The following is a 57,097-nucleotide window of genomic DNA, read 5'->3' on the forward strand; positions in this document are numbered from 1 at the left end:
ACGCCCAGACCTGCTGGTCCGAGGTGTCTTTCAGGCCCCGGTTGTGCAGGTAGCGGTTGGACTGGGCCTGGTAGATCGCGTTCATCGGCCCGATGCCCATCGAGACCGTGGGGAATTCCCAGAACGACGGCATCAGCCGCGGGTGCGGGTAGGAGGACAGGGCGTGGCCCTCGCGGGACTTTTCCTGCCGGAACCCGTCCAGGTCCTCCTCGGAGAGCCGGCCTTCCATAAACGCCCTCGCGTACATGCCGGGGGAGGCGTGGCCCTGGAAGAAGACCTGGTCACCGCCGCCGGGGTGGTCCTTACCGCGGAAGAAGTGGTTGAAGCCCACCTCGTACAGGGTCGCAGCGCCGGCGTAGGTGGAGATGTGCCCGCCCACGCCGATGTTCGGCCGCTGGGACCGGTGCACCATCACCGCGGCGTTCCACCGCATGTACGCCCGGTACCGGCGCTCGAACTCCTCGTTGCCCGGGAACTGCGCTTCCTGGTCCACCGGGATGGTGTTCACGTAATCGGTGGTGGTCACCATCGGCACCCCGACGCTCTGGTACCCTGTTCCCTGATCAACGAATCCAGGGACTCAACCCACTCGGCGGTCTCTTCCGGATCACGATCAGGCAGCTGGTTAGTCAACCCGCTGAGGATATGGGAGGTATCTTCTCCTGCAGCCACGGCAGCCTCTTTTCATCTTTGAATGCTGGCTTCATGTTTTCGTATTGTGAGAAAACATTATTGCTATACGAGATTAGCGAGACCGTGGGGGCGGGTCAACAGGAGCACCCGCGTACACTGCTCCGGGCCGTCGGGCTTCGTGATTGAACCAATTGTGACCGGGACGGCTCTCGGAGCTGCTTGACCATGCGTGATGCAGGTCATACTCTTATTTCACTATTCAATATCTTGATTCCGCAACGTGGAATAACAGAAACGGCCACCAGGGCCGGTCTCACCACCGCGGATCCTCCCAGAATTGAGACCCTTATGCAGACCCCTCCACCGGTGGGCGTTGACGCGGCTCCCGACCTGACAGCGCCGTCAGTCGCCCCCGCACACGCCTCCGTTACTGTTGAAGCCCTGTGCGAATCAGCCAGCACAGCATCCGGCCAGGCCATCAGCCCAACCCTCTACAACGCAGACCTTGCCCCAACCAAACGTGCCGGCCGAAGCTGGTCCGGCTACAGCATCTTCACCCTGTGGGCCAACGATGTCCACAGCCTCGGCAACTATGCCTTCGCCATCGGGCTGTTCGCTTTGGGGCTCGGCGGCTGGCAGATCCTTCTCGCCCTCGGCATCGGAGCGGCCCTGCTCTTCGGCCTCCTGAACCTTTCCGGCTTCATGGGCGTCAAAACCGGCGTTCCGTTCCCGGTCATGAGCCGGATCAGCTTCGGCATCCGCGGAGCCCAGATTGCCAGCCTGCTCCGCGGAGCCGTCGCCGTTGCCTGGTTCGGCATCCAGACCTACCTTGCGTCCGTGGTCTTCCGCGTGATGCTTGTGGCAATGTTCCCGTCCCTCGGCGCCCTGGACAAGGACTCCATTCTTGGGCTGTCCACCCTGGGCTGGATCGCCTTTGTCATCCTCTGGGTGGTCCAGCTGGTCATCGTCAGCTTCGGCATGGAGATGATCCGCAAGTACGAGGCCTTCGCCGGCCCGGTCATCCTGGCCACCATGGCAGCCATCGCCGTCTGGATCTTCATCGAAGCCGGCGGCGCCATAGCCTGGTCCTCGGACAACGCCCTCGAAGGGCCCGAGATGTGGCTGACCATCTTCGCCGGCGGTGCCCTGTGGGTCTCCATCTACGGCACGTTCGTCCTGAACTTCTGCGACTTCACCCGCTCCGCCGTTTCCAAGAAGGCTGTGGTCCGCGGAAACTTCTGGGGCATCCCCATCAACATGCTCGTTTTCGGCGCCATCGTTGTGGTCATGGCCGGCGGGCAGTTCAAAATCAATGGCACCATCATCGAAAGCCCCTCGGACATCGTCCAGACGATTCCCAACACGCTCTTCCTTGTGCTGGCTTGCCTCGCCCTGCTGATCCTGACCATCGCGGTCAACCTCATGGCCAACTTCGTGGCGCCTGTCTACGCCCTGACAAACCTGTTCCCCAAGCGGCTGAACTTCCGTAAGGCGGCCATCGTCAGCGCGGTCATCGGCCTGGTCATCCTGCCATGGAACCTCTACAACAACCCGCTGGTGATTGTGTACTTCCTGGGCGGCCTGGGTGCCTTGCTCGGCCCCCTGTTCGGCGTGGTGATGGCGGACTACTGGCTGATCCGGCGCGGTAAAGTCAACGTCCCCGAGTTGTACACCGCCTCCGAGGCCGGAACGTACTACTACCGGAACGGCGTCAACCCGAGGGCGATTATCGCCATGGTGCCGGCCGCCGTCGTCGCACTCCTTATTGCGTTCGTACCTGCACTTGCCTCGGCAGCACCCTTCGCGTGGTTCTTCGCCGCCGGCATCGCAGCGGTGGTGTATTTCTCCATCGCGGACCGGTCGCAGCGGCTGGAAGACCGCGACGGCGAGGCGATCGCCGTCGCCAGCACCCACTGAGCCAGCACCACCGAATAAGGAAACCCCAATGCGCATACTCGTTGCCAACGTCAACACCACCGAGTCCATGACCCGCTCCATCGCCGCGCAGGCACGCAGCATTGCGGCGCCCGGAACCGAAATCGTGGGGATAACGCCCCGCTTTGGTGCCGACTCCTGTGAAGGCAACTTCGAAAGCTACCTGGCAGCCATCGCCGTGATGGACGCGGTGACCCGCTACCCGGAGCCGTTCGACGCAGTCGTCCAGGCCGGTTATGGCGAGCACGGACGGGAGGGGCTGCAGGAGCTGCTGGACGTTCCGGTGGTGGACATCACCGAGGCCGCGGCCAGCACAGCGATGTTCCTGGGCCACAAGTACTCGGTGGTCACCACCCTGGACCGGACCGTCCCGCTCATCGAGGACCGGCTCAAGCTGGCGGGCCTGGACGCCCGCTGCGCCTCGGTCCGGGCCAGCGGTATGGCCGTCCTGGAACTGGAGGAGGAACCGGAGCGCGCGGTGGAAGCGATCATCAACCAGGCCATGCTGGCCGTAACCCAGGACAAAGCCGAGGTGATTGTGCTCGGGTGCGGCGGGATGGCCGGCCTGGATGAGCAGATCCGGCAGCGCGCGGGGGTGCCGGTGGTGGATGGTGTGGCGTCAGCCGTGGCGATTGCCGAATCCCTGGTCCGGATGCGGCTGTCCACATCCAAGGTCCGGACCTACGCTGCACCGCGGCCCAAAACCGTCATAGGCTGGCCGCTGAACAGCACGGACGTGCCGGCGTCAGTTTAGCCGCTCCCTTCAGGCATGGCGGCTTGATCGGCAGTACAGGAGAAGATTGTGAACCAACCCCAGCAGCCCGGGCGCGTCGCGGTGGTGACCGGAGCGGGTTCGGGAATCGGCCGGGCAGTGGCCCGCCTGCTCCTGGCCGATGGCTATGGCGTCGCCCTCGCCGGGCGGCGCGAGGCGCAACTTGTTGAGACAGCAGGCGGACACGAGCACGCGCTTCCGGTCACGTGCGACGTCACCCGGCCCGACGACGTCGAGCATCTTTTCGAGGCCGTCCGCCGGCGGTGGGGGCGGGTGGACCTGCTGTTCAACAACGCCGGGGTGTTCGGGCCGGCGGCGAGCGTGGATGAGATTTCGTTGGAGGACTGGGACGCCACGGTGGCGGTGAACCTCACCGGTTCCATGCTGTGCGCCGGGGCCGCAGTCCGGGCCATGAAGGCGCAGGAACCCCAGGGCGGACGGATCATCAACAACGGCTCCATCTCCGCCCACTCGCCCCGGCCCCGGACGGTGGCCTACGCCGTGACCAAGCACGCCATGACAGGCCTCACCAAAAGCATTGAGCTGGACGGGCGGGGCTTCGGGATCACGTGCGGGCAGATCGACATCGGCAACACGGCCACGGAGATCATGGACACCATCGGGGTGGGCGAGGGCGCGCTCCAAGCTGACGGCAGCCGCCGGATTGAACCCACTTTTCCTGTTGAGGATGCCGCCCGTGCGGTCCTGATGATGGCCAGCATGCCTCCAACGGCCAGTGTTGGGTCAGTGGTGGTGACGGCAGCGGGTATGCCCTTCATCGGCCGCGGCTGAGTATTTGGGCTAGAGCGGCAGCAGCGCAGAGAGGTCCGCGCGCAGGCCGGAGGCGGCCACCTTGCCGGCAGCGACTGCCTCCGCCCAGCTCAACCGGCCCGTCACCATCCCCAGCCAGGTGGCGGCGTCGCACTCGATGACGTTGGGCGGCGTTCCGCGGGTATGCCTCGGCCCCTCCACGCACTGCGTGACACCGAAGGGCGGGACCCGCACCTCCACGGAATTGCCCGGCGCCCGTGCAGTGACTTCCTCCAGCGTGTACCGTACAGCAGTGGCCAGGATGGCCCGTGGAACGGGAGCGTCCGACGGCGGCTCCGCGGCTTTCCGCCACGCCTCCACCGCTGCGGCGCCTTCTTGAACGTCGATGCGACGGCGGGCTACTGGCATGTTTCCGGCTTCTTTCACGTTGGGTTTCAGGGGCAAAGGCAATCAGGGTACCGCGGACGGTCGGAGGGACGGAATCGCGGCCGGGCCCCGGGTAGCATCGGTAGCAACATCGTCAGAACAGAACGGAGCTACCCGTGCAGCTCGGCGCATTTTCCGTCAGCCTCAACGTCAAGGACATCGAGGCCTCAGCGGCGTTCTACGAAAAACTCGGCTTCATCCGGTTCGCAGGCGAGATTTCCCAAAACTGGCTGATCCTGAAAAACGGCCAGGCCGTCGTCGGCCTCTTCCAGGGAATGCTGGAGAAGAATGCATTGACCTTCAACCCCGGATGGGGCCAGGACGCACAGCCGCTGGAGACCTTCACGGATGTGCGTGAGCTCCAGCGCGAACTTCAGGGCCAGGGCATTCCGTTCCTGGCGGAAGCTGAGGAAGGAACCACCGGGCCGGCGAGCTTCATCGTGGTTGATCCGGACGGCAATCCGGTGATCGTGGACCAGCACGTCTGAACCAGCGACTTCCGGTGAAGCGGCACTCAGTCCAGGAGCGCGGAAACTGCCGGGCCAAGACGGATCTGCCCCACCGGGCGGCCGCCGCCCAGCACCGGCTCCACCACTTTCTCGAGGACGCTCGCAACCCCCGGAATCTCCACCGCGCCCGCAGCCGCGAGAAGCGTCAGGGCCACCAGCGAGGTGGCCCGGACATTACCGTCCAATATTTTGACGGCCACGGAGACACCCTGCGGTGTGGCCATGGCGAGGACGCCTTCGGCACCGACCTTCGCGATGATCTCCAGCTCGTCCATCACCAGGGTGTTGGCCTCGCCACGGCCCTGCACCGCCCACGGGTAGTCAAGCATCGAGGTTGCGATAGTGGCGGCCCGGGCGTTGAAGCTCTGGTCGCCGGGCGCCTTGGCCAGCTGCGAAAAGCCGCGCGCCAGGCCTTTGAGTGACACTGCGGCCACGGGGGCTCCGCAGCCGTCGATTCCCAGGTGGGCGATCTTTTCGCCCGTGTACTCCTCGATGACCGTGCGGACCCGCTGCTGCAGGGGATGGTTGGGCTCGAGGTAGCTGTGCGTATCCCAGCCGTTCTCGGTGCATGCCCACAGGAAGGCCGCATGCTTGCCGGAACAGTTGAACGCCAGGCGCGATTTTCCGCGTTCGGAGCGCACCAGCCAGTTGCGTGCGGTTTCATCCTGGGGCCACGCTTCCGGGCACTGCAGCTGGTCCTCGCGCACGCCGGCCGCCTTGAGCATGCCGGACACCACGTCCATGTGGTCAAGTGAACCCACATGGCTCGCGCATGCCAGTGCCACCTGTGCTCCGCGGAGCGGCACGCCGGACTGCATCGAGGCCAGTGCCTGGAACGGTTTTAGCGCGGACCTGGCGAAGATTGGTGTGTTGATATCGCCAAGCTCCGTGACGACGGACCCGTCCGCCGCCAGCAGCACGGCCGAGCCGATGTGCCGGGACTCAACAAAGCCGCTGCGCTCGATCACGGCCAGTTCGACGGCGGAGTCCACGGTGAAGGTGGCGTGGGGATTATGCGGCATGTTGCCAGTCTAGGGGCCTGCTTCGCGGAAGCCGGGCTACTCCACGGTCACCATCACCGACTGCCAGCCGGAGGCGCCGTCGGGAACGGGGTCGGCCCGCTGGTCCGTCTGCACCTCGCCGGAGCCGTCGGTGGCGCGCACTTTGATGTAGTGAGGCCCGGGGGTGGCGTCCCATTCATAGGACCACTGGCGCCAGGTGATGAGGGACGCCTCGGCGGACAGGGCCGCCTCCACCCACTCTGCGTTGTCGATCTGGATCTCCACTTTGGTAATGCCGCGGGTTTGGGCCCAGGCAGTGCCGCCCACAGCAACTTTCCCGGCGGCAACTTTCGCGAAGGACTTGGGCACATCCACGCGCGCCATCGTCTTGATGGGCCCGCGCTCAGACCATCCGCGGTCGGTCCAGTAGGCCTTGCTGTCGGCGAACCTGGTCACTTCGAGGTCCACCACCCACTTGGTCGCAGAGACGAATCCGTAGAGGCCCGGCACCACCATGCGCACGGGGTAGCCGTGCTCGAGGGGTAGCGGCTCGTCGTTCATGCCGATGGCCAGGATGGCGTCCCGGTCGTCCTGGAGGACCTCGAGCGGGGTGGACGCGCTGAAGCCGTCAATGGAGGTGGAGAGCACCATGTCCGCACCATCCTTCGGCTTTGCCCGCTTCAACACCTCGCGGATGGGCAGGCCCAGCCATTTGGCGTTGCCGGCGAGGTTTCCGCCCACGGGATTGGAGACGCAAGTGAGCGTGACGTGCGATTCGATGAGGTCGGCGTCGAGCAGGTCCTGGAACGTAAGCCGGAACTCCTCCTCCACCAGCCCATGCACCCGGAGCTCCCATTCGTCCGCGTTGATTTCCGGGACGCTGAGGGCGGTGTCAATGCGGTAGAACTCGCCGTTGGGCGTCACCCACGGCGTGACGCCCGGCACCGGCGACTGGACGCCGGCTGGAACGGCGGCCGCCGCCTTTGCCGGCGTGGGAAGCTGCAGGGCCTCCCGCGCCTTGGCGATGTTGCTGCGTGCGGCACTCAGGAGGCGGCCACCCGTGGCGGCAATGCCCGCCGCGGCGGCAGTGATTCCGGCCGCGGCGAAGAAGCGACGGCGGCTTGCTCCCGGGCGGGATGTGTCGCCGGCAACGTCGGCGGGGGCTTCGGGCCAGGCTTTCGCCGTCCACAGCGGGGCGACCAGGAACCGCAGGGCCGCCAGGCCGGCCAGGGTCCCCAGCACGGACGGGATGGCGTCCACCGGGTTTACGCCTGCCCGGGTCACCACGCTGGCCACGATGACCGCACCCATAAACAGGACGCCCAGAACGCCCAGCGCCCAGCGGCGGTATGCCACCACGCCCAGCACGCAGGCGAGGACGGCAATGGTCAGTCCCATGCCCACAAAAAGGGCGGCTTTGTCATTGGTGCCGAACGTGGCGATCGCGAAGTCCTTCATCCACGGCGGCGTGAAATCAATGAAGGTGGACCCCAACGCGAGCACGGGTGTGGCCCGGGCAGTGAAAAACGCTCCCACCAGCTCAGCCACGGCAAGGACGACGGCAGCAGCCACCACGCCTGCCAGCGCAGCCAGGGCAGGGGGACCTTTGAGCCAGTTCAGGAGCTTTTTCATAACAATGCTTCGTAGCGGACCGCCCCAGGGATTGTTTTACCGCGGCTGACACAGCTTAGGAGGGGGCAGGGTGCACAAAGTACCCTTGGAGACTGTGAAGGTACTCGTCATCGGCCCCGGAGGCCGCGAACACGCCATTGTCCGCTCCCTGCTCGCCGACCCCAACGTGTCCGAGGTCCATGCAGCTCCCGGCAATGCCGGCATCAGCAAGCTGGTCCCCACCCACAAGATCAACGGCAATGATCCCGACGCCGTAGCCGCCCTGGCCACCAAGCTCACCGTGGACCTCGTGGTGGTGGGCCCGGAGGCGCCGCTCGCAGCGGGCGTTTCCAACGCCGTCCGCGCAGCAGGGATCCCGGTGTTTGGCCCCAGCAAAGCGGCCGCCCAGCTCGAAGCCTCCAAGGCATTCGCCAAGGAAATCATGGCCGAGGCCGGTGTACCCACGGCCATGGCCATGGTGGCCACCAACGCCGACGAAGCCGCCTCAGCCCTGGACACCTTCGGTGCGCCCTATGTGGTGAAGGACGACGGACTCGCCGCCGGCAAGGGGGTGGTGGTCACCAGGAACCGCGACGAAGCCCTGGCCCATGCACAGTCCTGCTTTGACGCCGGGGGCTCGGTGGTGATCGAGGAGTTCCTGGACGGCCCCGAGGTTTCCGTCTTTGTCCTCTGCGACGGCCAGAACACCGTGCCCCTCTCACCGGCCCAGGACTTCAAGCGCATCTTCGACAACGACGAAGGACCCAACACCGGCGGCATGGGCGCTTACACCCCGCTGGAATGGGCGCCCGAAGGCCTTGTCCAGGAAGTCATTGACCGGGTGGCCCAGCCCACCGTCAACGAAATGGCCCGCCGCGGAACCCCCTTTGTAGGCGTACTGTTCGTGGGGCTGGCGCTGACCTCGCGCGGCACCCGCGTCATCGAATTCAACGTCCGCTTCGGGGACCCGGAAACCCAGGCCGTGCTGGCCCGGCTCAAGACGCCCCTCGGTGCCCTGCTCCTGGCAGCCGCCAAGGGCGAACTGGACAAGGCAGAAGAGCTGCGGTGGGCGAAGGAAACGGCAGTCGCCGTCGTCGTCGCGTCCGAAAACTACCCTGACACTCCGCGCACCGGCGACCGCATCCGCGGGCTGAAAAAGGTGGAGGAGCTGGAGGGCGTGCACGTGATCCACGCCGGCACCTCCTTTGACGAGTACGGCAAGGTGGTTTCCGCCGGTGGCCGCGTGCTCGCGGTTGTCGCGCTCGGCAGCGACCTGGTGGAGGCACGCGAAAAAGCGTACGACGGCGTGGAGCTGGTTCAGCTGGAAGGCTCGCAGTTCCGCAGTGACATCGGCGGCAAGGCTGCCCGTGGCGAGATCAAGGTCCCGTCCGCATCCACCAGTTCCCTGCCTGTGACGAAAGCGAAGGCCTAGCATGAGCGACATTCCTGCAGCGCGCGGTTTCAATGCCCGGACCTTGGACCTGCCGGGGTGGACGCACGTCTACTCCGGCAAGGTCCGTGACCTGTACGAACCGGCCGACGAGTCCATCCTCCGGCGCGTTGGCCAGGACTGCGTGCTGGTGGTGGCCAGTGACCGCATCAGCGCGTTCGACCATGTCCTCGCGAGCGAGATCCCCGACAAGGGACGCATCCTCACGCAGCTGAGCCTGTGGTGGTTTGACCAGCTGGATGTGGAGCACCACGTGCTTGGTTCCACGGTGGAGGACGGCGTGCCCGAGGCCGTCGAAGGCCGCGCAATGATCTGCAAGAAGCTGGACATGTTTCCCGTGGAGTGCATCGCCCGCGGCTACCTTACGGGCTCCGGGCTGCAGGAGTACCGTTCGTCCGGAACGGTATGCAGCATTCCGCTGCCCGAGGGCCTGGTGGACGGCTCCCGGCTGGAGCAGGCCATCTTCACCCCGTCGGCCAAGGCGGAAGTGGGCGAGCATGACGAAAACATTACCTACGACGCCGTCGTGGCTATGGTTGGTGACGATATCGCTGCCCGGTTGAGCGACCTCACCCTGCAGATCTATACGACGGCGGAGGCGGTTGCCCGGGAGCGCGGCATCATCCTGGCCGACACCAAGGTGGAGTTTGGCTACGATCCCGTCTCTGGCTCCATCACCTTGGGTGATGAGGTCCTGACCCCGGATTCCTCCCGGTTCTGGGACGCCGCCACTTACCAGCCGGGACGGGCACAGCCTTCCTATGACAAGCAGTACGTCCGGGACTGGCTGACATCGGCCGAATCGGGGTGGGACAAGGCTTCCGATACGCCTCCGCCGGCGCTTCCGGAAGAGGTCATCGCACGTACCCGCAGCCGCTACGTTGAGGCCTACGAGAAACTGACCGGAAAAACCTTCGCCTGATACCGTCGCTGCCGGAGCCCCAGCTGCTCCCGGCGAACGGTGTGCTGCCTAACTGGCCGCGGTGGCAGCCGCTGCCCGCTTTTTGGCCAGTTTAATTTCCAGGACCGCGTCCAGTGCCTGCTGGACGCGGTCTGCCGCTCCTGCCGCACTGAAGGCCTTCTGGGCTTCCTCGAGGTACACCAGGGCTTCGTCCGACTCGCCGGCCGCCTTCAGCGACTTGCCCAGGAGGAGGGAAACTTCTCCTGCCGTGTGCTTGGCGAGGGCGTCGCGCTCGGCGTGGATTTCCCGGAGCTTCTCGACGGCGGCAACAATATCGCCGGTGAGGTACAGCCAGCGGGCGCGGATAAAGGCGACCTCCAGCTCATCGCTCTTGGTTCCACTGACGATGGAAAAGGCAAGCTCAGCCCGCTCGATGGACGACAGCGTTTCAGGCTCCACTATTCCGGACGACAGCCGTACCGCTGCGGAAGCCTTGTTGAAACGGGCCCACAACTCGATATCGTTCGCCGGTGACAGCAGTTTCGCGGCCCGTTCGTGGTGCTTGACGCCTTCGACATAATCGTGCCGCATGAACGCCACGTTCCCGATGACCCAGGCCACCTCGCCGGCAAGCTGGGACATGGCGTCCTCATCTACCTGCGCGAGCAATTCCTGGCAATATTTCCAGGCTTCATCCAGGCGGCCGCTTTCAGCCAACGCGCCGATCAGCGCCCGCAGTGCTCCGACAGTAATGATTGAGCCCTTGGGCAACTGCGCGGCGAAGGCGACGGCTTCCAGTGCATGGTCCACGGCAACCGTGAGCTGGCCCTGGCGCTGGTAGACGACGGCGAGCATCTGGCGGGCACGCGCGCCCAAACCCACCGACTCCTTTGCCATCGGGTGTTCGAGCAGCCTTTCCACCAGCTGCCTGCATTCAAGCAGGTCGCCATGCTTCAGCAGGCACTCGGCCTGCATGTAACTCATGTTCCACCAGGCGCTGGTGTTTCTGCCGTCCAATGCTATTTGTGCAGCTGCAGCAGCATGGCTTGCGGCGAGCGGGTAATCCCGCAGGTCCCAGGCCTGGCGGGCGTACAGGCCGGCCAGAACGTATTCAGCGTCGCTGAGGGTGATCGGCTGGCTCCAGGCCTCCAACGCCTTGGGCGCAAGTTCCAGCCTGCGTGCCAGTTCTTCAATGACCTCCGCTGTTGGCTCTCTACGGCCCGTTTCCAGTAGAGAAATGTAGCTGGGTGAATACAGGTCCTTGCCCAGTTCAGCCTGTGTTAGCCCCCGTTCGAGTCGCTCCGCCCGGAGCTTCTCCCCGAATCCGTTGCCCACGGGGTTCCTCCTTTCTGCACAGGTTTCCGTTTAGCGCTTGACAGCCCCTGTGGAAAACATTTTACAATGTATGTCAACAAGGACAGTGCTGGCTTTGTAACGAATCCGACTCGTATTGAGGAACATATATGTTGAAGAAGATTGCAGCGGCAGCCGCGCTGGCTGGGGCCTTGGCGTTTTCTGCGGCGGCTCCGGCCGTCTTGTCTGCAGGTTCCATCGCCGACACAGGACAGGTCTCTGTAGCGAGGACCGGGAACTGGCCGGATCCTGTATCTCAGCCGGTCAAGGAGAAGAAGTCCGGCAGCACTGGCACAGGCTACACCGCCTACACGGGCAACTGGCCTGACCCGGTTTAGTAGCTTCCTCAACTAGGGAGGCGGGGGTGGGCCCCGGAGCATTTGCTCCGGGGCCTTTCCTTTTCTGTAAAGCCCATCCGGTCAGGTTGCCGGGAATGCTGCCGGGAATGCAAAAAGAGGGCCTCCGTAAGGAGACCCTCTTTTTGTTTGGTCGGGATGACAGGATTTGAACCTGCGACCTCTTCGTCCCGAACGAAGCGCGCTACCAAGCTGCGCTACATCCCGATCCGCTGCAAAAGCAACTTTACAAGAATAGCCGATACCGGTGCCTGATGCGAAATCCGCCGTCAGGGCGGGCGGTCAGACCAGCGAGTCCTTCCATGCCCCGTGCAGGTCGGCGAAGCGTCCGCCGCCACCGATCAGATCTGCGGGCGACCCGTCCTCCACTATGCGGCCGTCGTGAACCACCAGCACCCGGTCCGCCGTCTCTACGGTGGACAACCGGTGGGCAATGATCAGGGCGGTCCTGCGGGCAGCGTCCGTGCCCGCCAGCAGCCGGGCAAGGCCGCTCTGCACCAGCCTTTCCGAGTGGATGTCCAGTGAGGATGTTGCCTCGTCCAGGATCAGCACGGCCGGGCGGGCCAGGAACGCCCGGGCAAAGCTGATGAGCTGCCGTTGCCCTGATGACACCCTGCCGCCGCGCTTGTTGACGTCCGTGTCATAGCCTTCAGGGAGGTCAAGGATGAATTCGTGTGCTCCCACGGCCTTGGCCGCTTCCTCGATTTCGGCACGTGACGCTTCCGGCCGGCCCAGGGCGATGTTGTCTGCAACGGAGCCGCTGAACAGGAAGGCCTCCTGGGTGACCATCACGACGTTTCGCCTCAGGTCCGTGGTGCTGAGGTTGCGCAGGTCCACTTCGTCCAGCGTTAGGGAGCCGGAAGAAACATCGTAGAAGCGGGCTATCAGCTTGGCCAGGGTGGATTTTCCGGCGCCGGTCTGGCCCACCAGGGCAACGGTCTGGCCCGCAGGGATGTGCAGGTTCAGGGTGGGGACGATGACCGGGCCATCGCCGTAGCGGAATTCCACGTCCTTGAAGTCGATCGAGCCCTTGGCGTTCTTCAGGGCGACAGGATTCTTGGGTGGCCGCACTGTTGGGACTTCCTCCAGGAGGCCGGACACCTTTTCCAGCGCTGCCTGGGCACTCTGGAAGGAGTTGTAGAACATCGCCATCTGGTCCACCGGCTGGAAGAACCTCTTGGTGGAAAGGATGAGGGCCAGCAGCACACCCACCGCAAGATCGCCCGTGAGGACACGGAATCCGCCGAAAAGCAGGACCACGGCAACGCAGACGTTGCCGATCAGCACCAGCCCCGGTTGGAAGATCCCGTTGAGGTTGATGGACCGGACGGTGACCAGCCTGTAGTCCTCCGCGAGCTTCCCGTAACGTTCGGCGTTTTCGCGTTCTTTGCGGAAGGCCTTCACTGCCCGGATCCCGGTCATCGTCTCCACGAAGTGCACGATCAGCCGGGCAGACACCACCCGCGACTCCCGGAAGGCGATCTGGGAGTGCTTTTGGTACCAGCGGGCCAGGAAGTACATGGGCACGCCTGCGGCAAGCACCAGCAGGCCACTGCGCCAGTCCAGGGCGAACACCGTTATTGCGGTGAAAATCATGAACAGCAGGCCGGACGTCAAAGAGCTGACGCCGGAATCCAGGAGCTCGCGGAGAGCCTCCAGGTCTGAGGTCTGCCGGGCAATAATCCGGCCGGATGTGTACTTTTCGTGGAACTCAAGGCTCAACCGCTGGGTGTGCCGGAAAACCCGAAGGCGCAGGTCCAGCAGCATGGCCTGGCTCAACTTCGCAGTGGAGGTCACGTACAGGGCGGTGAGTCCCGCCGTCGCGATGGCCGCCAGCAGATAGGCGACGCCGGTGAGCACCAGGGGCAGATTGTCTCCGGCCTGCAGGGCGGGCAGCGCGTTGTCGATGCCGAAGGCGATCAGCGCCGGGCCGGCCACCCGGGCGGCCTGGGAGAGGACCACCGTGGCTATCGTCAGCCAGAACCGCAGCCGGACAGGCCGGATGAGGGAGCGCAGCAGTGCCAGCGACCGGCGTCGTACGGCCCTGCTGTCGCTCTTGCTGAGGTGCGCGTTGTCTTCGTTGGCGGTGCCGAACGTTGCAGTGCTCATCGGGTGACTTCCTCTGCCTGGATACCCGCTTCTTTGAGCTCCGACAGCTCGGAGTCCAGGTCCCGTGGTTCCTGGTCAAGGCTGGCGATGACGTAGCGGTAATGGTCGTTGCCGGCCAGCAGTTCCGTGTGGGTTCCGACGGCGGTGATGCGGCCGTCCTCCAGCAGCGCCACCCGGTCAGCCAAAGCAACTGTGGACGGCCGGTGGGCCACGATCAGCGTGGTGGTGTCCTTCAGCACGGCGCGGAGCCGCGTTTCCACGAGTTCCTCGGTGTGGACGTCCAGGGCGGACAGCGGGTCATCCAGCACCAGCACTTTCGGGCGTGCGGCAATGGCCCGGGCCAGGGCGATGCGCTGCCGCTGCCCGCCGGACAGGCTGAGGCCTTCCTCGCCGATGAGGGTGTCCAGGCCCTCGGGCAGGGAGTACGCAAAGTGCGCCTGTGCCACGTCCAGGGCCTCCTCGAGGACGGCATCAGTGCGGACCGGGGCCCCGAGCAGGACGTTGTCGCGCACCGAATTGGAGAACAGCGTGGTGTCCTCGAAGGCGACTGCCACGATGCGGCGGAGCTCCTCCACGGCAAAGTCCCGCAGGTCCACGCCGTCGATGGTGATGGAGCCGTCCGTGACGTCGTAGAGGCGCGGCACGAGCTGGATCAGGGCGCTCTTGCCGCTTCCGGTGATTCCCACCAGGGCCATCGTTTCGCCGGGGCGGAGGTCGAGGTTGATCTCCTTCAGGATTGGCTTGTCCGGAGCGTCCTCGAAGGCGAAGGTGGCGTTGTTGAAGCGGAGAGCACCGCTGATGTGGGCGGGCAAGCGCGGCTCAGGCGGACTTGTGATGCTGTTGGCAGAATCCATCACTTCGAAGTGGCGGTCGACGGCGGTTTTGGCCGTGAGTGCCATGGCCAGCAGCATGCCGGAGAACTCAACGGGGGAGGCGATGACGGCTGCGGTGGCAAAGAAGGCCACCAGCGCGCCGATGCTCAGCTGGCTGCTGGCGCACAGCATCACGCCCACAACGAGTCCCGCGCCCAGGGCGAGCTCCGGCAGCAGGGTGACCACCATGGTGAAGGTTGCCTGCTGGCGTGCCTTGTCGATCTCCGTCTGGCGCAGTTCCTCGGCTTGTTCCTCAAAGTTTTCGAGGGCTTCCCGGCTGCGGCCAAAAGCCTTGAGGACGCGGATGCCGTGGACGGATTCCTCCACGGTGGTGGCAAGGTCGCCCGCCTGGTCCTGGCTGCGCCGGGCAACCCTACTGAAGCGGGTCCGAAACCGGAAACTGTAGGCCATGATGGGCAGGGCGGCGGCCAGGAAGATGAGGGCCAGTTGCCAGCTCATGGCGAACATCACGCCAATGCCGATGATCACCGTGAGGGTGGTGACCACCAGCATGATGGCGCCGAAGGCCATCCAGCGGCGCAGGAAGTTCAGGTCCGTCATGGCGCGGGAGAGGAGCTGGCCGGATCCCCACCGGTCATGGAACGAGACCGTCAGGTCCTGCAGGTGGTCATACAGCGAAATCCGCATCCCCGTCTCCACAGAGGTGGCCGGATTGATAACGAACTGCCGGCGGAGAGCCACCAGTCCGGCCTCAGCCACACCCAGCACAAGGATGAGGCCGGCCGAGATCCACACCGCTTCAGTGGTTCCCCCCGGCCCAAGCGATTCATTGATCAGCACCCGGAGGACCTGGGGGATGGCCAGGGCAACAACGCTGGCCAGGAGTGCGCACAGAAGTCCCAGGAGAAGCCGGGGGATGATCGGCCTGACATGGGGGTAGAGACGGCTGATGGATCGAAAAAATGGAGTTTGCTTGGCCATGCCCGCTTCTCAAGCTCTAAAACGAATGTAGTTTCCCGTAGCAACTACCCTATGCCATGGCGTGAGCCGATTCACAGGCTTCCGGACCGCATTCGAAGCTGGGCCAGTTATTGCTTTTCGCAATGCTTTCCGCGCCTAAGCCATCCCGTTGCGCCATCAGTCCCCGTTCGCAAAACTGCGTACCGAAACGGGATGTAATTGCGCAGCGGAGTCAGTTGGGCGAGATGAGGGTGAGCAGGACTGCTTCCGGCCTGCACGCGATGCGGACCGGGGCGAAGCGGGAGGTGCCGATGCCGCCGGAGATGTTGACCGGCGTCGTACTGCCGTTGCTTTGCCAGTCATTAAGCCCCTTGGCCCGCCACGTGGGGAGGTCGCAGTTGGACACGAGGGCGCCGTAGCCGGGAAGGCACAACTGGCCGCCGTGGGTGTGGCCCGCGAGCAGGAGGTCGGCGCCGTCCTCGGTGAAGTGGTCCAACACGCGCTGGTAGGGAGCGTGGATGACGGCGACCTTTAAGTGGGGGGTGGCGTTCTGGTTGATGGTGCCACGGGGCCAACCCGCGTAGCGTTCGCGGTTCAAGTGCGGATCGTCCACGCCGGAAAAGTCGAAGCGGATCCCTTTCAGGACCACCGACTGGTGGCGGTTGGTCAGGTCCACCCAGCCGCTCATGCCGAAGCCCGAACGCAGCCGCGGCCAGTCCAGCACCGTGGGTTTGGGCTTGGCCTTGGAGGGTCCCAGCAAGTAGGAAGCCGGGTTTTTCAAACTCGGCGCGAAGTAGTCATTGGAGCCCGGGACAAACACGCCGGGGAACTCCAGAAGGGGGCGGAGAGCCTGCAGGAGCGGGTCCACAGCCTTCGCGTGACTGAGGTTGTCGCCGGTATTGACCACCAGGTCCGGCTCAAGACCGGCCAGGGACTCCAGCCAGGCAGCCTTCTTTTTCTGGCCCGGGACAAAATGGATGTCGCTCAGGTGCAGGATGCGGAACGGTGCCTGCCCGGGCGGCAGGATGTCCAGCGTTTCTTCGCGGAGGACAAACTGGTTCTTCTCCCACAGGCCATAACCGAAAGCGGCCATACCCGCCGCGGTCCCGGCTCCGGCGGTGACGGCAAAGCCGCGCCCGATGGTTCGGGCGCGGCTGGCCAATGCACTGGTTGAGAACATGCGGCTAGTCGTCATTGTTCCCGCTGTTGTTCCCGTTCCCGTTGCCATTGCCGTTGCTGCTCGGCTCGGGGGCGGGCTGTGGAGCTGCCGGCGCTGGGGCTGCCGGCGCCTGGGTGGCCCTCGGCGCGGTGGTTGCGGGAGTCCGCGTATTGGTTCCGCCGCCGCCGTTCAGCAGGTTGCTGGGCGGCGCGGGGAAGGGCTCCGTGCCGTAGGCGGGCGCGATCCGGGACATGAAGTTGGAGAACATGGGCCCGGCGATCATGTAACCGTCAATGCCCTGGTAGAACTTCCCGTTGACGGTGATGTTCTGGCCGGAGCGGTCCTGGGCGCCCAGGGCGTCACCGAACCAGGCAGCGGTGGCGAGGCCGGTGGTGTGGCCAACAACCCAGGTGGAACCGTTGTTGTTGGACGTACCGGTCTTGGCGCCGATCGGGAAGCTGGTGCGGGTGGAGATCCGGGGCTGGATCAACGAGCCCGAACCGCGGTTGAGGACTTCCTGCAGGGCGTAGTTCACGCCGCGGGCAACCTCGGGCTTGACCGCATCCCGGCAGTTGGTGGACTGTGCCGGAAGCTGCGCACCGGTCTGGTCCGTGACGGAGGTTATGGCGATGGCCTCGCAGTACTTTCCGTCATTGGCGAACGTCGCGAAGGCACTGGCCATGGTCAGCGGGGCGGTCTGCGTGGAACCCAGCAGGTTGCCCAGCGTTGACATGTTGATCTTGGGATTCGGTTCGCCGTCAGCCGGAAGCCCGCCATGGAGTCCCGTTGCGTCAACGATCTTTTGGATTCCGCAGAAGTCCAGTTGGGCGGCGGAGGCGAAAGTCACGGTATTGATGGAGTTGTAGAGGCCCTCAAGTACGGACAGGGGCCGGTACCACTGCGGCTCGGCGTTCTGCAGGTCGTCGGCCGCGCCGAGTGCCTTCTGGGCGGTGTTGTAGGCGCCGGTGACCTGGCCACAGGTGTTGCGCCACGGGAAGTTCAGCGGGTAGCGGCGCTGGGCTGCGTTCACCACGGTGTTCATGGACTTGCCCTCGTTCAGCCACTCGGCAAAGGTGAACGGCTTCATCGTGGAGCCGGGCTGTGCACCGCCCAGGCCGTTGAGGTCGTTGCCGTCCTTGTCCAGCTTGTCCACGTTGAAGTTCACCTGCGAGTCGAAGGACCCTTCGGCCGGCAGGAACGTGGTGTTCTGGGCCATCGAGACAATCTTGCCGGTGTTCGGCTGCACCGAAACCATTGCCGCGCCCCACTTGTCCGGGTTGGCGCCGGCAGAGGCATTGACCTGCTCCTGCGCCGCTGCCTGTGCCTTCGGATCAAGCGTGGTGGTGATGGTCAGGCCGCCGCCGTAAATAAGGCGTTGCCGCTCTGCAAGATCCGCTCCGTAGGCCGGGTTGTTCTCCAGCAAGTGGAGGGCATAGTCACAGAAGTACGGGGCGGTTGAAGCGTAGGCGCAGCCCTGCTTGGGCTGCGTCACCTTGGTCTCCACCGGAGTGGCGACGGCGGCATCGTAATCAGCCTGGGTGATTTTGCCCTGGTTGAGCATCAGGGTCAGAACCAGGTCGCGGCGCTGCTTGGCGTTCTCCGGGTTGCTGATGGGGTCGAACGCGGACGGGCTGTTGACCAGGCCGGCCAGCAGTGCGGCCTGGGGGAGCGTGAGGTCCTTGGCGGAGGTGCTGAAGAAGAAGCGGGATGCGGCTTCGATGCCGTACGCGTCGCGGTTGAAGAAGACGATGTTCAGGTAGCCCTCAAGGATTTGCTCCTTGCTGAACTCCTTCTCCAGGGCGATGGCCAGCTTCATTTCCCGGAGTTTGTCGCCCACACCCTTGTTGACGCCATTGAGCTTGATGTCCTCGTCCCGGCCTTCGGCGGCGAGATTGGAGTTGAGGACGTTGTTCACATACTGCTGCGTGATGGTGGACGCACCCTGCCGGTTACCGCGGGCAGTGCTGACCAGCGCACGCAGGATACCTGTGGTGTCCACGCCGCCGTGCTCATAAAAACGGCTGTCCTCGACTGCGATGACTGCTTCCTTCACGAACGGCGAAATCTGGTCCAGGGCAACCTTGGTACGGTTCTCCTTGTAGACGCTGGCGATCTCGCTGCCGTCCGCTGCGAGGATGCGGGTGGTCTGGTTGGGCGGATCGACCTTCAGCTCCGCCGGAAGGGTGTCGAAGAACTCGATCGAACCGCTGGCCGCGCTGCCTGAGACGGCTGCCGCGGGGACCAGCAGGCCTGCTACCAGGACACCGCAAATTGCACTCACGCCAAGGAAGACTAGGATCTTTCCGAGGGTGGTGGCAGTGTCGAATAATGGGTTCTTACGAGTCGCCATGTTTTCCACTTTACCGGCAAGGACTAGTCTTTCTCTCATGACCAAATGGGAGTACGCCACGATTCCGCTCATTATTCACGCCACAAAGCAGATTTTGGACCAGTGGGGAGACGACGGCTGGGAGCTCGTCCAGGTAGTCCCCGGACCCGAAGGAAACGGCCTGGTTGCCTACCTGAAGCGGGAGAAGCAGTAGCATGAGCGCCTCCGCAGAAGCCCCGATCGGCACCGCTGCCGCACCGATCTCAGCTGTTGAGCAGCGCCTTGCCGAGTTGGGAATCTCACTTCCTGAGGTTGCCGCGCCGGTCGCCTCCTACGTCCCCGCCGTGATTTCCGGCAACCACGTGTACACCTCCGGACAGCTGCCCTTCGTCAACGGCAAACTCGAAGCCACCGGAAAGGTTTCCGTCGGCACCGAAGGCTTTGCGGATGAGCCCACGGTTTCCCCTGAGGACGCACAGCGGTTCGCCGCAATATGCGCCGTCAACGCCCTCGCCGCCGTCAAGAGCGTCATCGGGGACCTGGACCGGATCACGCGCATCGTCAAGGTTGTGGGTTTCGTCTCATCTGACCCCTCCTTTACGGGACAGCCCGGCGTGATCAACGGTGCGTCGGAACTGCTGGGCCGCGTACTGGGTGACGCCGGCCAGCACGCCCGTTCCGCCGTCGGCGTTTCTGTACTGCCGCTCGACTCTCCGGTAGAGGTCGAACTGATCGCCGAATTCAGCTAGGACCGGTCCTTCCCTTGCCTCAGCTCGCCCGACGCCTGTTTGCACTACCCCAGGATCTTGAAGGGGCAGCGCAGAGCTGGCTCGAACACGGCGAACGGACCCCGCGGGCCGCGCGCCTCGCTTCCTCCGTTGTCCTGCTGCGTGATTCCCCCACCGGCCTGGAAACGTGGCTGGCCTACCGGCCCGGTTCCTCGCCGCTGGGGGTCCTCGCGTTCCCCGGCGGTTCCCTGGACGCTGCCGACGACGATCCCGTCGGCTGGCTGGGCCCCTCACCCCAGCATTGGGCTGAGCAGATGGGAACGGACGACGTCGGGCTGGCGCGGCGCCACGTGGTGGGCGCCATCCGGGAACTCTTTGAGGAAACCGGTGTGCTGCTTGCCGGCGCCGACATGGCGAGTACGGTCGAGGCCACGTCCACGCCGGAATTCATGCGCGCCCGCCTTGCCGTTGCCGAACAGGAAAAGACCTTCCCGGAGGTTCTGGCCAAGCGCGGGCTGTCTGTCCGGACCGACCTGCTGAAGTCCCTCGTGAACTGGCGCAGCCCCGACTTCGCCCACCGCAGGTTCGACACCCGCTACTTCGCAGCCACCGTGCCCCTGAACCAGCAGCCCACACTGCTGGAAGGCAAGGGTGTGTGGGGCAGGTGGGTGAACGCTGCTGATCTCATCGCCAAACGTGACACCACAGCCCTCGGCGACGAGGTGGGCCAGGAAAACACCGTGGGCCGTACCCTCGGCGAGCTCTTGGTGCCCGGGTCCGAGATCATGCTCGAAAAGATGGCGGCTGCGAACGGCTGCATTGCGTACCTCAGCTATAAACGCAAAGCCCATGTGTACCAGCCGCAGCTCGTGGAAGAGGACGGCAGGCTGCTGCTCGAAGTGGAAGCTGCGAAAACCGTCGCGGGGGACCCCCAGCGCGAACGCTAAATCCGGCGGAGCGTGGAGTACGGGCGGCTCGGAAGGTTCCCGGCGGTCCAAGGCCGAACAGGCGGTTCCAGCGGAATCTGGCCCCGGCCGTCCTTGATCACCAGGACCACCGTGCCGATCACCGCGGCAAGGGAAGCCAGGCCCAACAGGATCAAAACAACAGCCATAGCCACGGACATCGCCAAGCACCTCTAGGCCTCATTTTACCGCGGTTCAGGCCCGAGGAGCCGTGGTTCCGCCCGGCTGTCCGGAGCCCACACAGGTCCAACGCCCCATCACTTCCCGCAGGTTCTGGGCCGACGCTCTCTCACTTACCGCGGGTTTTGGGCCGACGCTCTCTCACTAAACGCAAAAGGCCGCCCCTCGGCGCTCCATCACCTTTCCGCAGCATGAACCGACGCTCTCTCACTTTCCGCGGGTTTTGGGCCGACGCTCTCTCACTTTCCGCGGGTTTTGAGCTGACGCGCCATCACTTTCCGTAGCCGACGGAGGGCTGACTGGAGGACGGCGGTAGGTGATGAAGGGTTGCTGGGAGGCTGCGGTAGGTGATGGGGCGTTGGGATGGGAGGCTGCGGTAGGTGATGGAGGGTTGCTGGGAGGCTGCAGTAGGTGATGGGGCATTGGGTGGGAGGCTGCGGGATGTGATGGGGCGTTCCGGGGTTAAACGCAAAAGGCCGCCCCTCGGGGCGGCCTTTGTGCTGCTGGGACTAGCGGGAGCGCTGGCGGAGGCGCTGCATGTCCAGGATGACGACGGCACGGGCTTCGAGGCGCAGCCAGCCGCGCTGGACGAATTCGGCCAGGGCCTTGTTGACGGTCTCGCGGGAAGCTCCAACGAGCTGGGCCAGTTCTTCCTGGGTGAGCTCATGGGCCACCAGGACGCCGTCGGTAGCGGGGCGGCCGAAGCGGTCCGCGAGGTCCAGGAGGGCCTTGGCGACGCGGCCGGGAACGTCGGAGAACACCAGGTCAGACAGGGAATCGTTGGTGCGGCGCAGCCGGCGGGCAAGTGCCTGCAGGAGCTGTGCGGAAACCTCGGGACGGGTGCGCAACAGGTTGTTCAGGCTTTCATTCTTCAGCCCCGCCAGGCGGGTTTCGGAGACCGCGGTGGCCGTGGCCGTGCGCGGGCTGGGATCAAACAGGGCCATTTCGCCGAAGAGTTCACCCGGGCCGAGGATGGCAAGGAGGGACTCCCGACCGTCGGGGGAAGTACGCCCAAGCTTTACCTTGCCGGAAACGATGAAGTAGAGCTGGTCGCCCTGGTCGCCCTCACGGAAAACCGAAGCACCGCGGGAAAGGTCCACCTCGGTCAGCTCGTCCGTCAGCAGACGGAATGCGTCGTCGTCGAGCGTGGCGAAAAGGGGTGCTCGGCGCAGTACCTCGATGTCCATAAAATCTCCTGAATAAAAGTGTCGGCTGTGGCGCTTGTGCCATTGTTTCAGAATTTTCAAGGTTCTGTGACGAACTTGGCAGCCAAAACGCCCGAACGGCGGGTGCGGTGGGCGCAGGGAACCCACAGAAGATTGTCAGCGTACGCCACTAGAATGAGGTTTCAACTGTTGATAAGGAGCCTTAGTGGTCGGCTTGACTGTCCTGGACCTGGTCCTGATCCTGGCGCTGCTGTCCTACCTGATCTACGGTCTGCGCAACGGCTTCCTCGTAACAGTTGGCGGTATTGCCGGATTCGCTGCAGGAGCCGCGGCAGCATTCTTCGCGGTCCCCCTTGTGAGCGGCTTCGTTGAGGACTCCGGGTGGAGGCTGACCGCCATTGTGGCCGCCGCCGTCGCGCTGGTGGTTCTGGGGCACGGCCTCGGAACCATGATCGGCCGCCAAGTCCGCGGCGCAGTGCGGATTCGGCCCCTCCGGGCCGTTGACCGGCTGGTGGGCGGCGCCGTCAACGTGGTGGTCTCCGCGCTGGTGATGTCCATGTTGGCCTTCAGCGTCAGCTCCCTCGGCGTGCCCTTCGTTTCCCAGCAGCTGGCCGGATCCAGGGTCATCCGTTTCATCGACGGCCTGACGCCGGACCCCTTAAAAGCCACCATGGCCCAGTTGCGCTCAACAGTCATCGGCAACGGCATTCCCACTTTGATTGAGGGCCTGGAACAGGGCCCGACAGTGCCTGTGCCGAACGCCAGTACCGACACCCCGGCCCTGAACAGGGCGGCACAATCAGTCCTGAGGATTGCCGGCACGGCATACCAGTGCGGCCAGAACCAGACCGGCACCGGCTTCGTTGTTTCCGAAGACAGGGTGGTAACGAATGCGCACGTAGTGGCGGGCGTGTCGCAGCCCGTCGTGGAGATGCACGACGGCGGCGCGATGCCCGGCCGGGTGGTCTACTTTGATACCCGGCGCGATCTCGCGGTGCTGGCGGTCGATGACCTGCCTGCCCAGCCGCTGGCACTGAGCGCGGACCTGCCCAGTGGCAGCCCGGCCGCGTTCGCAGGTTACCCGCATGGCGGCCCCTTCCAGTCCCGCCCCGCCACCGTCCAGGACATCACTACGGTGCTGGTGCCGGACATCTACGGCAGCAATCCCTCGCCGGAAGAGATCTACCGGCTTGCTGGAAACGTCCAGCCGGGCAACTCCGGCGGGCCGCTGCTGACCACCGACGGCCAGGTGGCTGGAGTGATCTTCGCCAAGGCGACGTCGGACGCAAAGATGGGATTCGCCATCACCATGGACGACCTCAACCCGGTCGCGGCGCAGGCGCCGTCGTTGACTGCCCCCGTTTCCTCGGGGCAGTGCATCCAGAAGTAGCAGCCCCTCGAGAAGCAGCAGCGCCTCCGGCACGGGTCGCAGCGGAAAAATTTACAGGACCTCAGCCAGGTAGTCGATGGCCAGTTTGTAACCGAATACGCCTGCGCCCACGATTACCGCGGAGCACACCGGCGACAGGAACGAGTGATGCCTGAATTCTTCGCGCTGGTGCACATTGGTGATGTGTACTTCGACCGCCGGGAGCTGCACGGCGGCAAGGGCATCCCGCAGGGCAACGGACGTGTGCGTGAAGGCGCCGGCGTTGAGGACAATGCCGACGGCGTTTCCACGGGCGGCGTGGATCGTGTCCAACAGGACGCCCTCGTGGTTTGACTGAACACACTCGGTCACGAACCCGTGCGCCTGGGCAGTCCGGGCGGCAAGTTCCTCAACGTCAGCCAGGGTGGACGTGCCGTACTTTTCGGGTTCGCGGGTGCCCAGCAGGTTCAGGTTGGGCCCATTGATTACCAGGATGGTGCCGCGGCTGGTTAATGAAGAGGGTTCGGTCATGCGTGCAAATCTATCGCCTGTCCAGGGCTGCCACGCATTCTTTACCGTTCCCGTCAGCGACGAAGACTGCCCCGGCGTTCCCGCAGCCCGAAAGAACGGGGAAACGCCGGGGCAGCCTTCATGTGGCCAGAGGGCTACAGCGCGGTGAAACGAAGCAGCAGTGCGTGCTCGGGGTTGAGGATGGGCATGGGCACGCCCACCTCGGCGAGGAAACGGCCGTTCGCCACTGCCCCGCCGGCCAGCCAGGCCGGGGGCTGGACCTGCGTGAAGGCGTGCGCGTAGTCGCTGTCACCGGGAACCGGGGAGATGGCCTCCATCCGGTAGGTCCGGTCCGGTTCAAGGCCGGGGATGGTGACCTTGCCGGGCTGCTCGGCAAACGCGGTGCGTGTGCTGACCAGGGCGAACAGCGCCGCCGTCGTGCCTGCCTGGGGTGGCTCTGCGGAGACCGCACCGTGCAGCATCAGCGACTCGTCCGGCACGTCCGCGCGGACCATCCGTCCACTGTGGATGAGGTCCCGGTGTTCCTTGTACAGCGCGATGAACCGTTTGAGTTCCTCCCGCTCGGCACCAGTGACCTGCCGGACATCCCACTCCATGCCGAAGTGCCCGAAGAGGGCCGTGATGGCACGGAAGGACAGGTCGTGCGTGCGGGCTGTGGTGTGCGAGGTGGTGGGGCCGATGTGCCCGCCCACCAGCTCCGGTGGAACCACCAGCCCGGTCCAGCGCTGGATGCTCTGCCGCTCCAGGGCGTCGTTGCAGTCCGAGGCCCAGATCCGGTCCGTCCGCTCCAAAATTCCCAGGTCCACGCGGGCACCCCCGGAGGAGCAGCTTTCAATTTCGACGCCGGGATGAGACTTCTTCAGCTCGTCAAACAGGCGGTAGGCGGCAAGGGTCTGCTCGTGCACGGAGGAGCGTCCTCCGTGGCCATGCTCCAGGAGGTCCCGGTTCTGGTCCCATTTGAGGTAGCTGATGTTGTTTTCGGTCAGGAGGGCAGCAATGCGGTCGTAGATGTACTGCCAGGCTTCGGGGTTGACCAGGTCGATGATGTGCTGGTTCCGCCACTCCAGCGGCAGGCGTCCGCCGTCCTTGTGGGAGAGGGCGGCTGGACCCACGATCCACTCGGGGTGCGCGCGGGCAACGTCCGAGTCGAGGTTGACCATCTCGGGCTCCACCCACAGGCCGAATTCCATGCCCCGCGACGTAACGGCGTCGATCAATGGAGCCAGGCCGTTGGGCCACAGGGACTCGTCCACGTACCAGTCGCCCAGGCCGGCGTGGTCGTCGCGGCGCCCGCGGAACCAGCCGTCGTCGAGGACAAAGCGTTCGACGCCGAGCTCCGCGGCAGAGTCTGCGAGCTCGATCAGCGTGGACAGGTTGTGGTCGAAGTAGACGGCTTCCCAGGTGTTCAGCACCACCGGGCGCGGCTTGCCGCCGCCGGCAGAGGGAAGGACGTGGTGGGGGCGGGACCGGAACCAGCTGTAGAAGGCCTCGCTGATGCCGTCCAGGCCACGATCGGAGTAGGCGGCAAACAGGGAGGGCGTGGTGTACGTGCCCTGCGGCTCGAGGATGACTTCGGCCGGTCCCAGGAGTTCCGACCCGCCGATCATGGTGCGGCCGTCGCCAAGAGTGTCGGTGAACTGCTCGTGGTTTCCGCTCCACGCCAAGTGGGTGGCCCAGACTTTGCCGTGGCGGTTCCCGAAGCGGGCAGTGCCGGCGGCCAGCAGGAGCGACGAATCGTGCCCGGTGCGGCCGTGGCGGCCGGTCCGCACCCAGGTGCCCTGCTGGATGGCCCGGCGCTGCGGGTGGTTTTCCCTGCACCAGCGCCCGGTCAGGTCAAGGAGTTCGACGGCGTCCGGGGCCACCGGGAGGACCGTCGCCAGTTCGTCCAGCTGGTAAGGGGTGGTGCCGTCATTGGTGACGGTGTGCCGCAGTTCCAGCAGGCCGCCGTCGTGCAGTGCCAGGGTGGATTCGACGGACAGCCCGGCCTCCGGATCGGCCTGGCTGATGATGGCCGTGTTGCCCTCGGTGCGCGCTGCCACCGCCCGGAGACGCGGGGAGAAGTCAAGGCCGGAGACGCCGTCGGCAATGCGGTGGCCGCGGAGGCCGGGACGGCCGCGCCAGCTGGAGGACGCCTGCGGCAACAGGCCGGCGGGGACGGTGGCGTCAATGGCGGAGTGGGGGACCGGCTCGCCCAGGATGGCAAGGTCCGGCAGGGTGCTGCCAAGATCCGCGCCCCAGTGGATGATCTCGGCCTCCCCGCTGTCGAAGCTGATCACCAGGCTGGTGCCGGCGGAACGGAGGTGGAGGGGGTCCATAGGATCTCTTTCGGTGCTCAAGGGGTGCGTCCGGTGACGCGGAACGGGTAGCTCGCAGGGGAAAAGGGATGGGCCGGATGCCGCCGCCGCGAGGAGAAGACGGCGGCATCCAGTGCGGTGGGCTGCGACCACATACGCAGCCACGGCTGGGAGTGCCTTTGCGGCAGGGGCCTACTTGAAGAGGGCGTTGACCTGTTCGTTGGCCTGGGTCAGGGAACTGGCGGGGGCCTTGCCGGAGACGACGGCGTCCATGGCTGGCTCCATGATGCCCTTGACCTTGGCAGTGTTGTCCGTGATCGGGTAGAGGAACGTGGTCTTGTTCTTGACGTGCTCGGTAAACGCGGTGACGTCCACACCCTTGGCCTTGAAAGCTTCGGCGGCCTTGTCCGAGGACGTTTTGAGCGCGGGGAAGACAACGGCCTTGGAGGCTACGACGTCCTGGCAGCCAGCCGAGGCGAGGTACTCCACCCACTTGATGGCTGCGTCCTTCTTCTCGGTGCCGGCCCAGATGGAATCGGCCAGGCCGTTGAACATTGACGCGCGTTCGCCTTCCGGGCCCACCGGGGTGGGGGCAATGCCGACTTCGATGCCCTTGTAGCCGGTGTACTGGCCGATCATCCAGGAGCCGTGGGCGTTGATCGCGGACTTGCCGGCGGCAAAGGTATCGGCCATGGCCGCACCAACGGTGGTCTCCAGCTTGGGCATGTAACCCTTGTCAGCAAGCCCCGCGAACCAATCCATGCTGGCCTGGAATTTGGGGTCGTCGTAGTTGTACTGGGTGCCCCACGGGTTCTTGTCCGTGTGGGACCAGCCGGTGGTGTTGGTGAGGTAGCTCCATTCAGTCTGGCCGGAGGAGTCGCCGCCGCCGTTCAGGCCCAGGCCGTAGACCTCAACGTTGTTCTTGTCGAAGCCGGGTTCGTCGCCGCGCTTGCCGTTCTTGTCCACGGTGAGGTGCGCGATGACCTTCTCGTAGCTGCCGCCGTCCTGCGGGTTCCAGGTCAGGTCCTTCATCTGGTCCTCGGTGATGCCGGCGCCGGCGAGCATCGCCTTGTTGTAGAACAGGCCAATGGTGTCCCAGTCCTTGGGCAGTCCGTAGCGCTTGCCGTCCTGGCCCACCCAGAGATCGGCCAGGCCCTCGTTGTAGCCGGCCAGGTCCACATTGTCCTTTTCGACGGCGTCGTCGATGGGCAGCAGCTGCTTGTTTTCCGCCAGTTCGCCGTAGCGTCCGAGGTGGTTGGTGAAGACGTCGGGCGCGGTGCCGCCGATGAAACCGTTGGTGAGGGTGCTCCAGTAGTCGTCCCAGCCGCGCTGGGTGATCTTGACCGTGATGTCCGGATTGGCCTTTGTGAAATCGTCAGCGCACTGCTGGTAGGCGGGGAGCTGGTTGGCGTCCCAGAGCCAGTAGCTGATTTCGCCCTTGGCGGCTTCTTCGGAGGAGGATCCGCTGCAGGCGGACAGGGAGAGCGCGACGGCTGCGGCGACGGCAACGGCGCCGAGGGATTTCTTCATGGTTCTACTTTCCGTTCGGGAATGGGATGGGGAGTACAGGGGTGATGAGGGGCGGGGTGCTTATTTGATGCCGGAGAAGCCGATGGAGTTGACGATCTTCTTGCCGAAGGCGGCGAAGAGGATCAGCACCGGCAGGGCCGAGATGAGGGTTGCTGCCATCAGGCCGGACCAGTCCGGCGCTCCCTGCGGGGACTGCGACTTGAAGACGCCCAGCCCCACCTGGAGTACGCGGACGTCGTCCTGGGATCCGACCAGCAGGGGCCAGAAGTATTCGTTCCACTGGCCGATGAAGGTAAGCAGCGCGAGCGTGGCAAGGGGTGCTGCGGCGTTGGGAAGGATGATCTGGAAGAAGATGCGCAGGTGCTTGGCGCCGTCAAGCATGGCTGCCTCTTCGACCTCGCGGGACATGTTCAGGAAGAACTGGCGCAGGAAGAAGATGGCGAACGGGGTCATAAACACGTACGGCAGGACCATGCCGAGCATCGTGTTGAGCAGGTCCAGGTTCTTGATCAGCAGGAAGTTGGGCAGGGCCGTGAAGATCGGCGGGACCAGCATGGTGCCCAGGAACAGGCTGAACACTAGGTTGCGGCCCTTCCAGCGCAGGCGGGCAAAGGCATAGGCAGCCATCGCGCTGAAGAACACGGCCCCGGCAGTGGTAATGGAGGAGAAAATGATGGAGTTCCGCAGGTAGAGCCAGAAATCGATGGCGGCACCGGAGCCGCCTTCTGCGACGGCATCGGCCGGGCTCTGCAGCCCGAACACCCGCATAAAGGCCCCAAAGGTGAATTCCGCGGGAAGCAGGCTTGCTGAATTCGAAGCAAGCGCCGAGTTCGTTGACAACGCCGTGCGCAGCACCCAGAGGAACGGGAGGACAGAGACGGCAATTGCGAGGACCAGGAGGGCCCAGGCACCCGCGCGGCGGGGGTTGAAGGGACGACGACGGCGGGTTGCGGCCGGCAGCGGTGCGCGGCTCGTGGTGGTGGTCATGCGGGGGCTCCTAGTCCAGGTCCGACTCGTTGCCCTTGAGGAACTTCATCTGGATGAAGGCCACCAGGGCGAGGATGAGGAAGAGAATGACGGCGATGGCAGATCCGTAGCCGAAGTCCGACTCGGTGAAGGCACGCTGGTAGATGTAGTACTGGATGACGCGGGTGGCGTTAACCGGTCCGCCGCCCGTGGTAACTGAAACGGTGTCGAAGACCTGGAATGAGCCGATGACCGTGACCACAAGGACGAGGACCAGCACCGGCCGCAGCAGTGGAATAGTGATTTTGCGGAAGGTCTGGAACGGCGAAGCACCGTCAAGTTTGGCTACTTCATAGAGGTGGCCGGGGATGGCCTGCATGCCGGCGAAGATGAGCAGGGCGGTGTAGCCCATGTGGCGCCAGGTGTTGATCAGGGCCTGGGTGGGGATGGCCCACTCCTCACTTCCGAAGAACGCGACACGGGGGAGGCCGGCCCATTCGATGAACTGGTTCACCACGCCGATCTGATAGTCGAGCATCCAGAACCAGAGCAGTGCCGCGATGACGTTCGACATCATCCAGGGCAGCAGGAGGGCGCCGCGGATAAGGGTGGACTTCGCCACCTTGTGCATCAGCAGGGCCAGGCCCAGGGCCAGGGCAGTCTGGACGACGATGTTGATGAAGACGTACTGCCCCGTGACAGCCAGGGAATTCCAGAACAGTGGATCCTTGGCAATCGCCGTGTAGTTGTCCAGGCCGATCCATTCCGGTTCACCGAGGATGCTGTACTCCGTGAAGCTGAGGTAGAGGCCCCGGATGGTCGGCACGACATAGAAAACAATGAACCCGATCATTGCCGGGGCAATGAAGAGCAGTGCGATCTTAAGGTCTCCCAAACGGCGGTGGCTGCCCTGCGGTTTGGGGGAGGACGCCGAAGCGGGCGAAGCTGATCTCGAGTGTTTGGCAAGGGTGGTCATCTTCGACCCTTTCCTGACTGTGATGGGGGTAACAACTGAAAAAGAATCTACACGAGTAGAAAGGGGGTGGCAAGAACTTTTTCTTCACCCTCTGCTACTACTGTCATCCATTCGGTTGCGCTGTTGACTCGAGTAGATTGTCCTGCAACACTGGCGTCGTGAGGGACAGCGCTTGCCCGGCGCCCCTCCTTACCTCTACGGAAGGCAAACAATGACGTTCTCAATCGGCGTAGTAGGCGCCGGCCAATTCGGCAGCCAGTTCGCCCACCTCTTCAATCTGCACCCAGGCGTCGGCGCCGTGCATGTAGTGGACGACGTGCCGGAACGCGCCACAGAGACAGTGGACCGCTATCACCTGGCCGGATCAAAGGCGAGCTTTGAGGACCTGCTTGCCTCCGACGTCGACGCCGTGGCCATCTTCACCCAGCGATGGACCCACGGTCCCTTGGTGGAGCAGGCGCTGCGGGCAGGAAAGCACGTCTACTCGGCCGTTCCCATGGCAATCTCCGAGGAGGAAATTGCCCGCATCATCGAAGCTGTCCGGGACACCGGCCTGGTGTACATGATGGGGGAGACCAGCTACTACAACCCCGCCACGGTATACGCGCGAAAGCAGCATGCCGCCGGAAAGTTCGGCAGGATCTTCTACACCGAGGGCGATTACGTCCACGACATGGACCTGGGTTTCTACGAGGCGTACCAGTACAGCGGAGGTGACCGCTGGAAGGAAACCGCGAGCTACCCGCCCATGCTGTATCCCACCCATGCCGTGGGCGGAGTACTGGGTGCGGTTCCCGCCCATGCCGTCAGCGTCAGCTGCGTCGGGGTCAAGGACGACCGCAACGACGGCGTGTTCGACAGGGACGTCAGCATGTTCGGCAACGACTTCTCCAATGCCACGGCATTGTTTGAACTGAACGACGGCGGCGTGATGCGCACCAACGAGATGCGCCGCGTGGGCTACCCCTCACACATCCGCGAATCCCGGTTCCGGTTCTTCGGGACCGAGGGAAGCTTCGAACAGCTGGCGAAAGTCACCGTCTGGCAGGACAAAGCGAATGTCCACGACATTTCGGAGCAGCTGGAAACCCATCCCAGTATTTCCCTGGATGACCCATCGCTGGCAAACGTGGCACCAGAGCTGCGGGATGCCTTCGTTTCCGGCCTGGCCCCGGTTCATGATCCCGAGCGGCTTCCGGAGGAATTTCGCGGCGCACCCAACGGCCATGAAGGAAGCCACCACTTCCTCGTGGACGACTTCGTGACCGCCGTCAACAACGGCACGCTTCCGCCCGTGAACGCCTGGGTGGCCGCCCGTTTCACCCTCCCGGGGATCGTGGCCCACCAGTCGGCCCTCCAAGGCGGCGCGCGGCTTCCCATCCGTGACTTCGGCGATGCGCCGGGTACCTGTACCTAACATGGACAGCATGACTACTCCGGCCGTGCAGGCTGCCCGAGGCGGCCCGGTGACCCGCAAGGACGTGGCGAGATACGCCGGCGTCAGCACCGCCGTCGTCAGCTACGTTGTCAACGGCGGGCCCAAGAAGGTGGCACCGGCCACTGAAGCCAAGGTCCAGGACGCCATCCGCGTCCTGGGCTACCGCCCCAACGCGGCGGCACGCGCGCTGAAGCTGGGCTCCAGTGAGACGCTGGGGCTTGTGGTCCCGGATATCTCCAACCCCTTCTTTTCGCTGTTCTCCCACGCCGTGGAGGATGCCGCGGCAGCCCTGGGCTACGCCCTGGTGCTCAGCAACTCCGACGGAAACCTGGCGAAGGAGCGGCGCAACATCCGCAACCTTGCCGCCCGGCAGGTGGACGGCGTGCTGCTGGCCAGTGTCCTTTTTGAACCCGACCTGGAGGTCCTGGAAACGGCAGACATCCCGTCGGTCCTGCTGAACCAGGAACGGGATGCGCCCGGCTTCAACAGCATTGGCGTGGATCTGGCAGCCGGCGCCCGGATCGCGGTGGAGCACCTGATTGGCCATGGACACAAAAACATCGGCCTGGCCATGGGTACCAACGTTTCCGGCACCACCGACGGCCGTGAGGTGGGCTGGCGGGAAGCCTTGCAGGAAGCCGGCTTGCCGGAGGGGCCGATTGTGTACAGCGCATTTACGCGGCCCGGCGGTTATGTTGCCGGCCAGCGGCTGCTGGCGTCGGTGAACCGGCCCACAGCCATTTTCGCCACGTCGGATATGCAGGCTATCGGCCTGTTGCGGGCGGTCCATGAAGCAGGATTGGACGTTCCGCGGGATATCGCCGTGGCTTCCTTTGACGGTTCCGCCGAGTCCGAATACTCATGGCCTCCGTTGACCACGGTGGAACAGCCGGTTGCCGTGATGGCGGAGGCAGCGGTGGCGGCGCTGGTGGGAGCCAGCCGTGGGGAGAAACCCCGGCACCGGATTTTCGACACGACCCTGCATGTCAGGCAATCCTGCGGCTGCAGGTAGCGGCTGCTACTGAAGGACGTGCTACTGGAGGCCGGCGAGCCGCAGCCGGCCCACCCGCTCCTGGAGGATGCGCTGTGCCTCGGCACCAAGACCGGGATCGCTGATGACCTCGTCCACTTCCTCCAGCGAGGCGATGGAACTGATGCCCAGCAGTCCCCATTTGGTGTGGTCGGCCAGCACTACGGTTTTGCGCGCGGCTGCCACGAAGGCGCGGTCCGTCTCGGCTTCCAGCAGGTTCGGTGTGGTGAACCCTGCTGCGGCATCCATGCCGTGAACGCCAAGGAACAACACGTCCAGGTGCAGTTGCTTCAGCGCTGCTGTGGCGATGGGACCCACCAAAGCGTCCGACGGCGTGCGCTCGCCGCCGATCAGGATCACCGTGGAGGCGAAGCGGGCGGAACCGGCGGATGCGCCGTGATGGAACAGGTCGGCGATGCGCACCGAATTGGTGACAACAGTGATCCGGGGGCCGTTCGTGAGTTCCTTGGCCAGCGCCCAGGTGGTGGTTCCCGCACTGAGGCCCACGGCCATGCCTTCCTGTACCAGACCGGCAGCCTCCACTGCAATGGCCCGTTTCTCGTCGGTCAGCTGGGTGGACTTGAGGTCGAAGCCCGGCTCATGCGTACTGGTGTCGCCCGGAATCTTCGCGCCGCCGTGGATACGCTCGAGGCGGCCGCCTTCCTCCAGCACTTCGATGTCGCGCCGCACTGTCATGAGGGATACCCCCAGCTGGTGGGCCAGATCCGAGACCCGGACAACCCGTTCGCGCTGAAGGGCATCCAAAATAGCCTGGTGACGTGCGACGGCGAGCATCTGGGCGGTTCCTTCGGGGCAGGGGGCAGGGCTGCTCTCAGCATACGGCGACGGCGCCGCCCACCCAGGTGGCCGGCGCCGTCGTCGTTACCTATTTCCTAAGTGACGCCGCGATCTGCTGCATGATTGTCGGGTCTGAGAGGGTGGTGGCATCGCCTGGGTCGCGGCCTTCCGCGACGTCCTTGAGCAGGCGGCGCATGATTTTGCCGGACCGGGTCTTGGGCAGTTCCGGTACCACCAGGATGGCCTTGGGCTTGGCGATGGGACCGATCTCCTTGCCGACGTGGTTGCGGAGTTCCTGGACGGTGTCATGGCCGGAATCCACCGCGTCGCCGCGAAGGATGACGAACGCGACGACGGCCTGGCCGGTGGTCTCGTCCGCTGCACCCACGACGGCGGCTTCAGCCACCGCGGGGTGGGATACCAGGGCGGACTCGATTTCCGTGGTGGAGAGCCGGTGCCCGGAGACGTTCATGACGTCATCCACGCGGCCCAGGAGCCAGATGTCGCCGTCCTCGTCCTTCTTGGCGCCGTCCCCGGCGAAGTACATGTTTTCGAAGCGGGACCAGTAGGTGTCCTTGAACCGTTCCGGGTCGCCCCAGATGCCGCGCAGCATGGCCGGCCACGGTTCGCGGATCACCAGGAAGCCGCCGTGTCCGTCGGGCACGGATTCGCCCATCTCGTCCACCACGTCCACGGCGATGCCGGGCAGCGGGACCTGCGCGGAGCCGGGCTTGGTTGCCGTGACTCCGGGCAGCGGGGCGATCATCTGCGCGCCGGTTTCGGTCTGCCACCAGGCTGCCACAATGGGCGTGCGGTCCCCGCCGATGACCTTCCGGTACCACATCCAGGCCTCGGGGTTGATGGGTTCCCCCACGGAACCGAGGACGCGGAGGGAGGACAGGTCGTACTTGTCCGGGATCTCCCGGCCCCACTTCATGAACGTCCGGATGGCTGTGGGGGCGGTGTAGAGGATGGAGACCTTGTACTTCTCCACGATCTCCCACCAGCGGCCCTGGTGCGGGGAATCCGGGGTGCCCTCGTACATCACCTGGGTGGCGCCGTTGATGAGCGGGGCGTAGGCGACGTAGGAGTGGCCGGTGACCCAGCCGACGTCGGCCGTGCACCAGTACACGTCCGTGTCCGGGTGCAGGTCGAAGACTGCCTTGTGCGTGTACGCGGTCTGGGTGAGGTACCCGCCGGTGGTGTGCAGGATGCCCTTAGGCCGTCCGGTGGTGCCGGAGGTGTAGAGGATAAACAGCGGGTGCTCGGAATCGTGCCCCACGGCCGTGTGTTCGGTGGAGGCGGCCTCCACGGTGTCGGCCCACCAGTGGTCCCGGCCCTCGTGCCAGTCCACGTCCTGGCCGTTGCGCTTGACCACCACGACGTTCTGTACCGTGTGCCCGTCGTTGGCAAGAGCCTCGTCAACGGCTGTTTTGAGGGCGCTGGGCTTGCCGCGGCGGTAGGTGCCGTCCGCGGTTACCACAAGTTTGGCCTCGGCGTCCTCGATCCTGGAGCGCAGCGCGTCGGCGGAGAAGCCGCCGAACACCACGGAGTGCACCGCGCCGATCCGGGCGCAGGCTAGCAGCGTGATGACGGCTTCGGGGATCATCGGCAGGTACACGGCAACGCGGTCGCCCTTGACGACGCCGAGGGATTCGAAGGCGTTGGCTGCCTTCTTCACCTCTTCAGTCAGCTGGGCGTAGGTGTAGGTACGCGTGTCGCCGGGTTCGCCCTCGAAGTAGATGGCCACCCGGTCGCCGCGTCCGTTCTCAACATGCCGGTCCAGGGCGTTGTAGGCGGCGTTGACTTCCCCGCCCACGAACCACTTCGCGAACGGAGGGTTGGACCAGTCAAGCGCCTGGTCAAAGTCCTTGCTCCAGGTCAGCAACTCCCGCGCCTGCCGGGCCCAGAACGCGGGACGGTCAGCGGCAGCTTCTTCATACTCCGCGGCGGTGACCACGGCGTCAGCAGCAAATTCGGGGGACGGTGGAAACGCCCTGGTTTCGTGCAGCAGGTTTTCAAAGGCATCGCCCTGCTGGCCGCCCTGCCCGGAGCTTGCGGGCGCGGTGGCGGTGGAGCTTGGAGTGTCCTGGGACATGTGAACCTCATCATTCATCGATCTTTGCTGCGCGGAGATCCGCTGCCGGCCGGGCTCCGCCGCCTGCACGACGTCGGGCACCGGCTGGTCACGGATCTTCCGCAAAGAGCTGTTCCGGAATCAAGACTAATGCGTGGGGGCAGCGGATGTGTGCGGTGTCACAGACCAGCCCGCGAACGGCATTTATTAAGCGATGAATGGTTCCACGCGCAGTCCCCGGCGACCGCCCGGCGGCATGGCCAGCTAGTGATCAGTAAGGCTGTTGACTAGGCTGAGATGGGATTGTGACTTCACTGCGGACCGTCGTTCCCGGGCTCGGCAAGAGCTTGGGAACGACGGAACCGCTGTACGACGGCACGGTTTCGGGCCACAGCCCCGGTGCCGCCACGCTAAGGAGAACAGAATGAACCAGCAGAGTTTCGGCCAGAAAACCGGCCCCGACACAGAGGCAGGCTCGGGGGCCGCCACCGCTTCGGCCCCCACCGCTTCGGCCGCCGGTGCAGACCGGCAGGCCGCTACCGGAGCCAAGGGCCGGAATGGCACCGAGGCCGTGCTCGGTCCGTTCACCATCCGGGACCTGGCCGTGTTTGCCGCCACCGTCATCCTGTTCGTCGCTTCGCTGCTTCCCTTGTTCGGCGGCCGCTACAACCTCTGGAACCTGAACAACCTCTTCTTCCTGGGGCTGGGGATCGTTCTGCCATTGGCGGTGAGCGCACTCTTCGCCGCGCGGAGGCTGGCGCCGGGTACGAAGATCAGGATCGGTTCGCTGTCCATCGACCAGTTCGCGTCCGTGGTGGCTTCGTTCGCCGTCGCCTTCTTTTTCCTGTCCGTGGCAGGGGCCTACGTTCCCAGCCTCATGGTGGGCCTGATTGGCGCAGTAGTGCTTTTCGCCGTGACCGTCCTGGGCCGGTTCCTTCCGTACATCTCCCCGGATTTCCAGGACCGTGCGGAGATCCCCGCGCATGTGGTGGCCCGTGAAGCTGCCGTTCCCGTACGGAAGCCGCGGGCGCCCAAACCGCCGAAGGCCGAGTCCGGCGCGGCAGACTCCCGCCGCCCGGAGTCCGCTTCCGCTTCCAAGCCCGGGGTCGGGAAGGTGCTGGGCGCTGCCGGCGGCAAGCTGTTTGGCGGTGCCGGGGCCGGATCTTCCGCAGTCCAGACCGGAGCCTCCCAGCAGCCGCCGGCGACAGCCGCGGTTCCTTCGGCAGCTGCATCCCATTCACCCGCCACGGCTGCTGTCCCCGCCGCTGGCGTTACTGCGGCCGGCGGGCCAGCAGCAAACGGCTCCGTTTCCACCGCCCCTGAAGTTTCCGACCGTGCTCCGGAAGGTGATGCCGGCCCGCCAACCCAGGCCGCCGACGTCGTACGCCCCGCCTCTACGCCCGCCGCAGAGGAGACGCAGTTCGGAGATGTGCCCGTGAAGGGCGGCGGAGCCAACGGTTCATCCGCCACGGCGCATCACGACGGCGATGCCCCCGCCGGCTCTGCGGCCCGGGCTACCTGGGAGCCGCCCGCAGCGACGGCAGTGCATCAGCAGGTCCGGGCGGAGGAGCCGATCGGGGCAACAGTGGACCCGGCCAGCCGGCCGGAGGAATCAGAGGAACAGCCCATCCACGAGGCTTTTTGGTTTGCTGTGGCCCAGCACCGGACCGCCTTCGATCCCCGCACCGGGGCGCCGGCCTTCGTCATTGAGCCGGGAGGCTGGGTGCTTGCCCTCGAGGACCGCGGCCATGAGTTCCTGGTCCAGCACACCGACGGGCGGCTGGGCGTGCTGCGCGACCTCAGCAATATCGAGCGCGGCTAACGCATGGCCTCACCCCGGGCTTCCCAGGCCGGCGGAGCGGCAGCACCGGCCGGCCAGGCTGCGGGCATGCCCGTGATGTCCCAGGAGTCGATGCTTGCGCTGAAGCGGCGGGCGAGGCGCATCAACAGGGCTTTGGCCGAGAAATACCCCTACGCCCATGCGGAGCTCGATTTCCGCAACCCCTTTGAACTGCTGGTGGCCACCGTTCTGTCAGCGCAAACCACCGACGTCACCGTCAACCAGATCACCCCGCTGCTGTTCCACCGCTATCCGGACCCGCGTTCCATGGCCGAGGCGGATCCGGCGGCGATCGAGGACATCATCAAGCCCACCGGGTTCTTCCGGGCGAAGACGCGGAGCCTCATCGCCCTGTGCACCAGGTTGGTGGACGAGTACAACGGCGTTGTCCCGGGGCGGCTGGAAGACCTGGTGACATTGCCAGGCGTGGGACGCAAGACTGCCAACGTGGTGCTGGGCAATGCCTTCGGAGTCCCCGGCATCACGGTCGACACCCACTTTGGCCGCCTCGCCCGCAGATTCGGCTGGACCCAGTCGGAGGACCCTGTCCAGATCGAGTATGACGTTGCCGAGCTTTTCGAGAAGCGGGACTGGACCATGCTGTCCCACCGGGTGGTGTTCCACGGGCGGCGGGTATGCCATTCCCGGAAGCCCGCGTGCGGGGCGTGCCCCGTCGCCAACTGGTGCCCCAGCTATGGTTTGGGTGAAACGGATCCCGTCAAGGCGGCCAAGCTGCTGAAATACGAACTCGCCCCGGGCAGCGAAGCCCTGCTCGCACAACTGCAGGCTGAAACGCACAGGGCAGCCGAAATCAGGATGGCATCCCAAAAGAGGAGACCGTGAGCGCCCGCGAGGACCTGATCGAGTTGGCGCGCAGGGCGGAGGCGGGATCGGCTGCCTCCCCTGACCCCCTCTGGGCAGCCCTCACCGTGGACGCGAAACGGGCGCGCAGGGCGGCGGTGCTGATGCTCTTCGGTGCGCTGGATGACGTTCCGGCTGTGTCCGGGAAGCCGTTGGCACCGGCAGACCTTGATGTCCTGCTGCTGGAGCGCGCGCACACGCTGGGATCCCATCCCGGGCAGGTGGCTTTCCCTGGCGGCAGCATTGACGACCCGGAAACGCCGGTACAGGCGGCCTTACGCGAAGCGGAGGAAGAAACGGGCCTGGACTCGGACGGCGTTGAAGTCCTGGGCACCCTTCAGGAGCTCGGCCTTGCGCACAGCAACTTCCTCGTCACTCCCGTGCTCGGGTGGTGGCGGTCGCCATCGCCCGTCCGGGTGGTGGACTATGCCGAGTCCGCCCAGGTGTTCCGGATCCCCGTCCGGGACCTGCTGGACCCGGATAACAGGGTCATGGCCACGGTCCACCGCGCCGGCCGTACTTTCGACAGCCCCGCGTTCACCGTCAACGGTGTTGTGGTTTGGGGGTTTACGGGAATAGTCCTGAACGGACTCTTTGAACAGCTCGGGTGGGCTGTGCCCTGGGACCGGAACCGGGTCCATCCGATGGGTGTCTGACTTCTGCTTCTGGCTTCGCCCGCCGGCTTTTGACTCGCCGGGCGTCCTTGGCTCCGGCTGGTTTCCTTCGTACCAGCCGGTCAGGCCTGCTGCTGGCGGAGATCCACCACGATGCCGGTGGCCGCATTCTCGCGCATGGCGTTGATGCCCTCAACCAAGGTGTTGAGGGACTTAAAGTTTGGTGAAACGGCAACGATGTTGCCGTCCGCGTCCGTCAGCCTAAGCCGGTACGACTCGTCCCCTACCCGATGTATTTCAAACCTGCCCGCCATATGCCGGACCTCCCCTTGGTGTGCGTCGTTGCATCAACCTACGGACCGATCTGTTTCAGTCACCACAAGACTGTAACCCGCGTCACCGCAGCCCGGCGAGCTACTGCCGGGTAGGTTACATTTCTCGACAAATGTCGCGGTGCGGGGCCCTTGGGAAGCGTCCGGGAGGAGCTCCTACTTCGCGTGGTCGTACGAATCGACCACTGCGACGCTCATCGGGAACTCCACGGGGATAGGTCCGAACAGCAGTTCCTTGGCGGCGTTGGCGGCGTCCTCGATCGCCCTGATGCCGGCATCGACCAAGTGCTCCGGCGCATGGACCATCACCTCGTCGTGGAGGAAGAAGACGAGTTCCGCCCGGCCGGAACCTTCCGCGTGCAAGGTACGCAGCCGCCGTCGTAATTCCGCGAGCCAGCACGCGGCCCAGTCCGCCGCCGAACCCTGGACTACGAAGTTGCGCGTGAAACGCCCCCTGGAACGTGCGATCGATTCCGCCCGGCGCTGCTCCTCTGCGGACGAAGAGCGCTGGCTTTGGAACCACCGGTCCGACGGCGGCGGGCTGCTGCGGCCCAGCCGGGTGCTGACCGTTCCGCCCGACTCACCGGCGCGGGCGGCCCGTTCCACGAAGTCCACAGCCCGGGGGTACGTTTTGGCGAGCTGTGGCATGAGCCGCCCTGCCTCTCCGGAGGTGGCTCCGTACATGGCTCCCAGCAGCGCCATTTTCGCTTTGGCGCGGTCGCCACCGAACCCCTTGGCGGCGATGCCTGCGTAGAGGTCCTGGTCCCGGGCGGCCTCGGCCATGGTGGAGTCCTTTGCCAGGGCCACCAGCACACGGGGCTCGAGCTGGGAGGCGTCCGCGACGATCAGTTTGTACCCGGGGTCGGCGTGGACGGCGCCCCGGATTTGGCGCGGAATCTGCAGGGCGCCGCCGCCCCTTGACGCCCAGCGGCCCGAAACGACGCCGCCCACCACATATTCGGGGCGGAACCGGCCACCGGCCACCCACGCATCAAGCCAGGCCCACCCGTTGGCTGTGTGCAGGCGCGAAAGCTTCTTGTAGGCCAGGAGCGGGGCGATGGCCGGGTGCTTCGATTCCTTCAGTTCCCACTGCCTGGTGCTTTTCACCTCGATCCCGTTTCGGTGCAGGGCACGCATCAGGTCCTGCGGGGAATCCGGGTTCAGTGTAGGCGCGTTTAAGAGGCCGCGCAGTTCGAGGTTCAACGCCTCCAGTTTTGCCGGCCGGTGGCCCACGGGCGGGCGGGGGCCGAGATAACCGGCCAGGATCTCCTCGTGCAGGTCCTCCCGCCAGGGGACCCCGGCATGCTGCATTTCAGCGGCGATCATGGCGCCGGCGGATTCGGCGGCCAGCAGAAGCTGCAGCCGGTTGCGCCGGTTCTCCTCGGGGCTGACCGACGCCAGGGCTACCTGCTGCGCGGCGTATTCCTCCCGAAGGTCCTCAAGGGTGTGCCGGGGGCTGAATCCGGTGTCCGGATCGTCGAAAAGCGCATCCTGTTCCGGTGGCGGCGGAGGCGGTTGGAGGGCCCGGGGCGGCTGCTGCTGCGGGTCATCGAGCGTGACCTTGTCCGAGTTCACGGCGTAGTCAGTGTGGGCGGTGAACTGCGAATGCGCAAGTATATTGCCGCACAGATTCAGGTCGTAGCACCGGTCCAGTTCCACCCCGGACGCCAGCAGGGAGGGGTACCAGTCCTGGGTCCGGTGCCAGATCCAGCGGGGCGGCTGCCCGCCCTGCGGCCGGCGTTCCAGACCACGGACGACGGCGGCCAGGTCGCTTGCGCTGACAGGCCGGGGTTCCGGGTTGGACGGGTGGGGGCTGCCGGCCTGCGTGAGTTCCTGCAGGACCGCCCCCTGGGGGTGGGCGGCAAGCAGGAGGTACATGGTCCAATTCTGCCTTGTCTTCAACAGTCCTTATGCCGGACGACTCTTCCTGCACAGGGCGGGTGGAACCGGCGTTGTTCACATACGGACTCGCTGCCCTTATCCCCTCGGGTTCGTGGGGGGGACAGTGGGTTCATGAGCAGGCACCAGCTGACCCCGTCCCACGTTGATCCCGGCCGGCCCGCGCACCCGTTCGGGCGGATCGCTGATGAGCTCCCCGGGGCACCGCCGGACGGGGTGGCTTACGGCGCGGATCCGGAAAGGAGCGGAGGCGCGTGGCTGCCGGACGGTGCGGAAGAGGTGCTGCTGGTTACCTCCTCTGCCGTCCTGCGGGCAGAAGTGGAGCGCATTGTCGCCGCCGCCGGAGCCCACCTTCGCGTTGTGGCCGATGCACTTGAGGGCGGCAGGTACTGGGACGGCGCAGCGGCAGTTCTGGTGGGGAGTGACATCCGTGAACTTCCGCCCCGGCGGCGGGCACCGGCCGTCCTCGTGGGACTGGATGGTGAAGGTGACAGCCTGTGGCACCTGGCTGCAGCCCTCGGCGCGGAGAGGGTGGCCGTGCTGCCGGACGCCGCTGCCTGGCTCGCCGATCACCTGAGCCGCTCCCGGTCTCCGGGCCCTGGCGGACTCATCCTGGGCGTCACCGGCGGGTGCGGCGGGGCCGGAGCCACCACCGCCGCCATCTGGATAGCCCAGGCGGCCGCCGGGATGGGTGCCCGGGTACTGCTCGTTGACGGCGACCCGTGGGGTGGCGGGCTGGAACTGGCCATCGCTGCGGAAGAGACACCGGGCCTCCGTTGGCCTGATCTTTCTGAAGCCCGTGGCAGCATCGATCCCGGCCAGCTTTCTGACTCGCTTCCGGTCTCGGGGGGATTCTCTTTCCTGTCCTGGCCTGCCAGCCGGGAACAACCTGTTCCGGTAACAGCGGCTACCACCACGGGGGTGCTGGATGCCGGGCGCCGGGGGTATGAGCTGGTGGTCGTGGACATTGGCAGGGGAACCGGTCCGTTGCAGTCCTATGCGTGGGACTGCGACCGCATCATGATGGTGGTTCCCGCGCAGCTGAAGGCTGCTGTCGCAGCCGTACGCCTCCTTCAGGAGTTTCCGCCGATTGAAGCTGCGCTTCTGGTGCGGGGCAGGCCGGGGGCGGCACTGGACGGATCTCTCATTTCCGAGGCCATCGGGCTTCCCGTGCAGGGACGCGTTCCTGAGCTTCGCGGTGTCAGTGCGGCCATGGAGTCCGGCCGCCTCCTGGACCTGGGCAGGCGGCGGAACGTCCGGCATTTTGCTGCCTCCGTGCTCGATTCCCTCGGGGATGACTTGCCCGCAGGCGACCTGGGATGAAGCAGCAGGCTTCTCCGCATGGAGCGGGACCGGTGGACGGACTGCGGCGGCGTGCCCGAAACATTGAAAGCCAGCGCCGTGACCCGCGCCGGGATGCCCGCCTTCCGGTGGACTCGGGACTGCTGGAATCGGTCCGTGAGTCCATGATGGCCGATGCAGGGGCAGTAACGCCGTCGCGGGTGGCAGCCGCCGTTCAGGCTACCGGCAAGTTGCTGGGCACGGCGGGGTCGCTCGCAGCGGTGGAGCGGATCAGCGCGGAGCTGAACGGGCTGGGACCGCTGCAGGAGCTCACCCGGGATCCGGCGGTTACGGACATCTTCGTCAATGCACCGGATTCCGTCTGGGTGGACCGCGGCCGGGGCATCGAACGCACGGCTGTGGCTTTCGCTGACGAGACACAGTTGCGGGCGCTGGCCTGCAGGCTGGTGGCCGCCGGAGGGCGCCGCCTGGATGACGGTTCGCCTTGCGTCGATGTGCGGCTGCCGGGCGGCTACCGCGTCCATGCCGTGCTGCCGCCGGTGTCTACTGCGGGAACGCTGCTCAGCATCAGGATCCGGCGGGAGCGGGTTTTTACCCTGGACGAGTTGCAGGCTGCGGGCATGTTCGGCTCGCTCGTGAAGGAAGTCCTGGGAAAGGTGCTGGAGCTCAAGCTGAGCTTTCTGATCAGCGGCGCCACCGGTTCCGGCAAGACCACCCTGCTGTCCACCCTGCTCGGTCTTTGTGCCCCGCAGGAGCGGCTGGTCCTCATCGAGGATGCTTCGGAACTGAACCCCGTCCATCCGCATGTGGTCTGCCTCGAATCCCGGCACGGAAACCTTGAAGGCGGCGGGGAAGTGAGCTTGGGCGAGCTTGTCCGTCAGGCCCTGCGCATGCGGCCGGACCGGCTGGTGGTCGGGGAGTGCCGCGGCGCAGAGGTACGGGAATTGCTGACAGCCATGAACACCGGCCACAGCGGCGGGGGCGGAACCATCCACGCGAATACCGCTTCTGCCGTTCCCGCCCGGCTCACGGCACTGGGTGCGCTCGCCGGGTTGAGCCCGGAAGGTGTTCAGCTTCAGGCTGCCAGTGCCCTGGACGTGGTGATCCACGTCGAAAGGACCAGCCGCGGCAGGGAAGTGACGTGTATTGGCGTCATTTCCGACGGCCCCGCCGGTCTTCACGTGCTCTCCGCCCTGGAGGCACCAGAGGGCACGGCCGTTCCAGGTCCGGCATGGCCCGCCCTCGCCGGCCGGCTTGGACTTGAGCCGGGGGACACCCTGTGACCGTTTGCCTTGCAGCGGCTCTGGTGCTGGCTGCGGTATTGATTCTTCGCCCGCCCCGGGGCGCGCCAGCGAGGCTGCGCCGCGTAGCCGGCGGTTTTGCTCCCTCAGCACCAGGGAGTCGTTTGGGCCGCCGGTTCCGGTGGCTCAGGCCCGGCGCCAGGGGAGCGGCAATATCTGGTTCCGCGGTACCCATGACTCTCGTGGTTCAGCAACTGGCTGCCCTGCTTAAAGGCGGGCGAACGCCGGCCCGGTTGTGGGACGAGCTGTGGTTTGTCTATGGCACTGCCGCGGAACCCGGGGCCGCGGACTTTACTGCGTCCGGCCTTGGTTCCGGGGCTCGGCCCTTGTCACCGTCCGACCGGGCGGAGGGAGAAACGGCAGGGCTGCGGGCGAGCGGCCTGAGCGCAGGATCCGCCGTGGTGCTGGCTGCGGCCCGAGGGGCTGCCAGCACCGGGACGCCGGTATCGGAGGCCATCCGCCGCTCCTTGCCAGGAGTCTTTTCACGGTCCGACAGGGAACTCCGGATCTGGTCGGAACTGGCCGCTTGCTTCGACATCGCAGAAGCAAGCGGCTGCCCCCTGGCCGACGTACTCACCAGGTTCGCGGCGCAGCTCGAAGTGGAGGACGACGCCGACGCTGCCCGCCACACAGCCCTGGCCGGGCCCAAGGCCACCGTCACTCTGTTGACCTGGCTCCCGCTCATGGGACTGGGCCTGGGAATGGCACTTGGCGTGGACCCGCTGGCAATACTGCTGGGAACTCCGCTGGGGCTCGCAGCCCTGGCGGCCGGGATTGCGCTGACCGTGGCGGGCAGGGTGTGGTCCGCCAAGCTGGTGGCAGCGGCGGCCGGTGCGGGAGTGCCATGACCGAAGCTGCTGTTTTGGCAATGTCGATCTTCCTTGCCATGGCCTCGGCGGCGTGGCTCCTGTGTCCTGGCAAGGGCAGGGCACGGAAGCGGCTCATCAACCTGCCATTGGCCGGCCCCCACGTTTCGGGAACCGATCCGCCGGGTGCGGACGGACGGCATCAGAACCGGGCCGGCCCCGATGGCCTGAGGGACACCGCCATGATGCTTGAACTGGTGGCAGCCATGCTGGACGCAGGGTCCGGGATTGGGCGTTCGCTCGAACTGGTGTCGGCCTCTGCTTCCACCGAGTACAGGGAGTCCCTCCGGCCGGTTGTTTCGGCGCTCGCAATCGGAGCGGACTGGGAAACGGCGTGGCGCAGCTCAGCAGTCCGGCTTCCGGAGATCCTGGAGCTGCGGGACGCCCTGGGGTTCGCGGCACTCACGGGTGCGCCGTCCTCCGCCATCCTCTATGCGCAGGCTGCCAGGCTCCGCCGGGAAAGGTTTCGTGCTGCCGAGAAGCGGGCGGCCTCGCTGGGCGTGAAGCTGGTGATCCCGCTGGGCCTGTGTTCGCTTCCGGCCTTCATTTGCCTGGGCGTGGTACCCGTCCTGCTTGCCCTGGTGCCGGCCGGATCCTAGCCGGAACAAGGGTGCCCGCCGGAAGCACAAATACGCGCTCCTTCCCTCCACAGCGGGGAACAGACCTGACTTTTCCACTTACACCAGCCCAGGCCTTAGCGGTTGCAGCCGGACCCGGAAGAGTCGAAGAAGCCGGCAGCCCTGCCGGCCCACAGAAAGGAAACAGCCCATGTCCATCAACCAGGACCGCCACTACACCGCCGGAGCCGCAGCACTCGCCGCATCCCGAGCGAACCCCAAACGACGCCTGAGCGGCCGCCAGCCCACGGATTCCCGCGGCGCTGGCGACGTTGGCCTGCCAGCCAACGTCGTGGAGCTCTATCCAGGAGCAACTCTTCCGCGTCACCGTTCTGGCGTCCGCCGGCTCATGGGGTCGGAAGCCGGCATGGCCACTGCTGAGTACGCCATCGCGACTCTCGCAGCCGTCGGCTTTGCGGGGCTGTTGGTCTTCATCCTTCGCAGCGAGGAGGTACGGGGGTTCCTGCTGAACCTGATCCGCACGGCACTGGCACTGCCATGACCTGCGGACCGGACGTGTTGCGCCTCCGGCTGCTTCCGGGTCCAGGCAACCGGAGGAGTCCGTGGCCGAATTCGGGGGTGGCCGGGTGCTGCCCGCTACGGTATCGCTGCCGTAGCAGGACCGGCCGACACGTGGCGGGGTCCTGCGGGGCAGTCACCGCGGAGTTCGCCGTGACGCTGCCTGCGGTCCTGCTGTTGCTGGCCATGCTCCTCGCAGGTGCGGCGGCCGGTGTTACCCAGCTGCGTTTGGAAGAGGGAGCACGGGCCGGTGCCCGGGCCTTGGCCCGCGGTGACGATTCCGCCGCAGTGGAAAGGATCGTCCGGACCCTCTCGGGTGCATCGGCCTCCGCGGTTATCGCAGCAGAGGGGGAGTGGTTGAGTGTGACGGTCACGGATCGAGTAGGCGGCCCGCTGGGGGCGTCGATTCCCTGGACGCTCACTGCCCGCGCTTCATCGCGCAGTGAAACGGCAACCGCAAGGCCGTACCGGCCGAACCATTGGGGCACCTACGGCGGCGGGTCTGCCGGCCAGCTGCATGTGCGGGTGGCTGGTGGCGCCGGGGCAGTCGCCGGATGACGTGCTTCAGCGCGACGATGAAGCACGGTACGGGCAACCGGGAACGAGGGTCCGGGACTGTCCTGGCCGCGGGACTGGCCCTGGTGGTGATGATGGCTATGGCGCTGCTGCTGCTCCTGGCGCAGTCGGCCGTGATGGCCAGCAGGGCAGCCGCCGCCGCTGATCTTGCTGCGCTCGCCGGCGCCGACGCCCTGCGCGGCATCACGGACGGGAAACCATGCACGGTCGCTGTGGAGGTAGCTGCCCGGCATGCTGCCTCGGTGCTTAGCTGCTCGGAGGGGGAGGGGCACACGCTTGAGGTTCACACCGAGCTGACGGAGAGGACGATTTTGGGGGCAGCTACCGGCCATGCCCGCGCAGGACCTCCGCCGTAGCCCGCGACTTCTCCTGGCGCCGGATCCCTAACGCCGGAACTCCCCTCAGAAGGAATCCCGGTGACCCGTCAGCGCTGGACGTCCACGCTCACGCCGCTGGCCTCGGTGGCGTCCTTGAGCAGGACGTCGAGCAGGGTGACCGCTGCTGCCTTGTCGAGCGGATTGTTCTTGTTACCGCACTTGGGTGACTGGACACAGGAAGGGCAACCGGATTCGCATTCACAGGCCTTGATGGCGTCCCGGGTCGCGGCCAGCCACACCCTCGCCTTGTCGAATCCGCGTTCGGCGAAGCCGGCCCCGCCAGGGTGCCCGTCATACACAAAAATGGTGGGCACCCCGGTGTCGGCATGCAGGGCAGTGGAGACGCCGCCGATATCCCACCGGTCACTGGACGCCACCAGCGGAAGCAGGCCGATTGCTGCGTGTTCCGCGGCATGCAGGGCGCCCGGGAACTGGGCCTCGATCAGTCCGGCGGCAGTGAGGGACCGGTTATCCACCACGAACCACACAGCCTTGGTGAACAGGTCCCTGGCGCCAAGATCAAGCGGTTCCTCGCCGAGGATCTCGTTGGAAATCAGGGCCTTGCGTTGAAAGGAGACCACCTGCGTGGTGACCTTCACGTCGCCGAAATGCAGGGAAACATCACCCCACGTGGCTGTGCGCTGCGTTTCCAGTACCTCGATCTGCGTCACATCCCGCGCGGTGGTGTAGTAGTCGGGATTGGCCCGGCGGACCACCACGCAGTGATCGTCCTCGTTGAGGTCCTCCACGACGTAGCTGTCGCCCTGGTGGATGTAAACGGCGCCGGTGTGCGCCTGGTAGTGGGTCTGGGGAGAGTCCATCGTTCCGAGGAGGGAGCCAGTATCAGCATCGACAATACTCACCGGCCCGCCCCCGTCAGCCCGCAGGTTCACCAGTGCCGCGGCGCTCTGGGAATGGGTCCAGAACCAGCCCGCGGGCCGGCGGCGAAGATAGCCTTGGGCCACCAGGCGGTCCAACAGCATCTCCGCGGTGCTCCCAAACAGGTCAAGCTCGCCGACGCCGAGCGGAAGTTCAGCCGCTGCCGCGCACAGATGCGGACCGAGTACGTACGGGTTCGACGGGTCGAAGACGGTAGCTTCCACCGAAACATCAAAAATCGCTTCCGGGTGGTTCACCAGGAACGTGTCCAGCGGATCGTCGCTGGCCACAAACGCCGCGATGGCGTCCTGCCCCGCCCGGCCGGCCCGCCCGATCTGCTGGAATAGCGAAGCCCTGGTGCCTGGCCAGCCGGCCACCAGGACGGCGTCCAGCCCGGAAATGTCGATGCCCAACTCCAGGGCGGAGGTGCTCGAAACACCCAGGAGCCTGCCCGAGCGCAGCGCCTTCTCCACTTCCCGGCGTTCCTCGGGAAGATAACCGGAACGGTAGGCAGCTACGCGCTGCGGCAGGCTTGGATCAACCTCGTCCAGGAGGCGTTTGGTGATGGACGAGATGGTCTCCGCGCCGCGCCGGGACTTGATGAAGGCTATGGTGCGGACCTGCGCTGACACCAGGTTGGCCAGCAGGTCCGCGGTTTCCGCGACAGCGGTGCGCCGCTCCCTGGCACCGTTCTCACCCTTGAGCTCGGTCAGCGCCGGCTCCCAGAAAGCTACGGTGGTCGAACCATGCGGTGAACCATCCTCCGACACCGCCTTGACGGGTGCCCCGATGAGCCGGGCGAAGGAGACATGGGGGTCGGATGCGGTTGCCGAGGCAGCGATGAAGACAGGCTCCGGGAAAGCCGAACCGGCACCGTAGTACGCGCAGATCCGGCGGAGGCGCCGCATCAGGTTGGCTACATGCGAGCCGAAAACGCCGCGGTAGCTGTGCGCCTCGTCAATGATCACGTAGCGGAGGCGGCGGAAAAACCCCGCCCACCAGGCGTGGTTGGGAAGGATGCCAAAGTGCAGCATGTCCGGGTTCGCCAGGATGAAATTGGCGTGGTCGCGGATCCACCGGCGGGACGCAGGGTCGGTGTCGCCGTCATAGGTTTCCGCCCGCACGGTGGACAGTTTCAGGGCCCTGATGGCGTTCAGCTGGTCGGCTGCGAGGGCCTTGGTGGGGGACAGGTACAGGGTGACCGCGCCGTCGTCGTGAATCTTTCCGGGGTCGGCAAGGACCCGCAGTTCCGAGCGGTGGATGGCATCCAGCGCCGGCAGCTGATAGGCGAGTGATTTCCCGGAGGCGGTGCCGGTAGCAACCACAACATGCTCCCCGCCATGGGCGATGTTCGCCGCCTCAACCTGATGGCGGTAGGGCTGGTGGACACCGAGCGAACCGTAGGCGGCCACCAGATCGGGGTGAACCCAATCGGGCCACGGCTCATGCGCGGCTTCACGGGCGGGGATGGTGCGGACATGACGCAGCTGTTCCGGGTCCGGGCCGCGGCCCAGCAAGGGAATCAGGGAGTCATGGGGGTTCACCCCAATATTCTTTCACTCCGCAACACACCAGCAGGCCCGGTTCGCCCTCGGGGTAAACCCGGCAAGCCTGGCCCGGAACTGCGGACTAGCTCAGGGACAGATCTGACCCGTCGTGGGATGCCGAAAGCATCAGTACGCGCGAAACGGTGGTCCACCCCAGGTGGGAATAGAGCTTCTGGCCGTCCAGGGATGCCAGCAGCAGGCCGCTTTGCACGTCATGTTCAAAAGCCTGCGCCGCCAGTGCCCGCATGATGAAACTGCCCAGTCCACGCCGCTGGAAGGCCGGTTCGGTGATGATCTTGTCGAACACCGCGGTATCGCCCACCACATAGACGCGGCCGCTGGCAGCCACAGCCTCCCCGGACCGGACAACCGCGTAGTGCACACCGTCCTGCGAGGAGGTTGTGAGCGCCAGGTCATCGTCGGAAAGCCAGGGATCCTCAGCGTCCTGGGTTTCCATATCCACGATCATCATGGCTTGTGAGTCGGAGGTGACGTTCAGCCCATGCTGCCGGGCCAGGGCCGAGTACCGGGCGAGGTCGTTGGTCAGGATCGTCAGGACCCTCGCCGGCACTTCCGCCGTCTTCGCAGCCAAAGCCGCAAACTCCGCATCCGTGGGCTCGGACGCGAAAAACTCCCACTCCCCACTGGTGTCAGCGCGGAATGCGGCGGGGAAGCGGCCTTCCGAGGACGTCCGGTACCCGCGACAACCTGCCCAGCCGGCCACCCATACTTCGAGAAGGCCAGTGATGTCGTTAACCATGGTTTCCGGGCTCATGGGATGAGACTATTCCAGCCCGGTCACAAGCAACAGGGGTAGCCGCGGCTGAAGCATGGTGCTTATGCAATTGTGATGCGCAGGGATGACGGAGGGCTGCAGGGGCCGGGCAGGCTGCCGGAATTCGAGCCGGTACCCTTAAATACGTGGCTTTGAACCGAATTGTGCTCTTTTACGGCTTTACCCCCATCGCAGATCCTGATGCGGTGCGGCTGTGGCAGCGTGCCCTGTGCGAGAAGCTGGGACTGACCGGCCGCATCCTCATTTCCAAGGACGGCATCAACGCCACGGTGGGCGGCGAAATCGGTGCAGTTAAGCAGTACGTCAAGACCACGCGCGAATACAAGGGATTCCACGGTATCGACGTCAAATGGTCCGGCGGCGGCGCCGAGGACTTCCCGAGGCTGAGCGTCAAGGTCCGCGATGAGATCGTCTCCTTCGGCGCGCCCGGCGAGCTCAAGGTGGATGCCAACGGCGTGGTGGGCGGGGGTACGCACCTCAAGCCCGAAGAGCTGCACGAACTGGTTGACGCCAAGAAGCAGGGCGGCGAGGAGGTTGTTTTCTTCGACGGCCGGAACGCCTTCGAGGCCCAGATCGGCCGGTTCAAGGACGCCATCGTCCCCGACGTTGCCACCACCCACGACTTCATCAAGGAGCTCGAATCCGGCAAGTACGACGCCCTGAAGGACAAGCCGGTGGTCACCTACTGCACCGGCGGCATCCGATGTGAGGTGCTCTCCAGCCTGATGGTTAACCGCGGCTTCAAAGAGGTGTACCAGCTGGACGGCGGCATCGTCCGGTACGGCGAAACGTTTAAGGACCAGGGGCTGTGGGAAGGCTCGCTGTACGTGTTCGACAAGCGCATGCACCTCGAGTTCAGCGAGGACGCCAAAACCATCGGGCAATGCACCCGCTGCGCCGCCCCCACCAGCAAGTTCGAAAACTGCTCCAACCCCAGCTGCCGCACCCTCACCCTGTACTGCGCGGAGTGCGCATCCAGTCCGGAAACCCTCCGCTGCCCTGAAGGCTGCACGGCCTGACCGCAGCGGCTGCGCAGCCTGGGCCCCGCCAGCCTGAGCCCCGCCGGCCTAAAGCCCGCGGAGAAAGTCAGAGCCGCCGCACGCGATAGGCATAGTTGGCAGAAGTCCGGGCCTCCACCGTGATGGTCAAGGCTGTTTCGGCGGAGAGATAGATGACGTTTTCACGGGTGACCCCGCACCGCAGCCCCAGCTCCACCAAGGTGAGTGAATCACTCCGGACCGTGAAAGTCACCCGCCGCTGGCTTCGGCACGTGAGGGCCAGCGCGTAGGTGCCTGTCCCCATGACGGCCGTGGTTTCGGTCCGCACCTCGCCCATGGCCAGCAGTCCGGCCGCCGCGTGGACCACGGGGTGGCCGGTATCGGGCAGGGTCCGGGCCACCCACGCTTCAAGCTCGGCCTCACTGACGGGCTCGCGCTGCAACGGATCCCTGGTGAATATCGGAGCAGGGGCCACCGTCTCCGCAGGCTCGGCAGTATCGCCCCAGCTCCGGCCGTCGTCGTACGTGTATTCACAGCCGCTGAGCGCCGGCCCTGCCGCCAGCACAAGCCCGAGGACGACGGCGGCCACTGGGTTCCGCGTCAGCGGCGCCCGGGCTGTCCGCCCCGGGGAAGGCGCGGAGGTGGTCCGCACACTGGGCATAGTCCGACTTTAAGCCCGCGCGCCGCTGCGGGCCATACCTATTCGGCCGGCGTCAATTGATAGGCGTAGATCAGGGGTGCGTCCACGCTGGAGGTGCTGATTTCGAGGGTCCCGGAGCGTGGCAGCGCGATCCGAGTGATCTCCCTGCTGCCATTGCATGCCGCTCCGGCGTCCACCACAGCTTCCCCGTCCAATGACACCGCAAAGAAGGCCTTGCCCCCGCCCTCGCACGTCGCCGTCAGGGTGTATCGGCCGGCAGGGACGTCACGGGCCTCCTGGACAATGCGGTCCCGGTTGAGGATCTTGCCGGCGTCTTCGATCAGGGTGCCGGGGGCTGTTGGCAGTGCAGTGGCGCGCCACCCGGGAACATCCGCATTCTCGATCGAGACCACGGGCGAACACCCCGCCAGGGCCGCAGCCGCCGCACCTGCCAGTGCCAAGGCAGAAAGGCGGAGGCGCCCTAACTTGGCAGGCTGTTTCCGGGCGCGCAAAAGGATGGGAGACGGTGTCGGCATACCTCAACGCTACCCCGTCCGGGACCCGTCCCGGTTTCCGGTGGCCATGGCCGGTCTAAACTTGGGCGGTGCCTAAATCCCCATACGAGTTCACCGCCGGCAACATCCCCGACGCTCCCCGCAGCGATCTCCCGGAGCTCCTCACGGCACTTGCCGTGGACCTGCGCCAGGTGGATTACACGCTCGACGGCGTCGCCGGGCTTTTGGGCGAATCGGCCTACGTTGCGCTGAACCGTGACCAGATCATCCCGGCCCTGCTGGCTGCCGAGCGCGCGGAGCGGCGGGACGAAGGCACGAAGGCGCTCGCCGCCGTCGTCCGCTTATGGCTGCTCGCCGAGCCGCAGCCCAGCGAAAAACTCGACGCCGCCCTGCCGGGCATCCGTGCCGAGGGCCTGCAGAAGCTGGGGCTGGTGGAGCCCGTTCCCGGCGGCTCCCTCCTGGGGGCGAAAGCCGATCTGCGGCCGTACGGCTGGGACGCAAATGAGGACGGCAGCGGCGGCGCGGAACTGTGGGTGGCCAGCGACCTCGCGGCGCATCAGCAGGAAGGCGTCCTCCGGCACGACCACGTCCTGGGCATCGGCCAGGCTTCCACCACCCTGGTGCAGACAACGTTCCGGCGGCACACCGGGCGTGCGCTGGACCTGGGGACGGGGTGCGGCATCCAGGCATTCCACCTGCTGCACCACTGCGAGCACGTGACGGCCACGGACATTTCGGAACGGGCCCTGGCCTTTACGCGGTTCAACATCCTGCTTAACGCTGAGGCGCTGTCGGTGGACCCGGCCCGGCTGGAGGACCGGGTGAGCCTGCGCCTTGGCTCGCTCCTGGAGCCCGTGGCCGGCGAGGATTTCGGCCTGGTGGTCTCCAACCCGCCCTTCGTTATCACTCCGCGGAGTGCGGGGGAGGAGACGTCAGGGCAGTTCACGTACCGCGACGGCGGCCTGCCGGGTGATGAAATTGTGGCGGCCCTCGTGGCCGGGTTACCGGCCGTGCTGGCTCCCGGCGGCACTGCACAAATGCTCGGAAACTGGGAGGTGCCGGCCGGTGCTGCCTGGCACGAGCGCCCCCAAGGCTGGGTGCCCGACGGCGTGGATGCCTGGTTCATCCAGCGGGAGATGGTGGGCCCGGAGGAGTACGCCGAAACATGGCTGCGCGACGCGTCCGAGAGCCGTGACCGGCAGCACTACCGTGACGCCTACGAGGCCTACCTTGCAGACTTCGAGTCCCGGAACGTGGCGGGAATCGGTTTCGGAATGGTGCTGCTGCGCCGGCCCGTTTCGCCCGGGCAGGCTGCCTTCAACCGGTTCGAGGAAATCACCTACCCCATCGAACAGCCCATCGGCCCCCACCTCGGCGCCGCCCTGGAACGCCAGGACTGGCTGGCAGCGAACAACATCAGCGAATCGCACCTGCTGGTGGCCGACGACGTCACCGAGGAACGCCACCAGCGGCCCGGTGCCGAACATCCCGGGGTGATCCTGCTCCGCCAAGGTGCGGGCCTGCGCCGGACAAACCTCCTCAGTACCGAACTCGCCGGGTTTATTTCCGCCTGCGACGGCGACCTGTCCGCCGGCCAGATTGCCGGGGCGCTGGAGGCCCTGCTGGGCGGCGGCGGGGATGGCCAAGGAGCCGGGGAGGAAGGGTTCGACGCCGGCTCATTCCGGCGCGGTTTGCTCACCGATGTGGCCAACCTGGTCCGGGACGGCTTCCTGATCCCGGCCTCGGACTGAGGCGCGTAAACCCCTCCGCAGAACCCCCGTCTTTTCCACATGGATGCGCACAATTCTCCAAAATATGGTGAACTAGGCCAGTATGGGCGCATCTGCCCGAGCAACCTTTTTCTGTAGGAGCACCGTGCCAAGCAAGGCCAAAACCGGCAAGAAACTCGTGATTGTGGAGTCTCCGGCCAAGAGCAAGACCATCGCCAAGTACCTTGGCGAGGGCTTCATCGTAGAGGCCTCCATTGGTCACATCCGCGACCTGCCGCAGCCGTCGGAACTCCCTGCCGAACTGAAGAAAACCTCGGTAGGCAAGTTCGCCGTCGACATTGAGCACGACTTCAAGCCCTACTACGTGGTGTCCGCGGACAAAAAGAAAAAGGTGACCGAGCTCAAGGCTGCGCTCAAGGACGCCGACGAACTTTATCTCGCAACCGATGGGGACCGCGAGGGCGAGGCCATCGCGTGGCACCTGCTGGAAGTGCTCAAGCCCAAGGTCCCGGTGTACCGGATGACCTTCGGCGAAATCACCAAGGAAGCCATCCAGCGCGCCATGGGCAACCTGCGCGATGTTGATTCGGCCCTGGTGGACGCCCAGGAAACCCGCCGTGTCCTGGACCGCCTCTACGGCTACGAAATTTCCCCGGTGCTGTGGCGCAAGGTGGCCCGTGGCCTGTCCGCGGGCCGCGTGCAGTCCGTGGTTACCCGCATGGTGGTTGACCGCGAACGTGAACGCATGGCCTTCAAGGCCGCCTCCTACTGGGACCTCACCGGTCAGTTCGGCGCCGATGCCGGTTCCTTCAAAGCCAAGCTCGCCGCCGTGGACGGTGCCAAGGTGGCCAGCGGCCGGGACTTCAACGACGACGGCGTACTGACCTCAAAGAACGTTGCCCACCTCAACGAGGAGCTGGCGACCTCCCTGTCGGCGGGGCTGCAGGACGCATCGTTCACTGTCCGGTCCGTGGACACCAAGCCGTACACCCGCCGTCCGGCTGCGCCCTTCACCACCTCCACACTGCAGCAGGAAGCGGGCCGCAAGCTCCGCTTCTCCTCCAAGAGCACCATGCAGGTGGCCCAGCGGCTGTACGAAAACGGCTACATCACCTATATGCGTACGGACTCCTCCGCGCTGAGCGACGAAGCAGTGACCGCTGCCCGGCGCCAGGCCTCGGAGCTGTACGGTCCCGAGTACATCCCGCAGTCACCTCGCGTGTACACCGGCAAGGCAGCCAACGCGCAGGAGGCACACGAAGCCATCCGTCCTGCCGGTGACTCCTTCCGCACTCCCGCGCAGGTGGCGAAGCAGCTCTCGGGCGACGAATTCCGGCTGTACGAATTGATCTGGAAGCGGACCGTCGCCTCCCAGATGGGCGACGCCAAGGGGTCGACGGCGACCATCCGCCTTGGTGCCGTTGCCTCCGACGGGCGGGACGCTGAGTTCTCCGCGTCCGGTACCGTCATCACTTTCCCCGGCTTCCTGGCAGCCTACGAGGAAGGCAAGGACGAGACCCGCGGCGACGACGACTCCGACGAAGCCCGCCGCCTTCCCAATGTGGCCAAGGGGGACGCCCTGGCTGCTTCCGAGATCATCGCGGTGGGCCACGAGACCTCACCGCCCCCGCGTTACACGGAAGCGTCGTTGACGGCGGAACTGGAGAAAAAGGGCATCGGCCGCCCGTCCACGTACGCGTCCACCATCTCCACCATCCAGGACCGCGGCTACGTCCGGAAACAAGGCTCTGCCCTGGTCCCGAGCTGGATCGCCTTCTCCGTGATCCGCCTGCTGGAGCAGCACTTCAGCGACTACGTTGATTACGAGTTCACGGCGGACATGGAAGGCGACCTGGACAAGATCGCCAACGGCCAGGCCGTAGGTGCTTCCTGGCTTAAGCACTTCTACTTCGGCGAAGACTCCGATCCGGGCCTGCTCAGCATCGTCAACAACCTGGGCGAGATCGACGCGCGGGAAATCAACTCCATTCCCATCACGGACCAGATCACGCTCCGGGTTGGCAAATTCGGCCCGTACCTGGAAAGTTCCGCAGCCACCGTTGACCCCAAGACCGGGGAGATCGTGGAGTCGGCGCGTGCCAACGTGCCGGAGGACCTCGCGCCGGACGAATTGACGGCCGCCAAGGCCATTGAGCTGATGGAGACCGCTGCACCGGAAGAACGCGTTCTTGGCGCGGATCCGCACACCGGGCACACCATCGTTGCCAAAAACGGCCGCTACGGCGCCTATGTCACCGAAATCATCCCCGAGATGACCGAGGAACAAATCGCCAACCAGCCGGTGGAGTACTACAAGAACGGCAAGCCCAAGCCGCCCAAGAAGCCGGTGAAGGCCAAGCCGCGCACTGGTTCGCTCTTCAAGTCGATGACTGTGGAGTCGGTGACCCTCGACGAGGCGCTGCAGCTGATGAGCCTGCCCCGCGTGCTCGGTGAGGACGCCGAAGGCAACCTCATTACCGTGCAGAACGGCCGGTTCGGACCGTACCTGAAGAAGGGCACCGATTCCCGGTCGATCGGCTCCGAGGAAGAGATCTTCACCATCACGCTGGAACAGGCGCTGGAGATCTACTCCCAGCCCAAGCAGCGCGGTGCCCGTGCCGCCGTGCCGCCGCTCGCGGAGTTCGGACCGGATCCGGTGTCGGAGAAGAACATTGTGGTGAAGGAAGGCCGCTTTGGCCCCTACATCACCGATGGCATCACCAACATCACCGTTCCGCGGGCCACCTCGTTGGAGGAGCTTACCCGTGAACAGGCTGTTGAACTCCTCGCCGAGAAGCGCGCCAAGGGCCCGGTAAAGCGCACCGCTACAGCCCGCAAGGCTCCGGCGAAGAAGAAGGCCACGGCGAAGAAGTAATCGGAAGACCGTTTGCGCGGGCCACTGCAACGTGGTCGAGTAGGTATATGACTGAACAGCCCGCGCACACGGATCTCCAGCCGCTCAACGACCTCGAGGAGAAGCTCGCCAAGGGCGGACAGCCTGATGCCAGCCCCGTGGACGTCATCCTGTCCTTCCTGAACAGCGAGGTCTACATCGTCAGCTCGGACGGCATCGAGGGCGAGGATTCCCAGGTGGAGCCCCTTGTTTTGGCCAATGCCGATGGCGACCCCGTCCTGGCTGTCTTCTCGCACCCGAGCCGCGTTGACCAGCAGTACCTGGCAGCAGCTCCCAACGTCCTGGGCACCCAGGGTGCGGCCATCATCGCCAACATCGGGGACGAGCTGGGTATGGTCATCAACCCGGGCGCGGCCTACGGTTTCGAGATCAACCCCGAAGGCGTGGCCAACATCAAGCGTGACTTCAAGCGTGCTGACGAGCTTCCCGGCGACGCCCCGGCCGATCCGGCCGGAAACTGACTTTCTACCGCTGCCGGTTTGATGTGACGTGCCAGTTGGATCAGAAGGACCCGGCCGGGCAATAATGGCAGCATGCGGCTAGGCGTCCTCGATATCGGGTCCAACACTGTCCACCTCCTCCTGGTGGATGCCCACCCCGGCGCGCGGCCAGTGCCCTTTGCATCGCACAAACGGCCGCTGTCCCTGGTCCAGTACCTGGAGCCGGACGGCAGCATCAGTGACGCCGGCCAGCACGAACTCACCGAATTCGTGCTGGAAGCGTGGGAGTTCGCCGCCCGGCATAATGCCGAGGACCTCCTTGCTTTTTGTACCTCCGCCATCCGCGAGGCCACCAACGGCCCCGAGGTCCTGGCCCGG

52 protein-coding genes, 1 tRNA gene and 1 pseudogene (1 of these 54 cut by a window edge) are annotated in these 57,097 nt (G+C 65.5%); 29 read left to right on the forward strand and 25 right to left on the reverse strand.

Annotated features, from left to right (window positions below; genetic code table 11):
• Positions 1-672 (reverse strand): annotated as a pseudogene (locus tag M8J71_RS21540) (pyruvate dehydrogenase (acetyl-transferring), homodimeric type); the annotation flags it as partial.
• Between the two features lie 309 nt (positions 673-981).
• Between M8J71_RS21540 and M8J71_RS21545 the strand changes: the two are divergent.
• Genes M8J71_RS21545 through M8J71_RS21555 form a run of 3 tightly spaced genes read left to right on the forward strand, consistent with a single transcriptional unit; the run spans position 982 to position 4,132 of the window.
• A complete protein-coding gene (locus tag M8J71_RS21545; protein WP_256249892.1) occupies positions 982-2,550 on the forward strand; it encodes an NCS1 family nucleobase:cation symporter-1 in 1,569 nt (522 codons plus the stop codon).
• Between the two features lie 28 nt (positions 2,551-2,578).
• Entirely contained in the window at positions 2,579-3,322 is a 744-nt protein-coding gene (locus M8J71_RS21550) for an aspartate/glutamate racemase family protein (RefSeq protein ID WP_256249893.1), read from the forward strand.
• Positions 3,323-3,370: 48 nt separating this feature from the next.
• The gene (locus M8J71_RS21555) at positions 3,371-4,132 is read left to right on the forward strand and encodes an SDR family oxidoreductase (protein WP_256249894.1); all 762 of its coding nucleotides are present in this window, start codon (positions 3,371-3,373) and stop codon (positions 4,130-4,132) included.
• A 9-nt stretch (positions 4,133-4,141) separates the two neighbouring features.
• Here the strand turns inward: M8J71_RS21555 and M8J71_RS21560 are convergent, their stop codons facing one another.
• A complete protein-coding gene (locus M8J71_RS21560; protein ID WP_256249895.1) occupies positions 4,142-4,519 on the reverse strand; it encodes a sterol carrier family protein in 378 nt (125 codons plus the stop codon).
• A gap of 134 nt (positions 4,520-4,653) precedes the next feature.
• On the opposite strand from M8J71_RS21560, the gene M8J71_RS21565 reads away from it, so the two are divergent.
• Positions 4,654-5,025, forward strand: coding sequence for a VOC family protein (locus tag M8J71_RS21565; protein WP_256249898.1), 372 nt, complete (start codon positions 4,654-4,656; stop codon positions 5,023-5,025).
• A 26-nt stretch (positions 5,026-5,051) separates the two neighbouring features.
• On the opposite strand, the gene M8J71_RS21570 is transcribed toward M8J71_RS21565, so the two are convergent.
• Positions 5,052-6,068 carry an asparaginase gene (locus tag M8J71_RS21570; RefSeq protein WP_256249899.1) on the reverse strand — a complete coding sequence of 339 codons (1,017 nt, stop codon included), beginning with the start codon at positions 6,066-6,068 and terminating at the stop codon, positions 5,052-5,054.
• A gap of 36 nt (positions 6,069-6,104) precedes the next feature.
• Entirely contained in the window at positions 6,105-7,679 is a 1,575-nt protein-coding gene (locus M8J71_RS21575) for a molybdopterin-dependent oxidoreductase (RefSeq protein ID WP_256249900.1), read from the reverse strand.
• 94 nt (positions 7,680-7,773) lie between these two features.
• On the opposite strand from M8J71_RS21575, the gene purD reads away from it, so the two are divergent.
• On the forward strand, positions 7,774-9,090 hold the full coding sequence (gene purD, locus M8J71_RS21580) for a phosphoribosylamine--glycine ligase (RefSeq protein WP_256250096.1): 1,317 nt from the start codon (positions 7,774-7,776) through the stop codon (positions 9,088-9,090).
• Position 9,091: 1 nt separating this feature from the next.
• Complete coding sequence (locus M8J71_RS21585) at positions 9,092-10,030, forward strand: phosphoribosylaminoimidazolesuccinocarboxamide synthase (RefSeq protein WP_256249901.1); 939 nt, start codon at positions 9,092-9,094, stop codon at positions 10,028-10,030.
• A gap of 48 nt (positions 10,031-10,078) precedes the next feature.
• Here the strand turns inward: M8J71_RS21585 and M8J71_RS21590 are convergent, their stop codons facing one another.
• On the reverse strand, positions 10,079-11,344 hold the full coding sequence (locus M8J71_RS21590) for a helix-turn-helix domain-containing protein (RefSeq protein ID WP_256249902.1): 1,266 nt from the start codon (positions 11,342-11,344) through the stop codon (positions 10,079-10,081).
• Between the two features lie 128 nt (positions 11,345-11,472).
• Between M8J71_RS21590 and M8J71_RS21595 the strand changes: the two genes are divergently transcribed.
• Positions 11,473-11,700 (forward strand): hypothetical protein, encoded by a 228-nt coding sequence (locus tag M8J71_RS21595; RefSeq protein ID WP_256249904.1) that lies wholly within the window; start codon positions 11,473-11,475, stop codon positions 11,698-11,700.
• 148 nt (positions 11,701-11,848) lie between these two features.
• On the opposite strand, the gene M8J71_RS21600 is transcribed toward M8J71_RS21595, so the two are convergent.
• From M8J71_RS21600 to M8J71_RS21620, 5 genes are all read right to left on the reverse strand, one after another.
• Positions 11,849-11,925 (reverse strand) — tRNA-Pro (locus tag M8J71_RS21600).
• A 75-nt stretch (positions 11,926-12,000) separates the two neighbouring features.
• Positions 12,001-13,827, reverse strand: coding sequence for an ABC transporter ATP-binding protein (locus tag M8J71_RS21605; protein WP_256249905.1), 1,827 nt, complete (start codon positions 13,825-13,827; stop codon positions 12,001-12,003).
• Positions 13,824-15,641 carry an ABC transporter ATP-binding protein gene (locus M8J71_RS21610; RefSeq protein ID WP_256249906.1) on the reverse strand — a complete coding sequence of 606 codons (1,818 nt, stop codon included), beginning with the start codon at positions 15,639-15,641 and terminating at the stop codon, positions 13,824-13,826. Before M8J71_RS21610 ends, M8J71_RS21605 begins: the two co-directional genes overlap by 4 nt.
• A 211-nt stretch (positions 15,642-15,852) precedes the next feature.
• Positions 15,853-16,800, reverse strand: a complete 948-nt coding sequence (locus M8J71_RS21615) for a metallophosphoesterase (RefSeq protein WP_256249907.1) — start codon at positions 16,798-16,800, stop codon at positions 15,853-15,855.
• A gap of 4 nt (positions 16,801-16,804) precedes the next feature.
• Entirely contained in the window at positions 16,805-19,129 is a 2,325-nt protein-coding gene (locus M8J71_RS21620) for a transglycosylase domain-containing protein (RefSeq protein WP_256249908.1), read from the reverse strand.
• Positions 19,130-19,166: 37 nt separating this feature from the next.
• Here M8J71_RS21620 and M8J71_RS21625 point away from each other — a divergent pair, with 37 nt between their 5' ends.
• Genes M8J71_RS21625 through M8J71_RS21635 form a run of 3 tightly spaced genes read left to right on the forward strand, consistent with a single transcriptional unit; the run spans position 19,167 to position 20,783 of the window.
• On the forward strand, positions 19,167-19,322 hold the full coding sequence (locus M8J71_RS21625; RefSeq protein WP_144671455.1) for a DUF4177 domain-containing protein: 156 nt from the start codon (positions 19,167-19,169) through the stop codon (positions 19,320-19,322).
• 1 nt (position 19,323) lies between these two features.
• Positions 19,324-19,857 carry a RidA family protein gene (locus tag M8J71_RS21630; RefSeq protein WP_256249909.1) on the forward strand — a complete coding sequence of 178 codons (534 nt, stop codon included), beginning with the start codon at positions 19,324-19,326 and terminating at the stop codon, positions 19,855-19,857.
• Positions 19,858-19,871: 14 nt separating this feature from the next.
• Entirely contained in the window at positions 19,872-20,783 is a 912-nt protein-coding gene (locus M8J71_RS21635; protein WP_256249910.1) for an NUDIX hydrolase, read from the forward strand.
• Here the strand turns inward: M8J71_RS21635 and M8J71_RS21640 are convergent.
• A complete protein-coding gene (locus M8J71_RS21640; RefSeq protein ID WP_240341920.1) occupies positions 20,780-20,962 on the reverse strand; it encodes a hypothetical protein in 183 nt (60 codons plus the stop codon). The two genes, M8J71_RS21635 and M8J71_RS21640, sit on opposite strands and share 4 nt — an antisense overlap.
• Positions 20,963-21,490: 528 nt before the next feature.
• Complete coding sequence (locus M8J71_RS21645; protein WP_009359192.1) at positions 21,491-22,168, reverse strand: Crp/Fnr family transcriptional regulator; 678 nt, start codon at positions 22,166-22,168, stop codon at positions 21,491-21,493.
• Positions 22,169-22,352: 184 nt separating this feature from the next.
• Between M8J71_RS21645 and M8J71_RS21650 the strand changes: the two genes are divergently transcribed.
• Positions 22,353-23,537, forward strand: coding sequence for a MarP family serine protease (locus tag M8J71_RS21650; RefSeq protein WP_256249911.1), 1,185 nt, complete (start codon positions 22,353-22,355; stop codon positions 23,535-23,537).
• Positions 23,538-23,588: 51 nt separating this feature from the next.
• Here M8J71_RS21650 and aroQ read toward each other — a convergent pair whose 3' ends face one another.
• From aroQ to M8J71_RS21675, 5 genes are all read right to left on the reverse strand, one after another.
• Entirely contained in the window at positions 23,589-24,047 is a 459-nt protein-coding gene (aroQ, locus tag M8J71_RS21655; protein WP_256249912.1) for a type II 3-dehydroquinate dehydratase, read from the reverse strand.
• Positions 24,048-24,181: 134 nt separating this feature from the next.
• The gene (locus M8J71_RS21660) at positions 24,182-26,362 is read right to left on the reverse strand and encodes an alpha-galactosidase (RefSeq protein WP_256249913.1); all 2,181 of its coding nucleotides are present in this window, start codon (positions 26,360-26,362) and stop codon (positions 24,182-24,184) included.
• Between the two features lie 171 nt (positions 26,363-26,533).
• Positions 26,534-27,871: an ABC transporter substrate-binding protein gene (locus M8J71_RS21665; protein ID WP_256249914.1), complete on the reverse strand. Its 1,338-nt coding sequence runs from the start codon at positions 27,869-27,871 to the stop codon at positions 26,534-26,536.
• A 60-nt stretch (positions 27,872-27,931) separates the two neighbouring features.
• Entirely contained in the window at positions 27,932-28,858 is a 927-nt protein-coding gene (locus tag M8J71_RS21670; RefSeq protein ID WP_256249915.1) for a carbohydrate ABC transporter permease, read from the reverse strand.
• A 10-nt stretch (positions 28,859-28,868) separates the two neighbouring features.
• Positions 28,869-29,813: a carbohydrate ABC transporter permease gene (locus tag M8J71_RS21675; RefSeq protein WP_256249916.1), complete on the reverse strand. Its 945-nt coding sequence runs from the start codon at positions 29,811-29,813 to the stop codon at positions 28,869-28,871.
• 211 nt (positions 29,814-30,024) lie between these two features.
• Here M8J71_RS21675 and M8J71_RS21680 point away from each other — a divergent pair, with 211 nt between their 5' ends.
• Both M8J71_RS21680 and M8J71_RS21685 read left to right on the forward strand, forming a co-directional pair.
• Positions 30,025-31,230 carry a Gfo/Idh/MocA family protein gene (locus M8J71_RS21680; RefSeq protein WP_256249917.1) on the forward strand — a complete coding sequence of 402 codons (1,206 nt, stop codon included), beginning with the start codon at positions 30,025-30,027 and terminating at the stop codon, positions 31,228-31,230.
• A 10-nt stretch (positions 31,231-31,240) separates the two neighbouring features.
• Positions 31,241-32,263 carry a LacI family DNA-binding transcriptional regulator gene (locus M8J71_RS21685; RefSeq protein ID WP_256249918.1) on the forward strand — a complete coding sequence of 341 codons (1,023 nt, stop codon included), beginning with the start codon at positions 31,241-31,243 and terminating at the stop codon, positions 32,261-32,263.
• Positions 32,264-32,284: 21 nt separating this feature from the next.
• On the opposite strand, the gene M8J71_RS21690 is transcribed toward M8J71_RS21685, so the two are convergent.
• Together M8J71_RS21690 and acs are read right to left on the reverse strand one after the other, a co-directional pair.
• Positions 32,285-33,076 carry a DeoR/GlpR family DNA-binding transcription regulator gene (locus tag M8J71_RS21690; protein WP_256249919.1) on the reverse strand — a complete coding sequence of 264 codons (792 nt, stop codon included), beginning with the start codon at positions 33,074-33,076 and terminating at the stop codon, positions 32,285-32,287.
• Positions 33,077-33,167: 91 nt separating this feature from the next.
• Complete coding sequence (gene acs / locus M8J71_RS21695) at positions 33,168-35,177, reverse strand: acetate--CoA ligase (protein WP_256250098.1); 2,010 nt, start codon at positions 35,175-35,177, stop codon at positions 33,168-33,170.
• 284 nt (positions 35,178-35,461) lie between these two features.
• Between acs and M8J71_RS21700 the strand changes: the two genes are divergently transcribed.
• From M8J71_RS21700 to M8J71_RS21715, 4 genes are all read left to right on the forward strand, one after another.
• On the forward strand, positions 35,462-35,584 hold the full coding sequence (locus M8J71_RS21700) for a hypothetical protein (RefSeq protein ID WP_256249920.1): 123 nt from the start codon (positions 35,462-35,464) through the stop codon (positions 35,582-35,584).
• Positions 35,581-36,978, forward strand: a complete 1,398-nt coding sequence (locus M8J71_RS21705; RefSeq protein ID WP_256249921.1) for a hypothetical protein — start codon at positions 35,581-35,583, stop codon at positions 36,976-36,978. Before M8J71_RS21700 ends, M8J71_RS21705 begins: the two co-directional genes overlap by 4 nt.
• 66 nt (positions 36,979-37,044) lie before the next feature.
• Positions 37,045-37,839 (forward strand): endonuclease III, encoded by a 795-nt coding sequence (gene nth / locus M8J71_RS21710; protein WP_256250099.1) that lies wholly within the window; start codon positions 37,045-37,047, stop codon positions 37,837-37,839.
• Positions 37,836-38,513 (forward strand): NUDIX hydrolase, encoded by a 678-nt coding sequence (locus M8J71_RS21715; RefSeq protein ID WP_256249922.1) that lies wholly within the window; start codon positions 37,836-37,838, stop codon positions 38,511-38,513. Before nth ends, M8J71_RS21715 begins: the two co-directional genes overlap by 4 nt.
• Before the next feature lie 80 nt (positions 38,514-38,593).
• Here the strand turns inward: M8J71_RS21715 and M8J71_RS21720 are convergent, their stop codons facing one another.
• Together M8J71_RS21720 and M8J71_RS21725 are read right to left on the reverse strand one after the other, a co-directional pair.
• Entirely contained in the window at positions 38,594-38,785 is a 192-nt protein-coding gene (locus tag M8J71_RS21720) for a YegP family protein (RefSeq protein ID WP_256249923.1), read from the reverse strand.
• A gap of 174 nt (positions 38,786-38,959) precedes the next feature.
• Positions 38,960-40,681, reverse strand: coding sequence for a bifunctional 3'-5' exonuclease/DNA polymerase (locus tag M8J71_RS21725; protein ID WP_256249924.1), 1,722 nt, complete (start codon positions 40,679-40,681; stop codon positions 38,960-38,962).
• Positions 40,682-40,960: 279 nt separating this feature from the next.
• On the opposite strand from M8J71_RS21725, the gene ssd reads away from it, so the two are divergent.
• The 7 genes from ssd (at position 40,961) to M8J71_RS21760 (ending at position 46,239) form a co-directional block, all read left to right on the forward strand.
• Positions 40,961-42,025, forward strand: coding sequence for a septum site-determining protein Ssd (ssd, locus tag M8J71_RS21730; protein ID WP_256250100.1), 1,065 nt, complete (start codon positions 40,961-40,963; stop codon positions 42,023-42,025).
• Entirely contained in the window at positions 42,022-43,287 is a 1,266-nt protein-coding gene (locus M8J71_RS21735) for a TadA family conjugal transfer-associated ATPase (protein ID WP_256249925.1), read from the forward strand. The genes ssd and M8J71_RS21735 overlap by 4 nt, the downstream gene beginning before the upstream one ends.
• Positions 43,284-44,153, forward strand: a complete 870-nt coding sequence (locus M8J71_RS21740) for a type II secretion system F family protein (protein ID WP_256249926.1) — start codon at positions 43,284-43,286, stop codon at positions 44,151-44,153. The genes M8J71_RS21735 and M8J71_RS21740 overlap by 4 nt, the downstream gene beginning before the upstream one ends.
• Positions 44,150-44,770 carry a type II secretion system F family protein gene (locus M8J71_RS21745; protein ID WP_256249927.1) on the forward strand — a complete coding sequence of 207 codons (621 nt, stop codon included), beginning with the start codon at positions 44,150-44,152 and terminating at the stop codon, positions 44,768-44,770. The genes M8J71_RS21740 and M8J71_RS21745 overlap by 4 nt, the downstream gene beginning before the upstream one ends.
• A gap of 169 nt (positions 44,771-44,939) precedes the next feature.
• On the forward strand, positions 44,940-45,290 hold the full coding sequence (locus tag M8J71_RS21750) for a DUF4244 domain-containing protein (RefSeq protein ID WP_256249928.1): 351 nt from the start codon (positions 44,940-44,942) through the stop codon (positions 45,288-45,290).
• Positions 45,291-45,421: 131 nt separating this feature from the next.
• Complete coding sequence (locus M8J71_RS21755; RefSeq protein WP_256249929.1) at positions 45,422-45,865, forward strand: TadE family type IV pilus minor pilin; 444 nt, start codon at positions 45,422-45,424, stop codon at positions 45,863-45,865.
• Positions 45,862-46,239, forward strand: a complete 378-nt coding sequence (locus M8J71_RS21760) for an Rv3654c family TadE-like protein (protein ID WP_256249930.1) — start codon at positions 45,862-45,864, stop codon at positions 46,237-46,239. Before M8J71_RS21755 ends, M8J71_RS21760 begins: the two co-directional genes overlap by 4 nt.
• 68 nt (positions 46,240-46,307) lie before the next feature.
• On the opposite strand, the gene M8J71_RS21765 is transcribed toward M8J71_RS21760, so the two are convergent.
• Together M8J71_RS21765 and M8J71_RS21770 are read right to left on the reverse strand one after the other, a co-directional pair.
• On the reverse strand, positions 46,308-48,683 hold the full coding sequence (locus M8J71_RS21765) for a DEAD/DEAH box helicase (protein WP_256249931.1): 2,376 nt from the start codon (positions 48,681-48,683) through the stop codon (positions 46,308-46,310).
• Positions 48,684-48,768: 85 nt separating this feature from the next.
• Positions 48,769-49,461: a GNAT family N-acetyltransferase gene (locus tag M8J71_RS21770; RefSeq protein ID WP_256249932.1), complete on the reverse strand. Its 693-nt coding sequence runs from the start codon at positions 49,459-49,461 to the stop codon at positions 48,769-48,771.
• A 146-nt stretch (positions 49,462-49,607) separates the two neighbouring features.
• Here M8J71_RS21770 and trhO point away from each other — a divergent pair, with 146 nt between their 5' ends.
• Complete coding sequence (gene trhO / locus M8J71_RS21775) at positions 49,608-50,501, forward strand: oxygen-dependent tRNA uridine(34) hydroxylase TrhO (RefSeq protein ID WP_256249933.1); 894 nt, start codon at positions 49,608-49,610, stop codon at positions 50,499-50,501.
• Between the two features lie 67 nt (positions 50,502-50,568).
• Here the strand turns inward: trhO and M8J71_RS21780 are convergent, their stop codons facing one another.
• Entirely contained in the window at positions 50,569-51,141 is a 573-nt protein-coding gene (locus M8J71_RS21780) for a hypothetical protein (protein WP_256249934.1), read from the reverse strand.
• Positions 51,142-51,179: 38 nt separating this feature from the next.
• A complete protein-coding gene (locus M8J71_RS21785) occupies positions 51,180-51,656 on the reverse strand; it encodes a hypothetical protein (RefSeq protein WP_256249935.1) in 477 nt (158 codons plus the stop codon).
• A 68-nt stretch (positions 51,657-51,724) separates the two neighbouring features.
• Here M8J71_RS21785 and M8J71_RS21790 point away from each other — a divergent pair, with 68 nt between their 5' ends.
• From M8J71_RS21790 to M8J71_RS21805, 4 genes are all read left to right on the forward strand, one after another.
• Complete coding sequence (locus tag M8J71_RS21790; protein ID WP_256249936.1) at positions 51,725-53,386, forward strand: DUF7059 domain-containing protein; 1,662 nt, start codon at positions 51,725-51,727, stop codon at positions 53,384-53,386.
• A gap of 124 nt (positions 53,387-53,510) precedes the next feature.
• Complete coding sequence (topA, locus tag M8J71_RS21795) at positions 53,511-56,240, forward strand: type I DNA topoisomerase (protein WP_256249937.1); 2,730 nt, start codon at positions 53,511-53,513, stop codon at positions 56,238-56,240.
• 47 nt (positions 56,241-56,287) lie between these two features.
• Entirely contained in the window at positions 56,288-56,740 is a 453-nt protein-coding gene (locus tag M8J71_RS21800; protein ID WP_256249938.1) for an SseB family protein, read from the forward strand.
• A 72-nt stretch (positions 56,741-56,812) separates the two neighbouring features.
• Positions 56,813-57,097: the beginning of a Ppx/GppA phosphatase family protein gene (locus M8J71_RS21805; protein ID WP_256249939.1), read on the forward strand. Its footprint extends 702 nt past the window's final position; the window shows 285 of its 987 coding nt (coding positions 1-285); it begins with the start codon at positions 56,813-56,815; its stop codon lies off the right edge, out of view.

Origin of the sequence: Pseudarthrobacter sp. R1, from assembly GCF_024494415.1 — a bacterium.
Classification (GTDB): Bacteria; Actinomycetota; Actinomycetes; order Actinomycetales; family Micrococcaceae; genus Arthrobacter.

Coding starts and splice junctions, on each gene's coding strand:
- M8J71_RS21545 (WP_256249892.1), top strand. CDS start 982: ATGCAGACCCCTCCACCGGTGGGCGTTGACGCGGCTCCCGACCTGACA.
- M8J71_RS21550 (WP_256249893.1), top strand. CDS start 2,579: ATGCGCATACTCGTTGCCAACGTCAACACCACCGAGTCCATGACCCGC.
- M8J71_RS21560 (WP_256249895.1), bottom strand. CDS start 4,519: ATGCCAGTAGCCCGCCGTCGCATCGACGTTCAAGAAGGCGCCGCAGCG.
- M8J71_RS21570 (WP_256249899.1), bottom strand. CDS start 6,068: ATGCCGCATAATCCCCACGCCACCTTCACCGTGGACTCCGCCGTCGAA.
- M8J71_RS21575 (WP_256249900.1), bottom strand. CDS start 7,679: ATGAAAAAGCTCCTGAACTGGCTCAAAGGTCCCCCTGCCCTGGCTGCG.
- M8J71_RS21585 (WP_256249901.1), top strand. CDS start 9,092: ATGAGCGACATTCCTGCAGCGCGCGGTTTCAATGCCCGGACCTTGGAC.
- M8J71_RS21595 (WP_256249904.1), top strand. CDS start 11,473: ATGTTGAAGAAGATTGCAGCGGCAGCCGCGCTGGCTGGGGCCTTGGCG.
- M8J71_RS21605 (WP_256249905.1), bottom strand. CDS start 13,827: ATGAGCACTGCAACGTTCGGCACCGCCAACGAAGACAACGCGCACCTC.
- M8J71_RS21610 (WP_256249906.1), bottom strand. CDS start 15,641: ATGGCCAAGCAAACTCCATTTTTTCGATCCATCAGCCGTCTCTACCCC.
- M8J71_RS21615 (WP_256249907.1), bottom strand. CDS start 16,800: ATGTTCTCAACCAGTGCATTGGCCAGCCGCGCCCGAACCATCGGGCGC.
- M8J71_RS21620 (WP_256249908.1), bottom strand. CDS start 19,129: ATGGCGACTCGTAAGAACCCATTATTCGACACTGCCACCACCCTCGGA.
- M8J71_RS21625 (WP_144671455.1), top strand. CDS start 19,167: ATGACCAAATGGGAGTACGCCACGATTCCGCTCATTATTCACGCCACA.
- M8J71_RS21630 (WP_256249909.1), top strand. CDS start 19,324: ATGAGCGCCTCCGCAGAAGCCCCGATCGGCACCGCTGCCGCACCGATC.
- M8J71_RS21640 (WP_240341920.1), bottom strand. CDS start 20,962: ATGTCCGTGGCTATGGCTGTTGTTTTGATCCTGTTGGGCCTGGCTTCC.
- M8J71_RS21645 (WP_009359192.1), bottom strand. CDS start 22,168: ATGGACATCGAGGTACTGCGCCGAGCACCCCTTTTCGCCACGCTCGAC.
- aroQ (WP_256249912.1), bottom strand. CDS start 24,047: ATGACCGAACCCTCTTCATTAACCAGCCGCGGCACCATCCTGGTAATC.
- M8J71_RS21660 (WP_256249913.1), bottom strand. CDS start 26,362: ATGGACCCCCTCCACCTCCGTTCCGCCGGCACCAGCCTGGTGATCAGC.
- M8J71_RS21665 (WP_256249914.1), bottom strand. CDS start 27,871: ATGAAGAAATCCCTCGGCGCCGTTGCCGTCGCCGCAGCCGTCGCGCTC.
- M8J71_RS21670 (WP_256249915.1), bottom strand. CDS start 28,858: ATGACCACCACCACGAGCCGCGCACCGCTGCCGGCCGCAACCCGCCGT.
- M8J71_RS21675 (WP_256249916.1), bottom strand. CDS start 29,813: ATGACCACCCTTGCCAAACACTCGAGATCAGCTTCGCCCGCTTCGGCG.
- M8J71_RS21680 (WP_256249917.1), top strand. CDS start 30,025: ATGACGTTCTCAATCGGCGTAGTAGGCGCCGGCCAATTCGGCAGCCAG.
- M8J71_RS21685 (WP_256249918.1), top strand. CDS start 31,241: ATGACTACTCCGGCCGTGCAGGCTGCCCGAGGCGGCCCGGTGACCCGC.
- M8J71_RS21690 (WP_256249919.1), bottom strand. CDS start 33,076: ATGCTCGCCGTCGCACGTCACCAGGCTATTTTGGATGCCCTTCAGCGC.
- acs (WP_256250098.1), bottom strand. CDS start 35,177: ATGTCCCAGGACACTCCAAGCTCCACCGCCACCGCGCCCGCAAGCTCC.
- M8J71_RS21705 (WP_256249921.1), top strand. CDS start 35,581: ATGAACCAGCAGAGTTTCGGCCAGAAAACCGGCCCCGACACAGAGGCA.
- nth (WP_256250099.1), top strand. CDS start 37,045: ATGCCCGTGATGTCCCAGGAGTCGATGCTTGCGCTGAAGCGGCGGGCG.
- M8J71_RS21720 (WP_256249923.1), bottom strand. CDS start 38,785: ATGGCGGGCAGGTTTGAAATACATCGGGTAGGGGACGAGTCGTACCGG.
- M8J71_RS21725 (WP_256249924.1), bottom strand. CDS start 40,681: ATGTACCTCCTGCTTGCCGCCCACCCCCAGGGGGCGGTCCTGCAGGAA.
- M8J71_RS21735 (WP_256249925.1), top strand. CDS start 42,022: ATGAAGCAGCAGGCTTCTCCGCATGGAGCGGGACCGGTGGACGGACTG.
- M8J71_RS21745 (WP_256249927.1), top strand. CDS start 44,150: ATGACCGAAGCTGCTGTTTTGGCAATGTCGATCTTCCTTGCCATGGCC.
- M8J71_RS21750 (WP_256249928.1), top strand. CDS start 44,940: ATGTCCATCAACCAGGACCGCCACTACACCGCCGGAGCCGCAGCACTC.
- M8J71_RS21760 (WP_256249930.1), top strand. CDS start 45,862: ATGACGTGCTTCAGCGCGACGATGAAGCACGGTACGGGCAACCGGGAA.
- M8J71_RS21770 (WP_256249932.1), bottom strand. CDS start 49,461: ATGAGCCCGGAAACCATGGTTAACGACATCACTGGCCTTCTCGAAGTA.
- M8J71_RS21780 (WP_256249934.1), bottom strand. CDS start 51,141: ATGCCCAGTGTGCGGACCACCTCCGCGCCTTCCCCGGGGCGGACAGCC.
- M8J71_RS21785 (WP_256249935.1), bottom strand. CDS start 51,656: ATGCCGACACCGTCTCCCATCCTTTTGCGCGCCCGGAAACAGCCTGCC.
- M8J71_RS21800 (WP_256249938.1), top strand. CDS start 56,288: ATGACTGAACAGCCCGCGCACACGGATCTCCAGCCGCTCAACGACCTC.